General features: G+C 71.5%; 40 protein-coding genes. 16 read left to right on the forward strand and 24 right to left on the reverse strand.

What is annotated here, in order from left to right; translation table 11 throughout:
- The coding region (locus tag G407_RS0119010) for an IS5/IS1182 family transposase (protein WP_029032094.1) at nt 1-287 on the forward strand (287 nt) is incomplete at its 5' end.
- 82 nt (nt 288-369) lie between these two features.
- The gene (locus tag G407_RS28735) at nt 370-1,671 is read left to right on the forward strand and encodes a deaminase (protein ID WP_052341587.1); all 1,302 of its coding nucleotides are present in this window, start codon (nt 370-372) and stop codon (nt 1,669-1,671) included.
- 4 nt (nt 1,672-1,675) lie between these two features.
- Here the strand turns inward: G407_RS28735 and G407_RS0119020 are convergent, their stop codons facing one another.
- The 4 genes from G407_RS0119020 to G407_RS0119035 all read right to left on the reverse strand — a co-directional run bounded on the left by G407_RS0119020 (nt 1,676) and on the right by G407_RS0119035 (nt 7,530).
- Nucleotides 1,676-2,587 carry a GGDEF domain-containing response regulator gene (locus tag G407_RS0119020; RefSeq protein WP_029032095.1) on the reverse strand — a complete coding sequence of 304 codons (912 nt, stop codon included), beginning with the start codon at nt 2,585-2,587 and terminating at the stop codon, nt 1,676-1,678.
- 99 nt (nt 2,588-2,686) lie between these two features.
- On the reverse strand, nt 2,687-3,412 hold the full coding sequence (locus G407_RS0119025; protein WP_029032096.1) for a nucleotidyltransferase family protein: 726 nt from the start codon (nt 3,410-3,412) through the stop codon (nt 2,687-2,689).
- Between the two features lie 10 nt (nt 3,413-3,422).
- Nucleotides 3,423-5,009, reverse strand: a complete 1,587-nt coding sequence (gene tsaE, locus G407_RS0119030) for a tRNA (adenosine(37)-N6)-threonylcarbamoyltransferase complex ATPase subunit type 1 TsaE (RefSeq protein ID WP_210163136.1) — start codon at nt 5,007-5,009, stop codon at nt 3,423-3,425.
- A gap of 76 nt (nt 5,010-5,085) precedes the next feature.
- Nucleotides 5,086-7,530, reverse strand: coding sequence for a sensor histidine kinase (locus tag G407_RS0119035; protein ID WP_029032098.1), 2,445 nt, complete (start codon nt 7,528-7,530; stop codon nt 5,086-5,088).
- Between the two features lie 292 nt (nt 7,531-7,822).
- On the opposite strand from G407_RS0119035, the gene hemW reads away from it, so the two are divergent.
- Nucleotides 7,823-8,986 carry a radical SAM family heme chaperone HemW gene (gene hemW, locus G407_RS0119040; RefSeq protein WP_029032099.1) on the forward strand — a complete coding sequence of 388 codons (1,164 nt, stop codon included), beginning with the start codon at nt 7,823-7,825 and terminating at the stop codon, nt 8,984-8,986.
- Nucleotides 8,987-9,020: 34 nt separating this feature from the next.
- On the opposite strand, the gene G407_RS28740 is transcribed toward hemW, so the two are convergent.
- Complete coding sequence (locus G407_RS28740) at nt 9,021-9,773, reverse strand: class I SAM-dependent methyltransferase (protein WP_043540197.1); 753 nt, start codon at nt 9,771-9,773, stop codon at nt 9,021-9,023.
- A 228-nt stretch (nt 9,774-10,001) separates the two neighbouring features.
- Here G407_RS28740 and G407_RS28745 point away from each other — a divergent pair, with 228 nt between their 5' ends.
- The 3 genes from G407_RS28745 (at nt 10,002) to G407_RS0119060 (ending at nt 12,694) form a co-directional block, all read left to right on the forward strand.
- Nucleotides 10,002-11,897 carry a DEAD/DEAH box helicase gene (locus G407_RS28745; protein WP_043540198.1) on the forward strand — a complete coding sequence of 632 codons (1,896 nt, stop codon included), beginning with the start codon at nt 10,002-10,004 and terminating at the stop codon, nt 11,895-11,897.
- Between the two features lie 88 nt (nt 11,898-11,985).
- The gene (locus G407_RS0119055; protein WP_052341588.1) at nt 11,986-12,384 is read left to right on the forward strand and encodes a DUF2237 family protein; all 399 of its coding nucleotides are present in this window, start codon (nt 11,986-11,988) and stop codon (nt 12,382-12,384) included.
- Between the two features lie 73 nt (nt 12,385-12,457).
- Complete coding sequence (locus G407_RS0119060; RefSeq protein WP_029032101.1) at nt 12,458-12,694, forward strand: DUF6894 family protein; 237 nt, start codon at nt 12,458-12,460, stop codon at nt 12,692-12,694.
- Nucleotides 12,695-12,703: 9 nt separating this feature from the next.
- Here G407_RS0119060 and dnaQ read toward each other — a convergent pair whose 3' ends face one another.
- The 5 genes from dnaQ to G407_RS0119085 are packed head-to-tail and all read right to left on the reverse strand — an operon-like array spanning nt 12,704 to nt 16,417.
- Nucleotides 12,704-13,408: a DNA polymerase III subunit epsilon gene (dnaQ, locus tag G407_RS0119065; protein ID WP_029032102.1), complete on the reverse strand. Its 705-nt coding sequence runs from the start codon at nt 13,406-13,408 to the stop codon at nt 12,704-12,706.
- 28 nt (nt 13,409-13,436) lie between these two features.
- Nucleotides 13,437-14,045, reverse strand: coding sequence for a dephospho-CoA kinase (gene coaE, locus G407_RS0119070; protein WP_029032103.1), 609 nt, complete (start codon nt 14,043-14,045; stop codon nt 13,437-13,439).
- Complete coding sequence (locus G407_RS0119075; RefSeq protein ID WP_029032104.1) at nt 14,042-14,899, reverse strand: shikimate dehydrogenase; 858 nt, start codon at nt 14,897-14,899, stop codon at nt 14,042-14,044. The genes coaE and G407_RS0119075 overlap by 4 nt, the downstream gene beginning before the upstream one ends.
- Before the next feature lie 44 nt (nt 14,900-14,943).
- Nucleotides 14,944-15,567: a Maf family protein gene (locus G407_RS0119080; protein ID WP_029032105.1), complete on the reverse strand. Its 624-nt coding sequence runs from the start codon at nt 15,565-15,567 to the stop codon at nt 14,944-14,946.
- A 19-nt stretch (nt 15,568-15,586) separates the two neighbouring features.
- Nucleotides 15,587-16,417 (reverse strand): pyruvate, water dikinase regulatory protein, encoded by an 831-nt coding sequence (locus tag G407_RS0119085; RefSeq protein ID WP_029032106.1) that lies wholly within the window; start codon nt 16,415-16,417, stop codon nt 15,587-15,589.
- A gap of 453 nt (nt 16,418-16,870) precedes the next feature.
- Between G407_RS0119085 and hemE the strand changes: the two genes are divergently transcribed.
- From hemE to rho, 3 genes are all read left to right on the forward strand, one after another.
- Nucleotides 16,871-17,908, forward strand: coding sequence for a uroporphyrinogen decarboxylase (hemE, locus tag G407_RS0119090; RefSeq protein ID WP_029032107.1), 1,038 nt, complete (start codon nt 16,871-16,873; stop codon nt 17,906-17,908).
- Between the two features lie 61 nt (nt 17,909-17,969).
- Nucleotides 17,970-18,350 (forward strand): CopD family protein, encoded by a 381-nt coding sequence (locus G407_RS0119095; RefSeq protein ID WP_052341592.1) that lies wholly within the window; start codon nt 17,970-17,972, stop codon nt 18,348-18,350.
- A 190-nt stretch (nt 18,351-18,540) separates the two neighbouring features.
- Nucleotides 18,541-19,866, forward strand: coding sequence for a transcription termination factor Rho (rho, locus tag G407_RS0119100; protein WP_029032109.1), 1,326 nt, complete (start codon nt 18,541-18,543; stop codon nt 19,864-19,866).
- Between the two features lie 232 nt (nt 19,867-20,098).
- On the opposite strand, the gene G407_RS0119105 is transcribed toward rho, so the two are convergent.
- From G407_RS0119105 to leuS, 10 genes are all read right to left on the reverse strand, one after another.
- Complete coding sequence (locus tag G407_RS0119105; protein WP_029032110.1) at nt 20,099-20,689, reverse strand: NAD(P)H-dependent oxidoreductase; 591 nt, start codon at nt 20,687-20,689, stop codon at nt 20,099-20,101.
- Nucleotides 20,689-21,270 (reverse strand): NAD(P)H-dependent oxidoreductase, encoded by a 582-nt coding sequence (locus G407_RS0119110; RefSeq protein ID WP_029032111.1) that lies wholly within the window; start codon nt 21,268-21,270, stop codon nt 20,689-20,691. The genes G407_RS0119105 and G407_RS0119110 overlap by 1 nt, the downstream gene beginning before the upstream one ends.
- A 419-nt stretch (nt 21,271-21,689) precedes the next feature.
- Nucleotides 21,690-23,105: an FAD-binding oxidoreductase gene (locus G407_RS0119115; protein ID WP_029032112.1), complete on the reverse strand. Its 1,416-nt coding sequence runs from the start codon at nt 23,103-23,105 to the stop codon at nt 21,690-21,692.
- Nucleotides 23,106-23,145: 40 nt separating this feature from the next.
- The gene (locus tag G407_RS0119120; RefSeq protein ID WP_084327643.1) at nt 23,146-24,519 is read right to left on the reverse strand and encodes a cytosine deaminase; all 1,374 of its coding nucleotides are present in this window, start codon (nt 24,517-24,519) and stop codon (nt 23,146-23,148) included.
- Nucleotides 24,520-25,440: an ABC transporter permease gene (locus G407_RS0119125; RefSeq protein ID WP_084327644.1), complete on the reverse strand. Its 921-nt coding sequence runs from the start codon at nt 25,438-25,440 to the stop codon at nt 24,520-24,522.
- A 15-nt stretch (nt 25,441-25,455) separates the two neighbouring features.
- The gene (locus G407_RS0119130; RefSeq protein ID WP_084327645.1) at nt 25,456-26,310 is read right to left on the reverse strand and encodes an ABC transporter ATP-binding protein; all 855 of its coding nucleotides are present in this window, start codon (nt 26,308-26,310) and stop codon (nt 25,456-25,458) included.
- Nucleotides 26,311-26,410: 100 nt separating this feature from the next.
- Nucleotides 26,411-27,436, reverse strand: coding sequence for an ABC transporter substrate-binding protein (locus G407_RS0119135; protein WP_043540199.1), 1,026 nt, complete (start codon nt 27,434-27,436; stop codon nt 26,411-26,413).
- 129 nt (nt 27,437-27,565) lie between these two features.
- Nucleotides 27,566-28,597 carry a DNA polymerase III subunit delta gene (holA, locus tag G407_RS0119140; protein WP_029032117.1) on the reverse strand — a complete coding sequence of 344 codons (1,032 nt, stop codon included), beginning with the start codon at nt 28,595-28,597 and terminating at the stop codon, nt 27,566-27,568.
- A 7-nt stretch (nt 28,598-28,604) separates the two neighbouring features.
- Entirely contained in the window at nt 28,605-29,228 is a 624-nt protein-coding gene (locus G407_RS28750) for an LPS assembly lipoprotein LptE (RefSeq protein WP_052341590.1), read from the reverse strand.
- The gene (leuS, locus tag G407_RS0119150; RefSeq protein WP_043540200.1) at nt 29,215-31,836 is read right to left on the reverse strand and encodes a leucine--tRNA ligase; all 2,622 of its coding nucleotides are present in this window, start codon (nt 31,834-31,836) and stop codon (nt 29,215-29,217) included. The genes G407_RS28750 and leuS overlap by 14 nt, the downstream gene beginning before the upstream one ends.
- Before the next feature lie 165 nt (nt 31,837-32,001).
- Between leuS and G407_RS0119155 the strand changes: the two genes are divergently transcribed.
- From G407_RS0119155 to G407_RS30715, 5 genes are all read left to right on the forward strand, one after another.
- Nucleotides 32,002-32,718, forward strand: coding sequence for a YggS family pyridoxal phosphate-dependent enzyme (locus G407_RS0119155; RefSeq protein ID WP_029032119.1), 717 nt, complete (start codon nt 32,002-32,004; stop codon nt 32,716-32,718).
- Between the two features lie 89 nt (nt 32,719-32,807).
- A complete protein-coding gene (rsmG, locus tag G407_RS0119160; protein ID WP_029032120.1) occupies nt 32,808-33,479 on the forward strand; it encodes a 16S rRNA (guanine(527)-N(7))-methyltransferase RsmG in 672 nt (223 codons plus the stop codon).
- 16 nt (nt 33,480-33,495) lie between these two features.
- Nucleotides 33,496-34,401: a ParA family protein gene (locus G407_RS0119165; RefSeq protein WP_084327646.1), complete on the forward strand. Its 906-nt coding sequence runs from the start codon at nt 33,496-33,498 to the stop codon at nt 34,399-34,401.
- 20 nt (nt 34,402-34,421) lie between these two features.
- Complete coding sequence (locus G407_RS0119170) at nt 34,422-35,306, forward strand: ParB/RepB/Spo0J family partition protein (RefSeq protein WP_029032122.1); 885 nt, start codon at nt 34,422-34,424, stop codon at nt 35,304-35,306.
- A 121-nt stretch (nt 35,307-35,427) separates the two neighbouring features.
- Nucleotides 35,428-36,099 carry a hypothetical protein gene (locus G407_RS30715; protein WP_029032123.1) on the forward strand — a complete coding sequence of 224 codons (672 nt, stop codon included), beginning with the start codon at nt 35,428-35,430 and terminating at the stop codon, nt 36,097-36,099.
- A 3-nt stretch (nt 36,100-36,102) separates the two neighbouring features.
- On the opposite strand, the gene G407_RS0119180 is transcribed toward G407_RS30715, so the two are convergent.
- The 3 genes from G407_RS0119180 to G407_RS0119190 are packed head-to-tail and all read right to left on the reverse strand — an operon-like array spanning nt 36,103 to nt 42,567.
- Complete coding sequence (locus G407_RS0119180; RefSeq protein ID WP_029032124.1) at nt 36,103-38,934, reverse strand: site-specific DNA-methyltransferase; 2,832 nt, start codon at nt 38,932-38,934, stop codon at nt 36,103-36,105.
- A 7-nt stretch (nt 38,935-38,941) separates the two neighbouring features.
- On the reverse strand, nt 38,942-39,580 hold the full coding sequence (locus G407_RS0119185; protein ID WP_029032125.1) for a hypothetical protein: 639 nt from the start codon (nt 39,578-39,580) through the stop codon (nt 38,942-38,944).
- Nucleotides 39,580-42,567, reverse strand: a complete 2,988-nt coding sequence (locus G407_RS0119190; protein WP_043540201.1) for a BPTD_3080 family restriction endonuclease — start codon at nt 42,565-42,567, stop codon at nt 39,580-39,582. Before G407_RS0119190 ends, G407_RS0119185 begins: the two co-directional genes overlap by 1 nt.
- A 166-nt stretch (nt 42,568-42,733) precedes the next feature.
- Here G407_RS0119190 and G407_RS28760 point away from each other — a divergent pair, with 166 nt between their 5' ends.
- Both G407_RS28760 and G407_RS0119200 read left to right on the forward strand, forming a co-directional pair.
- Complete coding sequence (locus tag G407_RS28760) at nt 42,734-44,218, forward strand: LutB/LldF family L-lactate oxidation iron-sulfur protein (protein WP_043540202.1); 1,485 nt, start codon at nt 42,734-42,736, stop codon at nt 44,216-44,218.
- A gap of 10 nt (nt 44,219-44,228) precedes the next feature.
- Nucleotides 44,229-44,924 (forward strand): LutC/YkgG family protein, encoded by a 696-nt coding sequence (locus G407_RS0119200; protein WP_029032127.1) that lies wholly within the window; start codon nt 44,229-44,231, stop codon nt 44,922-44,924.
- Nucleotides 44,925-45,136: 212 nt separating this feature from the next.
- Here the strand turns inward: G407_RS0119200 and G407_RS0119205 are convergent.
- Nucleotides 45,137-45,460, reverse strand: a 324-nt coding sequence (locus tag G407_RS0119205; protein WP_043540203.1) for a transposase domain-containing protein, incomplete at its 5' end; no start/stop codon positions are given.

Here is a 45,460-nt window from a genome sequence, read left to right on the forward strand (position 1 = left end):
TGGGCGACATGCCGAAAGCCCAGTGGCTTCTGGGGGACCGCGGCTATGACGCCGACTGGTTCCGCGAAGCCCTGCAAGATAAGGGGATCAGGCCCTGCATCCCGGGCCGGAAGGCACGAAAGAAGCCCATCAAATACGACAAGCGCCGCTACAAGCGCCGCAATCGTATCGAAATCATGTTCGGGCGTCTGAAGGATTGGCGGCGGGTCGCCACCAGATATGACCGCTGCCCCGAAGTCTTCCTCTCGGCCATCGCTCTCGCCGCAACAGTCATGTTTTGGTTATGAGTCCTGAGCCTACGGCGATCGCGTAGTGCGGCTCATCGAGGAAGCAAATCAGCTCCGCGAAAGGACAGGAGACAACGCCGCGATGGCATATGCGGCGCTCACGATGATCCGCACCGAACGCATGCGCAGGACGGGCGCGGCCAACAAGGCGGCGCAGAGCGTCGCCTACGTCGTGCGCCAGCTCAAGCGGCCCGAGGAGATCTCTCTCATGCGGGAGGTCTACGGGAAGCGCGTCTTCCAGATCTCCGTCCATTCCGAGACGGGTCGGCGTCGTACGCGCCTCGTCGAGCGAATGAGAGACAAGGACGCCGCAGCGACGCGTGGCAGCCAGTTCGAGGGACGCGCGCTCGAGCTGCTGGAGCGCGACGAGTTCGAGGGATCGGTGGCGCACGGCCAGCGGCTGCGCGACGTCTTCCCGTTGGCCGACGCCTTCATCGACAGCGATCGCACGCGAGACGTCACCGCGACGGTGGAGCGCCTCGTCCGCCTCGTCTTCGGCTACAATTTCGCCTCGCCCTCCCGCGACGAGCACGGGATGTACCTGGCGAAGTCGGCCGCCCTGCGCTCGCTCGACCTCTCGCGGCAAGTCGGCGCGGCGGTCTTCTCCGTCGACGGAGAGGTGAAGGTGCTCGGCACGAACGAGGTCCCGAGCCCCCGCGGCGGCACCTACTGGGACGGGGACGAGCCCGAGTCGCGGGAGTATCTCCGCGGAGCCGACACGAACGAGGAGTTCAAGCACAAGCTCCTGACGGATGCGCTCCACCACCTAGCGAAGGCCGGGGTGGTCACCGATGCCTACAAGGATCTCGATTCGCGAACTCTGCTGAAGCGCATCTCGGAGGAGCGTGGGGTCGACCTCGGCAAGCAGCTCCTCTTGATGGACATGATCGAGTACGGCCGTATCATCCACGCGGAGATGAACGCCATCACCGACGCCGCGCGTCTCGGCATTTCGCTCAAGGACGCCACGCTCTTCTGCACGACCTTCCCGTGCCACCTCTGCGCCAAGCACATCATCGCCGCGGGGATCAGGCGCGTCGTCTATATCGAGCCCTATCCGAAGAGCTATGCAGCCGAGCTCTATCCCGACGAGATCGTGCTCGGACGACCTGCGGCGCCCGTGTCCGCGGATTGCGAGGATGGACGCGTCCGCTTCGATCCCTTCATCGGGATCGCTCCGTTCCGCTATCGCGATTTCTTCGAGAAGCAGAAACGGAAAGGCAGCGACGGCCGTGCCGAAAAATGGGCTAAGGGCGCTCCGGAACCGATCGTGGGCAGCGACGTCGAGTCTTATCTCGCCACAGAAGGGCAGAAATTCTCGTATTTCATGAGCCGTCTCGCCAAGACGTCGCCCCCGGAAGACGAAGCCCCTCCTCCCTCCTGACCGCTCACCCCACCCGCGACACGTACACGTCCGAGAACGCCGTCATCACGCGGTCGCGGCCGTTGGCCTTGGCGTCGAACAGGGCGAGGTCGGCGCGCTTCATCAGGCCCTCGACGGTCTCGCCGTCGGACCATTCGCCGACGCCGAGGCTCGCGGTGAACTTCACCGGACCGGAGCGGCCGCGCACGCGGATCTCGGAGATCTTGCCGCGCAGCGTGTTGGCCACGTCCGAGGCCTCCATGCCGCGCAGGCCCGGCAGGGCGAGCGCGTATTCCTCGCCGCCCACCCGGCCGGCGAAGCCCTTGTGGTCGCGGGCGACGGCGGCGAGCACCTCTCCGGCGGCGCGGATGGCGGCGTCGCCCACCGCGTGGCCGTGGCCGTCGTTGATCGTCTTGAAGTGGTCGAGGTCGATGCCGACGAGCGCGAGCCGGCCCTGGGGCCCGTGCCGGCGCGCGGCCTCGGCGAGCCGGTGGATGAAGGCGCCGCGGTTGAGCAGGCCGGTGAGCGAATCCGTCTCGGCCAGCCGGATCAGCTCGCGCTGCAGCGTGGTCAGGCGCTGGGCGGCGCGCAGGCGCGCGTTCAGCTCCTCCGCCACCGGAGGCTTGGAGAGGAAGTCGTCCGCGCCCGAGTCGAGCGCCTCGGAGAGGTTGCGCGCGTTGTCGGTGGAGGACATCGCGATGATGTAGAGGGGGCGGCGGTCCTCGGCGAGGAGCCGGGCCGACCAGCACAGCTCGAAGCCGCCGATGGGGCGCGTCTCCAGGCTCGTGATCAGCGCGTCGACGCTCGGCGTGTCGGTGACGAAGGCGAGCGCCTCGCGGCTGTCGGTGAAGGTCTCGACCTGGTGTCCCTTCGGGGCGAGCAGGCCCGCCACCATCTTCAGGACGACCCGGCTCGAGTCCACGACCACGATATGCATGTGCGGCCCCATTTCCCCACGGGAAGACCAGCGTAGGCATAGAGGGCACGGCTTAAGAAGCCGCTAAGGCGATCGGCGGCGCGGGCGTCCGGCGGCGGCTCAGCCGGCGGTCGCCAGCCGCTCCTCGGCTTCCGCGAGCGCGCGGGGATCGCCGACGTGCAGCCAGGTGCCGTCGAGCCGCAGGCCGTGCAGACGCCCGGCGCGCTCGGCGCGGTCGAACAGCAGGTTGAGCGAGAACGGCCCCTCGGGCGTGTCTGCGAACAGGGCGGGCGAGAGGATCGCCACGCCCGCGTAGGCGAAGGGCGCCACCGCCCGCTCGCGGCGGCGGGCGAGGCGGCCCTCGCCGTCCATCTCGAAGTCGCCCGGGCCGTCGAAGCCGATCGCGCCGGCGGTGGCGGCGAGGAGGAGGGCGATGTCCATGCGCTGCGGGTCGTAGAGATCGATCAGCCGCGCGATGTTGCTGCGCGGGCCCTCGAGCCAGGCGGAGTCCGTGTTGTGGACGAGGAACGGCCCCGGCCCGAGCCGCGGCAGCGCGGCCTTGATGCCGCCGCCGGTGTCGAGCAGCCGGTCGCGCTCGTCGGCGATCACGAGGGCGGGCGGGGGCGTGCGCCGGGCGCAATGCGCCTCGAGCAGGTCGGCGAGGTAGTGCACGTTGACGACCGCCGTCTCGACGCCCGCCGCCGCGAGGCGTGCGAGCGCGTGGTCGATCAGCGCCTTGCCGCCGAGGCGCACCAGGGGCTTGGGCGTCGTCGTGGTGAGCGGGCGCATGCGCCGGCCGTAGCCGGCGGAGAGCACCATGGCCGTGGTGGGTCGGGGCGTCGTCATGAGGGCATCGTCACGAGGGAGCTGCGCCGTCGCGCTCGGCCGCGAGGCGCGGCGCGTGCGCCTCGTACCACGCCTTGAGACGGGCCAGCGCGGGGTGGGCGAGGTTGCGCGCCAGCACGGCCTCGAGCCGCGGCAGGTGGGCGAGATAGCCGGGCTTGCGGTCGCGCCGGTCGAGGCGCGTGAAGATCCCGAGGATCTTCGTCGCCCGCTGCGCGCCCAGGATGGCGTAGTCGCGCGCGAAGGCGGCGACGTCGAAGCCGGGCTCGCGGGCGCGCCGCTCGCGGGCGTAGAGCGAGAGCAGCTTGAGCTCGAGCTCGGGCGCCACGTCGACCCGCGCGTCCTGCGCCAGCGAGACGAGGTCGTAGGCCGGATGGCCGAGCACCGCGTCCTGGAAGTCGATCAGACCGACGCGGGCGACGCCCTCCCGCTCCGGGAGCCAGATCAGGTTGGGCGAGTGGTAGTCGCGCAGGCACCAGGTCGGCGGCGCCTCCTCCAGGGTGGCGAAGACCTCGCGCCAGGCGGCGAGGAACTCGGCCCGGGCGGCCGCCGTCAGCTCGTGGCCGACGCGGAAGCGCAGGTACCAGTCGACGAACAGCTCCACCTCGATCGCGAGCGCCGCCTCGTCGTAGGGCGGCACCACGTGCTCGATCTCGTCGGCCACGGGGAGCACGTGCGGCAGGGTCGTGGTGTGGATCTCGACCAGAAGCCGCGCGGCCTCGGCGTAGCGCTCGGGGATCGGGCCGTTCGCGTCGACGACGGGGATGTCGCCGAGGTCCTCCAGCAGGAGGAGCCCCTCGTCGAGCGCGTCGCCCAGGATGCGCGGGGCCGACAGCCCGAGCGAGCGCAGGCCGCGGTCGATCGCGACGAAGGCGTGGACGCTCTCGGCCAGGCGGGCGATGGCGCTGTAGGGCCTGCCCTGGCGGATCGGCGGGCCGTCCGGGCGGCGCGGCGCGATCATCAGGACCGCCGTCTCGCCGGTCTCCCGCGTCAGCCGCTCGTAGGCGCGGCTCGAGGCGTCGCCGGTCATGGGCGTGCGGCGCGCGCCCGACCAGCCGGCGCGGGCGAGCATGCCCTTGAGGGCGCGGGCGCGCACCAGCCGCTCGCCGAAGGCGCCGACGCCCACCAGGATCGCGACGCGCGCCTCGCCGCCGTCGCGCGCCACGATCTCGAGCGTGATGTCGAGGCGCGACGCGGAGAGCGCGGCCGCCGCGCGGTCCGGCCATTCGACGAGCGCGATCGCGCTCTCGGTCGCCTCCTCCCAGCCGAGCTCCACCAGCTCGTCGGAGGAGGAGAGGCGATAGAAGTCGGCGTGGACCACGGGCGCCTTGCGCGCCTCGTAGGTCTGCATCAGCGTGAAGGTCGGGCTCGGCACCTCGAGCGCGGGGTCGCCGGCGAGCGCCCGCACGATGGCGCGGGCCAGCGTCGTCTTGCCCGCGCCGAGCCCGCCCGAGAGCGTGACCACGTCGCCGGGCTTGAGCTCGTCGGCGATGAAGCGCGCCATGTCGCGGGTGGCCTGCTCGTCGTCGAGCAGAACCTCCCACACGGGCAGGCGCGGGTCGGGACCCGGGGGCAGGCCCATCAGGCCTCTCTCTGGCATCGAATCCTCGCTGTCGGGGCGTCGGGCTTCTCAGTGACGCCGGGAGACGCTCCGCCGGAGCCCGCCCGCCGCGGCGCTACTCGGCCGCGAGGCGCTGCGGGCCGTCGGCCGGAAAGACGCAGGTCACCGTCGTTCCCGATCCCGGGTTCGACGTCAAGGACACCCGGCCGCCGTGCAGCTCGACGAAGGCGCGCACGATGGACAGGCCGAGCCCGACGCCGCGGTGGCGGGTCCCGAGCGTATGGCTCTCGAATCTGTCGAAAACGCGCTCGACCACCTCGGGCGGGATGCCGCGCCCCTCGTCGGCGACCTCGAACACCACCTCGCCCGCGCTCTTGCGGGCGGACAGGCGCACGGTCTGCCCCGTCTGCGAGAAGCCGACCGCGTTCGACAAGAGGTTGAACAGCACCTGGCGCACGCGCTTGGCGTCCGCGACGAAGCCGCCGATGCCGGCGGGCGCGTCGATGACGAGGGAGAGCTTGTTCTCGGCGATGCGGTCGTCGATCCCGCGCACGGCGGCGTCGATCGTCTCGCGGATGTCGACCTCCTCGGGGGCGAGCTCGAGCGATCCCGTGTCGATCGAGGCGAGGTCGAGGATGTCGTTGATGATGGCGAGCAGCGCTCCCGACGAGCGCATGATCAGCCCGGCATACTCGCGCTGGCGGTCGTTGAGCCCGCCCACCGTCTCGTCGCCCAGGAGCTGGGCGAAGCCGATGATCGTGGTGAGCGGCGAGCGCAGCTCGTAGGAGACGTGGTGGACGAAATCCTCGCGCAGCCGCGCGGCCACCTCCAGCGCCTCGTTCTTCTCGATGAGCGCCCGCTCGACGTTGACACTCGCGGTGACGTCGACGAAGGCGATCAGCGTCGCGCCGTCGGGCAGCGGCTGGACGGCGCAGTCGAGGTGCAGCCCGTCGCGGCGCGCGAGCCTGAGCGCCAGCTCCGTGCGGCCCTCCGCGTCGCCCGCGACGGCGGCGCGGATGGCGGCCCAGGCCTCCTCCTCCGGGGCGAGCGGACGGCAGGCCGCGACCACGCTGTCGAGATGCGGCTCCTCTCCGGCGGCCGGCTCCGGCAGGCGCCAGAGCGCGCGGAAGGCGCGGTTGGCGAGCTTGAGCCGCCCGTCCGAGCCGAACACGGCGACGCCCTCCTCGAGCGCGTCCAGCGTCTCGCCCTGCACGCGCATGAGGGAATTGTAGCGGCTCTCCAGCGAGAGATGCTCGGAGACGTCGTCGAACAGCCAGGTCAGGCCGCCCTGCGGGTTGGGGTTGGCGACGACGTGGAGCGTGCGCCCGTCCGGCAGGTGCCACCAGGTCTCCTGCGGCTCGATGGCGCGGTAGGCGGCGAGCACGTCCGCCTTCCAGCGCCGCCAGTCCGCCTGCTCGGGCAGGCGCCGCTCGGCCCGCAGCCGGTCGAGGATCTCGCCCTCCGACGGCCCGCTCTCCAGGAAGGCGCGGTCGAGGCCCCAGAGGGCGCGATAGGCGGCGTTGTGGAAGACGAGGCGCTGGCTCGAGTCGAAGATCGCCACCGCGTTCGGCAGATGATCGAGCGTGCGCACGTGCGCCTGCATCTGGCGCTGCAGGTCGGCACGGACCTCCTCGAGGTCGGTGACGTCCACCGCGATGCCGACGAAGCCGCCGGGGGAGGGTGTCTCGGCCACGTCGAGGGTGCGCCGGGCGCCCGCGACGATCGCGGTGGTGCGCGCGGCGAAGCGGGCGCGGGCGGCGCGCGCGCCGGCGGCGTCGTCGCGGGCGCCGCGGTCGAGCAGCTCCAGCCCCCGCGTGCGCGCGTCCTCCAGCGACTGCGCCTCCACCGCGGCGAGCCAGGCGGGGTTCGCCCAGGCGATCGCGCCCTCGCCGTCGCGCAGCCAGACCGGCTGGCTCATGCCTTCGAGCAGCGCCCGCAGGTTCTTCAGGTCGTCGCCCTGGCGCACCAGCGTCTCGCGGGCCTGGAGGAGCTCCAGCCGGTCGCCGGTGACGTCGCGCAGCCGCAGGATCGCGCGCCCGCCGAGCGCGCGCCCCTGCGCCTCCACGAAGCGGTCGCGCTGGGCGCGCAGCGTCAGGCGGAAGGCCTCGCCGCGCTCGCGCAGCCGCGTCAGCGCCCCGTCGAGCGCGCCCGCGTCCGCGGGGGCGAGCCAGGCGCCGAAGGCGAGGAGCCGCTTGCCCGCGGCCGCGGGGCCGAGCGCGTTGGGGTCGCCCTCGATGCGCGGCTCGGCGTCGCGGCCGTCCCAGGAGACGACGAGCTGGCTCTCGGCACCGATCACCGTCTCCGCCCGGTCGGCGGCGGCGCGCAGCTCGGCGAGCTCGGCGCGCAGGCCCGCCTCGCGCTCCGAGGAGCGCCGCTGCTCGATCCGGTAGACGAAGGCGGTGGTGAGCGCGAAGACCAGCGAGCCCGCCACGAAGGCGAAGCTGATCGCGTTCTGCGGGTCGAGCCGGGCGAGCAGCGCGTCGGGTCCCAGCGCCCGGGCCGGGCCGGAGAGCAGCGCCCCCGCGGCGAGCGCGCTCGCGCCCGTCAGCGCCGCGCGCATCCGCCCGGGCCCGGGCCCGTCGCCCCGCCTCGCCGTCCCGTCTCCAGACCGCCCGTTCCCGTCGCCCATCACCCGCCCGAGGCTCCCGCTCGTCGCAACGCCGCGCCGGCCGGGGATCCGGCGGCGAGCGGCGACGTCGACACGATTCGCGTGCAGTGTACCCGTCCGGCGACTCCGCCAGGAAGAGGGTTAATGTCCGTTTAAGCGGGGGTGTCACCCGGAGGACTCGGGTCGACGCCGCGCGATTCGCGCTGTTGCCAAACCGGCCGTGCGCGGTCACATCTGCGGGGTCATGACCGCTCACCCCACGACGAGCGCCGGATTCGGCGTGTACGTGCACTGGCCCTTCTGCGCCTCGAAGTGCCCGTACTGCGACTTCAACAGCCACGTGCGGCGCGAGCCGCCGGACGAGGCGCGCTTCCTCGCGGCCTTCGCCGCCGAGATCGCCCACCAGGGCGCGCTCGCGCCCGGACGCACGGTGGGGAGCGTCTTCTTCGGCGGGGGCACGCCCTCGCTGATGCAGCCGCGCACGGTCGGCGCGATCCTCGACGCGATCGGGAAGGCCTGGAGCGTCGCGCCCGACGTCGAGGTGACGCTCGAGGCGAACCCGACGAGCGTCGACGCCACCCGCTTCGCGGGCTACCGCGCGGCCGGCGTCGAGCGCGTGTCACTCGGCGTGCAGGCCCTGAACGACCCGGACCTGCGCGCGCTCGGGCGCCTGCACACGGCGCGCGAGGCGCTCGACGCGGTGGCGGTGGCGCAGGCGCACTTCCCGCGCTCGTCCTTCGACCTGATCTACGCGCGCCCCGCCCAGACCCCGGCCGCCTGGGCGGCGGAGCTGCGCGGGGCGATCGACCGGGCCGCCGAGCACCTGTCGCTCTACCAGCTGACGATCGAGCCCGACACCTGGTTCGAGAAGCTCCACCGTGCCGGCAAGCTCGTCGTGCCCACCGCCGACGAGGCGCGCGCCCTGTGGGACGTCACGCAGGAGGTCTGCGACGCTGCGGGGCTGACCGCCTACGAGATCTCGAACCACGCCCGGCCGGGCGCGCAGTCGCGCCACAACCTCGTCTACTGGCGCTACGGCGAGTATGCCGGCGTCGGCCCGGGCGCCCACGCGCGGCTCGTGACCAACGAGGGGCGGATCGCGCTCGCGACCGAGCGCCATCCCGAGACCTGGCTCGCGCTGGTGGAGCGCGACGGCAACGCGACGGTGTCGCGCGAGGTGCTCTCGGCGGAGTCCCAGGGCGACGAGTTCCTGCTGATGGGCCTGCGCCTGGTGGAGGGCGTCGACCCGCGCACCTACGAGGCGCTCTCCGGGCGCAGCCTCGACCCGCGGCGCATTTCCGCGCTCGTCGGCGACGGGCTGATCGAGCCCCGCCCCGGCGGCCGCCTCGCGGTCACCCAGGCGGGCTTTCCCGTCCTCGACGCGGTCGTCGCCGATCTCGCCGCCTGACGCGGCTCACGAGACCCGGCTCACCGGGCATCGCTCACGAGGCACCCCAGCGCCGCGTCGCGGCCCCGTTCGCCTGCGGCACCAGCACCGGGATGAAGCGCGTCCCGCGCCGGGTCTGGCGGACCATCAGCGGGCGATGGAGCTGCTTCGTGGCCTCGACCACGTGGACGCCGGCGAAGGGGAGGTTGAGCCGCGTGCCGAGCCGCTCCCAGGCGCCGGCGGAGCCGCGCAGCACCGGCGAGGGCAGCGGCGGCACGTAGAGCGTCTCGGTCCAGGTCTCGGGCGTGAAGAGCGTGCGGCGCATCAGCGCCTTGAGCTGCCCGCGGGAATAGGGCTGGCCCTGGCCGAAGGGCGTGACGTCCATGCGCGCCCACAGCCCGCCGCGGTTGGGCACGACGACCGCGAGCCGGCCGCCCGGGGCGAGCACCCGCCAGACCTCGTAGAACAATTCGTCGGGATCCTCCGACGTCTCGAGCGCATGGACGAGGAGCACGCGGTCCATGCAGCCGTCGGGAAGAGGGAGCATCAGGCTGTCGGCGAGGCAGGCGGCGCAGCGCGCGTCCGCCGGCCAGGGCTCGACGCCCTGCGCCGCCGGCATGAAGGCGAGGACGCGCTCGGCACGCCCGCGGGCGGCCTGGAGGAAGGGGCCGGGATAGCCGAGCCCCATCACCCGCGCGCCGCCGACCGGCGCCAGGAAATCCTCGAGCGCACGTCCGACGAAGCGGCGCGCGGTCTCGCCCAGGGGGCTCTCGTAGAATGCGCGCAACGCGACGACGTCGAGGGTCATGCCCGGCGCTCTCCTCCCGCGCACAGCAATGACGCGCCCGCGCGCGATGCGCAACCCGCAGGGCCGCTCGGCGCCGGACGCTCTCGCAATTGGCGCGCAGATCGCTTATGTGAGGAGCCGAACGCCCGGCTCGCGCGCCGCAGCGCCCCCTCCCGCCAGACCAGAACCGACACCGGGGATGCCCTGATCGGCCCGGCGGGGACCTCCTTTCGACGGTACCGACGTAAGATGCCCTTTCCCGCGACCCACCCCCTCCTCGCCGAGGCGCTGACCGCGCGCGGCTATGCCGAGCCGACGCCGGTCCAGGCGGCCGTGCTGGCGCCCGGGCACGAGGGGCGCGACCTCCTCGTCTCCGCCCAGACCGGCTCCGGCAAGACCGTCGCCTTCGGCCTCGCCCTCGCCGAGACGCTGATCGGCGCCGCGCCCATCCTCGTTCCCTCCCTCGCGCCGCGCGCGCTCGTCGTCGCGCCGACCCGCGAGCTGGCGCTGCAGGTGGAGCGCGAACTCGCCTGGCTCTGGGCGCGCACCGGTGCGCGCCTCGTCTCCTGTGTCGGCGGCATGGACCCGCGCCGCGAGCGCCGGGCGCTGGAGGTGGGCGCCGACATCGTCGTGGGCACGCCGGGGCGCCTGCGCGACCACATCGAGCGCGGCGCGCTCGACCTCTCCGCGCTCGAGGTGGCCGTGCTCGACGAGGCGGACGAGATGCTCGATCTCGGCTTCCGCGAGGACCTGACCTTCATCCTCGACGCGGCGCCCGCGACGCGCCGCACCCTGCTGTTCTCGGCGACGATCCCGCCGCAGATCGCGGCGCTCGCGCGCGACCACCAGACCGACGCGATGCGCATCGACACGGTCGGGCGCAACGCGCCCCATGCCGACATCGCCTACCGCGCCGTCCGCGTCGCGCCGCGTGAGATCGAGCACGCCGTCGTCAACGTGCTGCGCCAGGTCGAGGCGCGGGCGGCGATGGTGTTCTGCGCCACCCGCGAGCAGGTGCGCCATCTCCATGCGAGCCTGCTCGAGCGCGGCTTCTCGGCGGTGGCCTTGTCGGGCGAGCTGTCGCAGGCCGAGCGCACCACCGCGCTCCAGTCGCTGCGCGACGGGCGGGCGCGGGTGTGCGTGGCGACCGACGTCGCCGCGCGCGGCATCGACCTGCCGCATCTCGACCTCGTCGTCCACGCCGACCTGCCCAACGACCGCGAGGCCCTGCTCCACCGCTCCGGCCGCACCGGGCGCGCGGGGCGCAAGGGCGTGTGTGCGCTGATCGTGCCGGTGAACCGCCGCCGCAAGGCGGAGGGTCTGATCCAGGCCGCGCGGATCGACGTCGAGTGGTCCGGCCCGCCGACGATCGAGGAGATCCGCGCCGCCGACGAGGCGCGCTTCCTCGCCGACCCGACGATCACCGAGGCGCCCGGGGAGGACGAGCGCGACACCGCCCAGCGCCTGCTCGAGACGCGCACGCCCGAGGAGATCGCCGCCGCGCTGGTGCGCCTGTGGCGCGCGCGCCTGCCGGCGCCCGAGGACGTCAGCGATCCCGGCGAGCGCCCGCAGCGGCGCACCCGCGAGGAGCGCGAGGCGTTCGTGCCCCGCGAGAAGACGCCCTTCGAGGGGCGCGGCGCCCGCGAGCGGGAGCCGCGCGAGGCCCGCGAGCGCCTGCCGATGGCGTGGTTCACGCTCTCCGTCGGGCGGCGCCAGAACGCCGACCCGAAATGGCTGCTGCCGCTGATCTGCCGGCTCGGCGAGGTCGAGCGCGGCGTCGTCGGCCCGATCCGGATCTTCCCCGAGGAGACGCGCTTCGGGATCGTCGTCGACGCCGCCGAGCGCTTCGCCCAGGCGGCCCAGCGCCCCAACGACGAGAACGTCCGGGTGGCGCGCGCCGACGGCGAGCCCGGTCCGCAACCCGGATTCGGCAAGCCGGCTTTCGGCAAGCCGGGCCCCGGCAAGGGCGGGTTCGGGAAGACCGGTCCGGCGAGATCGGGCAAGGGTGGGTTCGGCAAGGGCGAGTTCGGCAAGGACGGCCCGCGCGGCAAGCCCGCGCCGCGGGGCGAGGCGCCCTTCCGCAAGGACGACACGCGCCGCGGCCCCGCCGAGGGCGCACCGCGCCGGCGCCACGGCGAGCGCTGACCGGCTCGACGGGCTGCGCGTTCCGTCCTAGCTCTCTCGACGGGCGCCACGGCACGCCCGTCGAGACGAGGCCCGGGAGGACGCGCCGATGAACGACATATCGCGACGGTTCGAGCGCGGGGGCGGCGCCCGCAACGTGCTCGGCGGCCCGCTCGCCCTGTGCTGCGCATCGCCGCGCACGGGCTTCTTCCGCGACGGCTTCTGCAACACCGCGGCGGAGGACGTCGGCACGCACGTGATCTGCGCCGTCGTCACCGACGCGTTCCTGCGCTTTAGCCAGAGCCGCGGCAACGACCTGCTGACGCCCCGGCCCGAGTTCGACTTCCCCGGCCTGCGGGCGGGCGACGGCTGGTGCCTGTGCGCGCTGCGCTGGCGCGAGGCGCTGGAGGCGGGCGTCGCCCCGAAGGTCCGGCTCTCCGCGACGCATGCGCGCGCCCTCGACTTCGTCCGCCTGGAGGACCTGGAAGCCCACGCCGCGCCGGACTAGGTCCGCCTCGTGCTGCGATGCGGGAACGGGCCGCCGGGCGCCGCCGTTCACCCCGCGCGACACGAGGAGAGCCATGCCGGTCTACTACTTCCACATCCGCTCCGACCGCGGCGTCCATCCCGACACGGACGGCGTGCGCCTGCCCGACGGCGAGGCCGTGCGCCGGGAGGCGATCGACCGCGCGCTCGTCGAGATGGCGGAGGGCGAGAAGCACGCCGAGGACCGCACCGGCTGGGCCTTCGACATCCGCGACGACCACGACCGCCCGGTGCTGGAGCTGCCGTTCATGGAGGCGATCCCGCAGGGGTGAGCGGCCGTCTCACTCGGCGGCCTCACGAGCGGGCAGGTAGTCCCCCCACACCGTCTCGCCCTTGAACCCCGCGAGGAAGGCCGCGTGCGCCTCCCGCTCGGCATCGCTGAGCCGCGAAGGCGCGGGCCGGCGCTCGACCCGCGGCGCGCCGGCGACGAGGGGGCCACGGGCGAGGCTCGGCGCGGAGAGGCCGAGATCGACCTGCTTGCCGCCGATCAGCTCGATGTAGACTTCCGCCAGCAGCTCCGCGTCGAGCAGCGCCCCGTGCTTGGTGCGCCGGGCGTTGTCGATGCCGAAGCGGCTGCACAGGGCGTCGAGGCTCGCCGGCGCGCCGGGGAACTTGCGCCTGGCCATCATCAGCGTGTCGAGCACCTGCGCGGCGGGCCAGCGCGGGCGGCCGAGCCGCTCGAGCTCCATGTCGATGAAGCCCATGTCGAAGGGCGCGTTGTGGATCACGAGCCGCGCGCCGTCCACGAAGGCGAGGAAGTCGTCGCAGATCGCCGAGAACACCGGCTTGTCCGCGAGGAACTCGTCGGACAGCCCGTGAACCCGGAAGGCGCCCTCCGACATCACCCGGTCGGGGTTGATGTAGCAATGATACGTGCGCCCGGTCGGGATGTGGTTGAGGAGCTCGACGCAGCCGATCTCGACGATCCGGTCGCCGAGGTTGGCGTCGCGGCCGGTGGTCTCGGTGTCGAGGACGATCTCGCGCAAGGGTCGGCTCCGGTCGCTGCGGCGGGGTTCAGGGGCGCGCGGCGCGGCCCTCGCGGCCGGCGAGCGCACGCAGGATATCGCGGACCTGCCGCTCGGCGGAAGGGAAGCCGCGGCTCGTATCCACCAGGAAATGCGCGCGCGTCCGCTTCTCGGCGTCCGGCACCTGCCGGGCCAGGATGCCGGCGAGCTTCTCCGCCGTCATGCCCGGGCGCGCCAACACCCGTTCGCGCTGCACGTCCGCCGGCGCCGTGACGACGCAGACCGCGTCGCACAGGCGCTCGCTCCCGGTCTCGAGCAGGAGCGGCACGTCGAGCACCGCGATCGGCGCCCCCGACGCCCGGGCGCGCCGGAGGAAGGCCTCCCGCTCGGCCGAGACGAGCGGGTGGACGATGGCCTCGAGCCGCGCCATCGCGTCCGGCTTCCCGATCACCATCGGCCCGAGCGCGGCGCGGTCGACGACGCCGTCCTTCGTCGCGCCCGGGAACGCCGCCTCGATCGCCGGCGCGGCCGCGCCCGCGTAGAGCCGATGCACCGTCGCGTCGGCATCGTGGACCGGCGCGCCGGCGCGCCGGAATATCGCGGCGGTCGCCGACTTGCCCATGCCGATCGAGCCGGTGAGGCCCAGCACAAAGGTCATCTCCGGCCGCCCTCCGCGGCCGCCCGGGCGAGATCGGCCTCGATCAGCGCCCGCAGCTCCGGCGTCGGCTGCGGCCGCACGCCGAACCAGCGCGCGAAGCCCGGCACGGCCTGGTGCAGCAGCATGCCGAGCCCGTCGACCGTCGCGAGCCCGCGGGCGCGCGCCGCGCGCAGGAGCTCCGTCTCCAGCGGCGCGTAGACGATGTCGGCGACCGCCGCCCCCTCCGGCAGCCCCGCGAGGTCGAGCCCGAGCGGATCCCGGCCGACCATCCCGAGCGAGGTGGCGTTGACGAGGAGGTCGGTGTCCCCGAGCGCGCGCTCCACCTCGCCGAACGGGAGCGCGGCGACGCGGGTCGGGGCGAAGCCCACCAGCGGCGCCGCCTTCTCCACGTCCCGCGCGGCGACGACGACGCGCTCGAGCCCGCGGTCGAGGAGCCCCGCCACGACCGCCCGCGCCGCGCCCCCGGCGCCGAGCACGAGCGCCCGGGTCAGGCGCGCCTCCCAGCCCGCGCCGAGCGCGGCGTCGAGGCTCTCGACGAAGCCGGTGACGTCGGTGTTGTCGCCGGCGAGCACCCCGTCCTCCAGCCACACGGTGTTGACCGCCCGCAGCCGCTGCGCGCGGGCGGTCGGCGCGTCGACGAGGCGGAAGGCGGCCTCCTTGTGGGGGATCGTCACGTTGCCGCCGACGAAGCCGCTGCGCGCGAGCCCGCGCAGGAAGCCGGGGAAGGCGTCGGGCGCGACGTCGACGCGCTCGTAGCTGCCGGCGAGGCCACAGCGCTCCAGCCAGTAGCCGTGGATCAGCGGCGAGCGGGAATGGGCGATGGGATGCCCGGCGACGAAGGCTTTTGGCGGCACGGTCTCTCTCGGGGTCGGAGTGCGGGCGTTCACAGAGCGGGCGTTCACAAGGCGAGCGCTCCCAGGCCGCGCAGGGCGGCGAGCAGGGGCAGGATCGGCAGGCCGAGGATGGTGGCGTGATCCCCCTCGACCGTCGCGAAGAGATGGGCGCCGACGCCCTCGAGCTGGTAGCCGCCGACGCTCGTCGTCACCAGGTCCCCGGCGAGATCGAGATAGAGATCGATCGCGGCCGCGTCGAGCGGGCGCATGGTCAGCCGCGCGCTCTCGACGAAGGCGGCGACGACGACCCCGTCGCGCGCGAGCGCCACGCCGGAATGGAGTGCGTGCGTGCGCCCGGCGAGCGCGGCGACCTGCGCGCGCGCCTCCTCCCGCGAGGCGGGCTTGTGGAAGAGCCGGTCCCCCAGCGCCAGCGTCTGGTCGGCGCCGATCACGAGGGCGCCGGGCCGGGCCGGGGAGACCGACAGCGCCTTCTCCCGCGCCAGCCGCGCCGCGAGCGCGTCGGGACCCGCGCCCTCCGCGCGCGCGGCCGCCTCGATCGCGCGCTCGTCCACGTCCGGCCGCGCGGTCTCGAAGGGCAGACCGGTCGACGCCAGCAGGCCGCCCCGCGTCGCGGAGGTCGAGGCGAGGACGAGGGGTGCCGGGTCGCGCCAGAGGCCGGGGAGGCTCATCGATCGGTCTCCGGGGCTCTCAGGTGGCGATGAACTTCATGCGATGGGCGCGGTAGTGCTCGAGGATGGCCGCCGCCGTCTCCTCGATCGAGCGGCGGGTCACGTCGATCACCGGCCAGTGGTTGCGGGCGAAGAGCTTGCGCGAGTAGGCGATCTCCTCCGTTACCCGGTCCTTGTCGGCATAGTCCGATTCGTCGGACGCGTTGAGCGACAGGAGCCGGTTCTGGCGGATCTGCACGATGCGCTCCGGGCTCGCGACGAGACCGACGAAGAGCGGCTTCTTCGCCTTCTCGATCTGCGGCGGCAGCGGCACGTTCGGGACGAGCGGGATGTTCGCCGTCTTGAGCCCGCGGTTCGCCAGGTAGATGGCGGTGGGCGTCTTCGACGTGCGCGAGACGCCGATCAGCACGATGTCGGCCTCCTCGATGTCGGCCGGCAATTGCCCGTCGTCGTGGAAGAGGGTGAAGTTCATCGCGTCGATGCGCTTGAAGTAGTCGGCGTTGAGCATGTGCTGCGCGCCCGGCCGCGCCGTCGAGGCCGCTCCGAGATAGGATTGCAGCAGCGCGTGCACGGGCGAGAGCACGGAGAGCGCCGGCGAGCCGTTCTCGCGGCAGGATTCCTCGAGCCGCTGGGCGAGGTCCTGCTCGACGAGCGTATAGAGCACGATGCCCGGCGCGGCCTCGATCTCCGCGATGACCCGCTCGAGCTGCGTTGCCGAGCGCACCAGCGGATAGACGTGCTCGATGGCGGAGACGCCCTCGTACTGCGCCGCCACGGCGCGGGCGACCGTGATCAGCGTCTCGCCCGTCGAGTCGGAGACGAGATGCAGGTGGAAGTAGCTTCGCGCCAAAGGCGTGCCTCCTTCGCCGTGACCCCCCTCGCCCGGCACCGGCGCGCCGGGGAGCGGGCACCGCCGTCCCCAGGCCGACCGCCGGGGGAGTCGATCAGTGTGGATAAAGCGGCCGGGCGCGCGGGTCCAGCCGGGGGCCTGTGGAGGACCCCTCCATACCGTCAACACCGGATGGTCTGGGGATGCGGCCGGCGGCTATGGTGGGGACTGCGGGCGCGGGGTGCGCGGCCGGGCCGGACGCCGGCGGGAGCGGATCGTTAACCTCCTGTTAAGGATTGCGATTCCGGATCCGCTGCGCGATCGCGTCAACCCTTTCTCAACCAATCCATGGCGGGCCCCGCATGTGGAGCGGCTGTGGACGGCGTTGCGGCAGCCCTGTACCCCTGCCAAGCAGAAACAGGATTCGATTCTAGAAAGAATTTCTGATTTGAGAGGGAAGGGGGAGGAACGCGGATGACCGACAAGCCGGCGCGCAAGCTGATGCGGGTTCTCGACGGCGAGGCCGTCTGGCCGCAGCCGATCTGGCTGATGCGCCAGGCGGGGCGGTACCTGCCCGAGTACAAGGCGACGCGCGCCACGGCCGGCGGGTTCCTCGCGATGTGCTACGATCCGGACTTCGCGGTGGAGGTCACCCTCCAGCCGATCCGGCGCTTCGGCTTCGACGCCTCGATCCTGTTCTCCGACATCCTCGTCGTCCCCCATGCCCTCGGCCAGGAGGTCTGGTTCGAGGAGGGCGAGGGCCCGCGCCTGACGCCGATCGCCACGCTGGACGACGTGAGGCGGCTCGGCGAGGCGAGGGACCCGCTCGAGCACCTCGCGCCGGTGATCGAGACCGTGCGGCGCCTGCGTGCCGAGCTCCCGGCCGAGACGACGCTGCTCGGCTTCTGCGGCGCGCCCTGGACTCTGGCGAGCTACATGATCGCCGGGCGCTCGAGCCCCGAGCAGGCCCCCCTGCGGCTCGCCGCCTACCGCGATTCCGCCTTCCTCGCAGCCCTCGTCGAGACGCTGGTCGAGACCTCGATCCGCTACCTCGTGGCGCAGATCGACGCCGGCGCCGACGCGGTTCAGATCTTCGAGAGCATGGGCACGAGCCTGCCGCCCTCGATGGTGGAGAGCGTGTCGCTCGGCCCGCTGCGGCGCATTGTCGAGGGGGTGAAGGCGGCGCGGCCGCACGCCAAGGCGATCGTCTTCGTGCGCGGCGGCGGCCATCTCCACCGGCTCGCGGCAGCCGGCTTCGCCGACGCGGTCGGCATCGACTGGCAGACGGACATCGCCGATGCGGTCTCGCGCCTGCCGTCGGGTCTCGCGAGCCAGGGCAACCTCGATCCGCAGGCGCTCGTCGCCGGCGGTCGGGCGCTCGAGGAGGGGATCGACGCGATCCTCGCCGCGACGCAGGGGCGCCCGCACGTGTTCAATCTCGGCCACGGCATCGAGAAGGACACGCCGATACCCCATGTCGAGGCCATGATCGCGCGCGTGCGGGGAGCCTGACGCGGTGTTCGACGGCTATCTCTGGCTGAAGAGCCTGCACGTCATCGCCATCATCGCCTGGATGGCGGGGCTGCTCTACCTGCCGCGGCTGTTCGTCTACCACACGGGCGCGCAGCCGGGCACGCCGCAGTCCGAGACCTTCAAGGTGATGGAGCGGCGGCTGCTCAAGGCTATCACCACGCCGGCGATGATCGTCTCCGTCGCCACCGGGCTGTGGCTCGCCTTCCTCGGCGGCTGGTGGAGCCAGGGCTGGCTGCACGGCAAGCTGCTGCTCGTCCTGGGCCTCCTCGTCTCGCATCACCTGATGGCACGCTACACGAAGGCCTTCGCGGCGGACGCCAACGCCAAGTCTTCGAAGTTCTTCAGGATCTTCAACGAGGCGCCGACGCTGCTGATGATCGGCATCGTCGTCCTCGTCATCGTGAAACCGATTCTCCGGTGACGGCGTTTTGGGGTTGAGCGTCGCGAAGAAACGCGATATGCAGCCTCTACCCTCCCCTCGAGTGACAGGTCGCGCTTCCCCTCGGGCGATCCGGTCCCGGCTCCTTCGCCGGCAACCGTCCCGCGAAGCGGTGTCTCACCACCGACCCGGCCCGAACCGCCCTGTCGCCTCGCCTCAGCGCGAACGCCCCATGATCGAAGACGACATCATCAACGCACCGATCCGCGAGACCTCGGACACGGCTCCCGCCATGCGGGAGATCAAGCTCCAGGACCTCAAGTCGAAGACGGCGACCGAGCTCACCACCTTCGCGGAGGAGCTCGAGGTCGAGAACGCCAGCACCATGCGCAAGCAGGAGCTGATGTTCGCGATCCTCAAGCAGCTCGCCGCCCGCGAGGTCGAGATCATCGGCGAGGGCGTGGTCGAGACCCTGCAGGACGGCTTCGGCTTCCTGCGCTCGTCGGACTCGAACTACCTGCCGGGTCCGGACGACATCTACATCTCGCCCTCGCAGATCCGCCGCTTCGGCCTGCGCACCGGCGACACCGTGGAGGGCCCGATCCGCGGCCCGAAGGAGGGCGAGCGTTACTTCGCGCTCCTCAAGGTCAACACGGTCAATTTCGAGGATCCCGAGAAGATCCGCCACAAGGTCCACTTCGACAACCTGACGCCGCTCTACCCGACGGAGCGGCTCAAGCTCGAGCAGCAGGACCCGACGCGCAAGGACTACTCGGCGCGAATCATCGACATCGTCTCGCCGATCGGCAAGGGCCAGCGCGGCCTCATCGTCGCGCCGCCGCGCACCGGCAAGACCGTGCTGATGCAGAACATCGCGCAGTCGATCACCACGAATCACCCCGAGTGCTACCTCATCGTGCTGCTCATCGACGAGCGGCCGGAGGAGGTCACCGACATGCAGCGCTCGGTGAAGGGCGAGGTCATCGCCTCGACCTTCGACGAGCCGGCGGTGCGCCACGTCCAGGTGGCGGAGATGGTGATCGAGAAGGCCAAACGCCTGGTCGAGCACGGCCGCGACGTGGTCATCCTGCTCGATTCGATCACCCGGCTGGGCCGCGCCTACAACACCGTCGTCCCGTCCTCGGGCAAGGTGCTGACCGGCGGTGTCGACGCCAACGCGCTGCAGCGCCCCAAGCGCTTCTTCGGCGCGGCGCGCAACATCGAGGAAGGCGGCTCGCTGACGATCATCGCCACCGCGCTGATCGACACCGGCTCGCGCATGGACGAGGTGATCTTCGAGGAGTTCAAGGGCACCGGCAACTCCGAGATCATCCTCGACCGCAAGGTGGCCGACAAGCGCACCTTCCCGGCGCTCGACATCACCCGCTCCGGCACCCGCAAGGAGGAGCTGCTCGTCCCGCCCGACCAGCTCAAGAAGACCTACGTCCTGCGCCGTATCCTCAACCCGATGGGCACGGTCGACGCGATCGAGTTCCTGCTCGACAAGCTGCGCGCGACGAAGTCGAACGGCGAGTTCTTCGATTCGATGAACACGTGACGCTCCTCCCCCATCGGGGGAGGTGGCGCCGGCGAAGCCGGTGACAGAGGGGGTGCGCCGCAGGCGCGCTTCGGCGACAGCCGAAACGGGACGCGTGGAGCCAGGGGACCCCGCCCCTGATCCGCTGCGCGGATCGTCCCCGCCCCAATGGGGCGGGAGCGAGGTCGCGGATGCCGCGAGCGTCGATGAAGCGCGCCACCCGCCTCCTCCCCGCAGGGGAGAAACAGGAGCGTCAGCCGAGCCGCTTCAGCCGCGCGGCCACCCGGTCGAGGTAGCGCTCGCGGTCCTCGCGGGCGGCCGAATCCATCTCGTGCAGCCCCATCCAGAACGTGCGGCAGCCCTCGGCGCAGAGCACGCCGAGCCCGGTGAGCAGCATGCGCCGGCCGGGCATGCCCATGAACCACCACCACCAGCGCGGCGCGCCGAGCGTCGAGATCGCGCCGAGCACCCGGATGTTGGTGAGGACCCGCGTGATCGGCCGGCCCGGCTGCGGCATGCCGAACGTGGCGTGGGGCACGAAGACGCGCTCGACCCAGCCCTTGAGCATCGCCGGCGGGCCGTACCACCAGGTGGGGAACACGAAGATCAGCGCCTCGCAGGCCTTCAGCCGGGCGAGATGGCCCGCGACCGGCGCCTCGTTGACGCCGGCCTCGTGATAGGCCCGGCGCTCGTCGGCCGAGAGGACCGGGTCGAAGCCCTCCGCGTAGAGATCGAGGAGATCCACCTCGTGCCCGGCGGCCGCCAGCGCCGCGACGGCGCGGTCCCGGACGGCCGCGTTGAAGCTCTCCGGGACCGGGTGGCAATAGACCAGGAGAACGCGCATCACACCCCCGAGAGCGTCGCCTCTACCCGCTTCAGGAAGGCCTTCCGGCTCTCGGGCGTGGCGTTGTTCATGTCGTAATGCGCGAGATAGGCGGTCCGGGCGCTCGGCGCCGCCAGCACGCGCAGCATGCGCATGACGCAGCGCCGGGGCGGGTCGCCCATCAGGACGGCGCGCCAGCGCGTCGCGCCGTAGGTCGTCACCGACATCAGGAGGCGGATGTTGCGCAAGGCGGGCGCGACCTTGCCGTCGGCGATGACGAAGCTCACGCCCGGCAGGAAGACGCGGTCGAGGAAGCCCTTGAGGATCGCGGGGAAGCCGAAGTTCCAGACCGGGTTGACCAGCACGAGCCCGTCGGCCGCCTCGAGCCGCCGCACGTAGTCCTCCACCGGCGCGCGGTTCGAGGGCGTCGCGTGGTAGCCCCGCCGCTCGGCGCAGGAGAGGACCGGGTCGAACCCCTCGGCGTAGAGATCGCAATCGTCGACCTCGTGGCCACGCGCGGTCAGCGTCTCGACCACGGTGCGATGGAGCGCTGCGACGTAGCTCTCCGGGTCGGGATGGGCGTAGAGGACGAGGATGCGCATGTCAGGGCGTCCTCCCCTCTCCCGGACGGGAGAGGGGCCGGGGGTGAGGGAGAACCGCCGCAGGATGGTCGCGCCCTCGATGAAGCGCGTGGCGGGCGGGGCGCACGCCGAGGGGCGACGCGGGTATTCTCCTTCCCTGTAGGGGAAGGTGGATCGGCGCGCAGCGCCGAGACGGATGGGGCGCGCGGAACGCGCGTTCGGCGAAGCCGAATTGCACGCGTGAGGTCCGACGCCGTAGCTTCCGCTTCGCGGAACGCGTCGCTGCGCGCCGCGCCCCATCCGTCACGCCGCCTTCGGCGGCGCGCCACCTTCCCCTACAGGGAAGGACAGGGACCCGCGCCGCTCCCGAACACGCTCCACGACACTCCGCGAATCGCCTGTTCCCATCCGGGAGAGGGGAGACCGTCGCGCCCTTCATCTCACCCCTCCGCCAGCGCGCGGAACAGGAAGGTCTTGCCCGAGCGGTAGTCGTAGCTCGGGTCCTCCCAGGCGATCATCTTGCCGGGGTTGAGCAGGCCCTGCGGGTCGGCCTCGCGCTTGAAGGCGAGCTGCACGGCGTCGGTCTGCTTCATGCCGCCCTCCTCCAGCGTGTAGCGGTGCGGGTTGAAGATCGGCGCGCCCATCTCCTCGTGGATCGCCATGATCTCCTCGAGCCGCTCCTCGCTGGTGAAGCGCACCAGCGGCAGGCCGAAGCAGGTGACCTTGCCGTCGAACTTCACGAACTCGAGGTGGGCGGGCAGCTCCTCGCCGAAGCGCTCGTGGATCTTCGTCACGAGCTCCACCTGGTTCGGGAACGGGTAGAGGACCTGGAGATAGGTGATCGACGGGTCGTCGCGCAGCGCCCGGAGCGTCGTGTGGTTCCAGGACAGCTCGAAGACCGGAGGCAGGCCCTTGAGGTCCTCCGCGGCGAGCGTGTCGTTGCGGAACAGCAGCTCCGCGCCGCGATGGCGCCCCGCCACCGCCAGGTAGGAGGAGAGGGCGAAGTCCGCCACCATGGCCATGACGAGATGCTTCTCGCGGGGCAGGTACTTGCGGTGGCGCTTGAAATGGTCGTGCGGGAGGGGCGCCGCGACGACGGCGAGCTCCTTCAGCAGCAGCCCGTCCTGCTCGCCGGCGGCGTTGGCGAAGGCGGTCGCCTCCCGCAGCGTGTCGAAGCCGTGGATGACGTCGACCCAGGCGTAGGCCGGGGCGAGCGGCATCTCGACCTTCGTGATGATGCCGTTGGTGCCGTAGGCGTGGGAGACCTTGTGCAGGTCGTCGCCGGAGAGCGTCAGCACCCGCGGGCTCGCCTCCATGGTCACCACCTCGAGCGAGATGATGTTGCCCGCGTCCCGCAGGCCGCCCCAGCGGATCGAGCCGACGCCGCCCGAGCCGCCGGCGACGAAGCCGCCGATCGAGGCGGTGTGGTAGGTCGACGGGTGCAGCCGCATCTCCTGGCGCGACCCGGCGCGGGTCTCCTTGTCGATCGCCGCGATCACCGCCCCGGGCTCGGCCACGACGCGGCCGTGCCCGATCTCCCGGACCGTGCAGAACTGGGAGAGGTCGAGCACGATGCCCCCCGACAGCGGCATCGCCTGGCCGTAATTGCCGGTGCCCGTCCCGCGCGGCGTCACCGGGATGCCGAGCGCGTGGGCGGCGGCCAGCGTGCGCACCACCTCGTCACGGGACCTCGGGAAGACGACGACGTCTCCCGTCACCTGGTCGAGCTGGCGCTTGAGCGTCGGGGAGTACCAGTAGAAGTCCCGGCTCTTCTGCTTGACGAGGGCGGGGTTGCGCTCGGTCCTGATGCCGTCGAGGCGCGCCTCCAGGGCGTCGATGTCGTAGCGGGCGCTCATGGTCACTCCTGTGGGGGCACGCGGGGCGTCGTCTTTCCGGTCAGCGGTGCATCAGGTCGTCGAGCTCGGAATAGTCGGGCGGGCCCGACGCGAGCGGGCGGCCGGCGGCGATGACGATGCGATCGGATTGCGGGCGCGACAGGAGCTCGTCGAGCGAGCGGGCGCGCAGGAGGACGAAGTCTGCGGGGCCCCCCGCCTCGAGCCGCCCGGCGCCGTCGAGCCCCATGACGTCGGCGGGCGTGGCCGCGATCGTGCGCAGCCAGTCGCGGCCGGAATGGTCGAGCTGGAGGATGCGCGTCGCCTCCCGGAAGACCTCGATGAGGTCGAGGTCGCCGTATGCGTAGAACGGGTCGCGGGTGTTGTCGGAGGCGACCATCACCGGCACGCCCGCGGCCGCGAGCTCGTGGAGCGGCGCCACCCCGCGCCGGCGCGGCGTGCGGCCGGCGGCGCGGTCCTGGAGGTACATGTTGCACATCGGCAGCGAGACGACGGCGATGCGCGCCTGCGCCACCTTGTCGATCACCCGCGCCGCCTCCCCTTCCTCCATCGCGGCGAGCGCGCAGCAATGGCCGGCGAGGATGCGGCCGGGAAAGCGGTTGCGGATCGCGGCATCGGCGATCCGCTCCAGCGTGCGCGCCTCCGGCGCCAGGCTCTCGTCGACGTGCAGGTCGAGATCGAGCCCCTCCGCGGCGGCGGTCCTCGTCAGGATGTCGAGCGCCGCGTCGACGCGCGCGTCCGGCGCCGCGCCGAGGAAGGTGACGGCGCCGAGCACGCCCTCGTAGCGCGCGGTCGTCGAGACGATCTCGTGGAACTGGTGGGGATCGTCGTGGATCATGTCGAGCGGGAACAGCGACACGCCCTGAAGCGCCACGATGCCGCGCCAGGTCTCGCGCATCTCGGCGAAGACGGGCCAGGAGGTCGCCGTCTGCCGACCGCTCGAATCGATGTGCGTGCGCAGCGCGCCGGTGCCGTGGGCGAGCGCGCAGCGCAGCGAGAAGTCCATGCGGCGCGCCACGTCGTCGGCGCTCCAATGCGCCTCCCGGTCCGCGGCGACGGCGGCGAGCGCGCCGGCGAAGCTGCCGTCCGGGTTGGGGCGGCGGGGCCAGATGTGGCCCTTGTCGATGTGGGTGTGCACGTCGACGAGCCGCGGCAGCAGGATGCGGCCGGCGAGATCCAGCCGGGGCAGGTCGTCCCCGTCGGGACGGAAGCCGCCGGCCGGCCCGATGCCGGTGATGCGCCCGTCCTCCACGACGAGGTCGACCCGCGCCAACCCCTCCGCATCGCCCGCCACCCCGGAGGCCCGCAGGAGGCACAGCGGCGCCCGCGCATTCGCGATGCGCCAGGCGGGGGCCTCGGCGACCTCCCGCGGGAGGGCGGCCGGGGGGCTCGGGCGCGTGGCGAAGGGGTCGGTCATTCAGCGCTCCTCGGCGATCGCGCTCTCGTGCCAGCGACGCAGGAGGAGATGCGAGACGGCGGACAGCGCGAGGAAGATGACGACGCCGGTGAGCGACAGCAGCACCAGCGCCGCGAACAGGCGGGGGATGTTGAGCCGGAACTGGCTCTCCAGGATGCGGTAGGCGAGCCCCGACCCGGCGCCGGCGGAGCCGGCCGCGATCTCGGCGACGACCGCCCCGATCAGCGCCAGCCCGCCGGCGATCTTCAGGCCGGCGAGGAAGTAGGGCAGGGCGGCGGGCCGGCGCAGGTACCACAGCGCCTTCACCCGCGACAGGAAGCGCCCGAGCCAGGGCGGCGCCCAGCGCGGCTTCGTCGCGCCGTAGAGGTCGAACAGCTCCAGCAGGTTGCGGTCGACCGATTGCAGGCCGAGCGTGGTGTTCGACAGGATCGGGAAGAAGGCGACGATCCAGGCGCAGGTGAGGACCGCGGCCTCCTGCGGCATGTAGATCAGGAGCAGCGGCGAGATGGCGACGACGGGCGTCACCTGCAGCACCACCGCGTAGGGGTAGAGCGAGTACTCGACGAGGCGCGACAGCGACAGCAGCACCGCGAGCCCGACGCCGCCGAGCACCGCCAGCGCGAGGCCGAGGAAGGTTGTCTTCAGCGTCTGGAGCAGCGAGGCCCACAGCACCGGCCAGTCCGCGATCATGGTCTCCATGATCCGGCTCGGCGCCGGCAGGATGTAGTGCGGCACCTCGTAGGCGACGACCCAGCGCTCCCAGCCCAGCACGACGAGGGCGAAGAGCCCGAGCGGGAGGGCGACCCGCAGGAGCCGCGCCGGGTCCGGCCGGCTCCCCGATCCGCCCGGCGCGGCGGCCTCGATCGGCGCCCGCACGGTCGCGACGCGCCCGGCCTCGGCTGCGGGGTTCGCCTCGCTCATGCGGGTCTCCTCCTTTCAGAGATGCGCGCTGCCGCCGGCCGGATCGGCGTCCATCGCCCCGTGGAGCGCGGCGCTCGCCTCGCGGCAGAGCGCGCCGTAGAGCGGCGTCGTCCGGAAGGTCTCGGTGCGCGGCGTCGGCGCCCCGATCGGGATCTCGGCGACGATCCGCCCCGGCCGTGCCGCCATCACCACGATGCGCGTCGACAGGTAGACGCTCTCGTAGACCGAGTGCGTCACGAAGACCACGGTGCAGGCGAACTCGTGCTGCAATCTCAGCAGATCGTCGTTCAGCTTGAAGCGGGTGATCTCGTCCAGCGCCGCGAAGGGCTCGTCCATCAAGAGGATGCGCGGGCGCAGCGACAGCGCCCGGGCGATCGAGACGCGCATCTTCATGCCCCCCGACAGCTCCCGCGGATAGGCCTCGGCGAACTTCGAGAGGCCGACGAGGGCGAGGCTCGCCGCGATCGCGTCGCCCGCGTCGCGACGCGAGACCCCGCGCAGGCGCAGCGGCAGGTAGACGTTGTCCGCGACGCTCGCCCACGGCATCAGCGTCGGCTCCTGGAAGACGAAGCCGATCTCGCCGCGATGATCCTCCGCCCGGCCGCCGCCGGCCCACGCGACCTCGCCACGCGACGGCGGGATCAGGCCCGCGAGGATGCGCAGCGCCGTCGACTTGCCGCAGCCGGACGGGCCGAGCAGCGAGACGAACTCGTTCTCGCGGATGTCGAGGGCGAGGCCCGACAGCGCGGTCGTGCCGTTGGCGAAGGTCTTGTCGACGCCGCGCAGCGCGACGAGGGTGGCGCCGAGCGGAGTCTCGTCCAAGGAACGATGGCTGGGCGGCGGTGGCGTCCTGGCCTGTGTCGCGCTCATGATCTCATGTCGTCTCGCCGGCATCCGGCGCTCTCGTCGGGCGCCGGGCGCTGCCGAAGCGCCCGGCGGATCGGCCGTGCGGCCGTCTGGATCCGCGCGCCTACTGCGCCGGGCGCAGCTCCAGGCCGACCCCCTTGTTGACGAAGGCGAGGGTGTAGGCCTGCGCGTAGTCGAGGTCCGCCGGGAACAGGCCGGCCTCGACCATCTTGCCGAAGAAGCTCTCCATGCGCGCGTCGGTCATGGCGCCGATGCCGAGCTCCAGCGCGTCGCCGGAATCGACGATGCCGTATTCCTTCAGCTTCTCGATCGAGTAGGCGATCTGGTCGTCCGTCATCTCGGGGTTGTCGGCCTTGATCATCTCGTTGGCGGCCGCGTTGTCGCCGTAGAGGTAGTTGTACCAGCCGATCGCCGAGCCGTCGACGAAGCACTGGACCACGTCCGGCTCCTGCTCCACCAGCTCGCGGCGGGTCTCGATCGTGGTCGAGTAGGTGTCGAATCCGTAGTCCGCCAGCAGGAAGACGTTGGGCGCGAAACCGGCCTCGCGCTCCACGGCGAGCGGCTCGGAGGTGAGGTAGCCCTGCTGCACGGCATCCGTGTCGGCGATGAAGGGCGCCGGGTTGAACGTGTAGGGCTTCACCTGCTCCTCGGTGAAGCCGTACTCGGTGACCAGCCACTGGTAGAACGTCGCCTGGCCCTCGCGCCCGACATAGATCGACTGCGAGTCCTTCAGGCTCTCGAACGTGTCATGCACGCCCGGGTGCGACATCAGGATCTGCGGCTCCTTCTGGAAGCTCGCCGCGACGACGAGGGTCGGGATCTCCTCCTGGATGGCGGAGAAGGCCTGGATCATGTTGCCGCCCATGTAGAAGTCGATGCGGCCGACCGGCAGGAGCATGCGGTTGTTGGCCTGGGGCCCGCCGGGCACGATCTCGACGGACAGCCCGCACGCCTCGTAGGTGCCGTCCGCGACGGCCTGGTAGTAGCCGCCGTGCTCCGCCTGGGCGACCCAGTTGGTGCCGTAGCGCACCTCGCGCAGCGGCGCGTCCTGGGCGAGCGCCGGAGCGGCGGCGACGAGAGCGAATGTCGAGGCTGCGATCGCGCGCCTCGCGGGCGAAGAAAGCGTCATCGTTGCCTATCCCTGCCAGTTGAATTGCTCGAGGCGTGGGCATGCCCGCCGCGCAGACCCGCATCCTCGCGAGCCCGGCTCCGCTTGGCAAGGGGCGTGCCGGCGGTGCGCGGACGCGTGCCCGCGGCCTCAGCGGCCCGCGCGCTGCGCGGCGGTACGGGCGATGTCGACGACGAGGCGCTCGGTGAGGGCGTCGGCGAGGTCGGCGGAGCGGCGCGTGGCGAGCACCGTGTCCTGGATGCGCGCGACGAGCCGGCGCAGAAGGTCGGGCGTCCACAGCGCGAGGTGCCTGGTGACGAGCGGCTTGCGCTTGAAGTGCAGCCCGCGCCAGCCATCCACCGCGCTCGCGGGCGGGCTGCCGGCCGCGACGTCGAGCGCGAGCGGCAGCAGCGTCGTGGCATGGCCGAGCAGCGGGGAGAGGATGCCGCTCGCGCTCGTCCCCTCGAGACGCAGCCGCCGGAGCGCCTCGTCCGCCTGCCGCACCGCCCCCGCGAAGGCGGCGTCCGTGACGACGCTCGCCTGCAGCCCCGAGACGTCGCTCAGCACCGCCTCGAGATCGGCGGCGCCGACGCTGCCGCGGCCGTGGCAGTAGAGGACGAGCTTGTCGAGCTCGGAACGGGTGGCGAGCCGGTCGCCGCCGAGGCTCTCGACGAGGAGCGTGCGGGTGTCCCTATCGATCGCGAGCCCCGCCTCCCGCAGCGCGTCGTCGACGACCTGGGAGAGGTTGCGGCCCTCGTCGGCGTAGCAGGGGATCGCCAGCGCCCGCGGCGCCTTCTCGCACACCGCGCGCAGCGGGGAGGTCTTGGCGAGGTCGCCCGCCTCGACGACGACGAGGGCGTCGCTGCCGGGGATGGCGAGCACGGCCTCGACCGCGGGCGCGAGGTTCTTCGACGTGGGCCGCACCCAGACGGAGCGCCGCCCGCCGAACATGGCGACCGTGCCCGCCTCGTCGGCGAGCCGGCCGGGATCGCCGGCGATGCCGTCGCCGTCGAGCTTCACCAGCTGGAACGGGTCCTCGGGATCGGTGACGGCCGCCCGCGCGACGCGCCTCGCCCGCTCGGCCACGAGGCCGGTGTCGGGTCCGTAGAGCAGGACGACGGCGACCCGCGGATCGAGCCGCGCCAGCGCACCGTCGGCATCTGCGGCCTTGACCGCGACCATGCCGCCCTCAGCCGGTCGGCGCGGGGGCGTCGGCGGGCGCCTGCACCGCCGGAACGGGGGCGGCTTCCGGGGCCGCCCGCAACGCGATGGCGACGCGGGTGCGGATCTCCTCGGCGAGGCGCTTGGCGAGGCGGATGCGCGCCTCGCGGCCGGCGCGCACCGCGGCGAAGCGCTGGGCGGTCCGCTCGTAGGTGACGACGGCGTTGACCGTGGCGCTGTCGACGACGGTCCCGCCATCGGCGCTGGTCAGTGTGTAGCTCGCCCGGCCGACGAGGCTCGCGACGCTCGCTCGCAGCGTCACCGCGTCGACGATCGGCAGCCGCACCGAAGCGCCCGCCTCCACGGCGAGCGCGTAGGCGCGCGGACCCTCCACCGTCGGCCGCCCGGTCCCGTCCAGTGCGAAGACGAGCTCCTGGCGCAGGTAGTGCGCGAGCACCTCCTCGCCGGGATCGACCTTCACCGGGTCGACGGACACCCGGCGCAGCAGCTCGGACACCTCCACGTTGGAGGCGGCGGTGCCGTAGAGCGGCCTCAGGCAGCCGGCGAGCGGCAGGGCCGCGAGGCAGGCGAGCCCGCCGAGCACCGCTCGGCGGGTGGGCGCGACGATGGCGCGTTCCTCAGGCGACGACATTCACGATCCTCTGCGGGACGACGATGATCTTGCGCACGGGACGCCCTTCCATCGCACGCTGCACGTTCTCGTGCGCCAGCGCGGCGGCCTCGATGGCCTCCGTGCCGGCGTCGCGCGCGACCGCGATGTCCGCGCGCTTCTTGCCGTTGACCTGGACGGGGAGGACGATCGTGTCCTCCACGAGCAGGTCCCGCTCCACCGCGGGCCAGGCGGCGTCGGCGACGAAGCCGTCGCGGCCGAGCACGCGCCAGCATTCCTCGGCGAGGTGCGGCATCATCGGCGCCACGAGCTGGACGAGCGTGCCCAGGGCCTCTCGCAGCGCGAAGCCCAGATCCGCCGCCGGCGCGGCGCCGTCCCTGGGCGCGGCGGCCGAGATCGCGTTGGCGAGCTCGTAGATCTTGGCGACGCCCACGTTGAAGCGCAGCCCCTCGATCGCCTCCTCGACGGCGGCGAGCGTGCGGTGCGTCGCCTTGCGCACGGCGAGCGCCTCCTCCCCGACCGTCTGCGGGCGCGGCGCGACGGCCCCGCCCAGCGGCGTCTCGTTGACCAGGCGCCAGACGCGCTGGACGAATCGGTAGGCGCCCTGCGCCCCCTCCTCCGTCCAGATCACGTCGCGCTCGGGCGGCGAGTCGGAGAGCACGAACCAGCGGGCGGCGTCGGCGCCGAAGCTGTCGAGGATGTGCTCGGGGTCGATGACGTTCTTCTTCGACTTCGACATCTTCTCGATGGAGCCGATCGTGACGGCCTCGCCCGTTTTCACGTGGAACGCGCGGCGCTCGCCCTCGACCGTGTCGATGCGCACGTCGATGGGCATCACCCAGCGCCCGGCCGCGTCCTTGTAGGTCTCGTGCACCACCATGCCCTGGGTGAACAGGCCGCCGAACGGCTCGTCCAGGTTCAGGTGGCCGCAGCGGCGCATCGCCCGGGTGAAGAAGCGCGAGTAGAGCAGGTGCAGGATCGCGTGCTCGATGCCGCCGATGTACTGGTCCACGGGAAGCCAGGCGTCGGCCTCCTTCGGGTCCGTCGGACGGTCCTCGAGATGCGGGTCGGTGAAGCGGGCGAAGTACCAGGACGAATCGACGAACGTGTCCATCGTGTCCGTCTCGCGCCGGGCCGCGGCCCCGCAGGCGGGGCAGGGCACGTCGCGCCAGGTCGGGTGCCGGTCGAGCGGATTGCCCGGCTTGTCGAAGGCGACGTCCTCCGGCAGCGTCACCGGCAGGCTCTCGCGCGGCGCCGGGACGACGCCGCAGGCGTCGCAATGGATCACCGGGATCGGGCAGCCCCAGTAGCGCTGGCGCGAGATGCCCCAGTCGCGCAGGCGGAAGTTCACCTTGCGCGTCGCCACCGGCGCGCCGCCGCGGGTCTCCTGCTCGAGCCGCGCGGCCACCGCTTCCTTCGCCTCGGCGATGGAGAGCCCGTCGAGGAAGCGCGAGTTGATCAGCCGCCCCTCGCCGACATAGGCTTCGTCGCGGATGGTGAACGTCTCGGGGTCCGCGTCCGGCGGGCAGACCACCGGGGTCGCGCCGAGCCCGTACTTGTCGGCGAAGTCGAGGTCGCGCTGGTCGTGGCCCGGGCAGCCGAAGATCGCGCCGGTGCCGTAGTCCATCAGGATGAAGTTCGCGACGTAGACGGGGAGCGTCCAGGACGGGTCGAACGGGTGCACCGCGCGGATGCCGGTGTCGTAGCCGAGCTTCTCGGCGGTCTCGATCGCCTCCGCCGACGTGCCCATGCGCCGGCACTCCTCCGCGAAGGCGGCGAGGGCCGGATCGCGCGCGGCGGCGGCCTTGGCGAGCGGATGATCGGGCGCGAGCGCCATGAACTTCGCGCCGAACAGCGTGTCCGGCCGCGTCGTGAAGATCTCGAGCTCGGACGCACCCTCCGGGGCGGTCGCCGCCTCCAGGGCGAAGCGCACCGTCAGGCCCTCGGAGCGGCCGATCCAGTTGCGCTGCATCAGCCGGACCTTGTCCGGCCAGCGCTCGAGCCCGTCGAGCGCCTGCAGCAGGTCCTCGGAATAGTCCGTTATCCTGAGGAACCACTGGGTGAGCTCACGCTGCTCGACGAGCGCACCGGAGCGCCAGCCGCGGCCGTCGATCACCTGCTCGTTGGCGAGCACGGTCTGGTCGACCGGGTCCCAGTTCACCTTCGCCGTCTTGCGGTCGACGAGGCCCGCCTCGAGGAAGTCGAGGAACATGGCTTGCTGGTGCTTGTAGTAGGACGGATCGCAGGTCGCGATCTCGCGCGACCAGTCGAGCGACAGGCCCATGGACTGGAGCTGGCCGCGCATCGTGGCGATGTTCCGGTAGGTCCACTCCTTGGGGTGGACCTTGTTCTCCATCGCCGCGTTCTCGGCGGGCATGCCGAAGGCGTCCCAGCCCATCGGGTGGAGCACGTTGAAGCCGCGGGCGCGCTTGTAGCGGGCCACGACGTCGCCCATGGCGTAGTTGCGCACGTGCCCCATGTGGATGCGCCCGGACGGGTACGGGAACATCTCGAGCACGTAATAGCGCGGCCGAGGATCGTCGTTTCGGGTGCGGAACGTCTCGGCTTTCGCCCATTCCGCCTGCCACCTGGGCTCGGAGTCCTTGGGATTGTAGCGCTCGGCCTTCATCGCGGGGTCGATCTGGCGTGTCCTGTGGGAGATGTGGCAGGATGGCGCTTCGAGAGGGCGCGCGCCATCATGCGCCGCCGACGCGAGCCCGCGACGCCGGGGCAATTGGGCACGAATGTGCGCGCCGGTCAACGGGCTCGGGCGTGCCGGAGGGATCGAATGGACATGGACGCGCAGACGTTCACGGACGCGCGGGCGCAGGCCGGTGCGGCGAGCGTGGAGCGGTTGCGGCAGGTCGAGGCGGCGATCGCCCGCGCGGCCCGCGACGCGGGCCGGGAGCCGGACGGGATCGAGCTGGTCGCCGTGTCGAAGACCTACGACGCCGACAGCATCGTGCCGGTGCTGGCCGCCGGCCACCGGGTGTTCGGCGAGAACTACGTGCAGGAGACGAAGGGCAAGTGGCCGGGGCTGCGGGAAGCGTACCCCGATGCCGAGGTGCACCTCATCGGCCCGCTCCAGTCCAAGAAGGCCCGCGACGCCGTCGCCCTGTTCGACGCGATCCAGACGCTCGACCGCCCGTCCCTCGCCCGGGCGCTCGCCAAGGAGATCGCCCGCGCGCGCGACGCCGGCGAACGGGTGCCGCGGCTCTATGTGCAGGTGAACACCGGCGAGGAGCCTCAGAAGGGCGGCGTCGCCCCCGGCGAGGCCGACGCCTTCATCGCCGCCTGCCGGGAGGAGCACGGGCTCGCCATCGCGGGCCTGATGTGCATTCCCCCTGCCGACGACCCGCCCTCCCCGCATTTCGCGCTCCTCGCCGAGATCGCGCGACGCAACGCCCTCGCCGAGCTCTCCATGGGCATGAGCGCGGATTTCGGCGCGGCGATCCAGATGGGCGCCACGATGGTGCGCGTCGGCAGCGCCATCTTCGGCGCCCGCGGCTGAGACGCCGGAACGGCGTGACGGGGCGCGGCTCGACCGTTCCCCGCAGCCGGGACCTTTACCGCGCCGGCGTCACGCGGCACATAGCATCCATGCCCACCGCCGATTCGCCCACCGCCGATTCGCCCGACGCCGCCCTCGCCCCCTACGCCGTTTCACGTGAAACCCGCGCGCGGCTCGAGATCCTCGTCGCCGAGCTGCGCCGCTGGCAGCCCGTGAAGAACCTCGTCGGGCCCCGCACCCTCGACGAGGTCTGGACCCGGCACGTGGCCGACTCCCTCCAGCTCGTCGACCTCGCCCCGCCGGACGCGACCCGCTGGGTCGACCTCGGCTCCGGCGCCGGCTTCCCCGGCCTCGTCGTGGCGATCGCGCTGGCGGACCGGCCCGGCTTCCGCATGGATCTCGTCGAGGCGAACGCCCGCAAGTGCGCCTTCCTGCGCCACGTCGCGCGGCTGACGAACGCGCCGGCGCGGGTCCACGACGCGCGCATCGAGACCGCGATCCCCGGCTTCGCCGGCGAGGCGCAGGTCGTCTCCGCCCGCGCTCTGGCGCCGCTCGAGACGCTGCTCGGCTGGAGCGAGGAGCTGTTGAAAACCGGTGCCGTCGGCCTGTTTCCCAAGGGCGCCGGCGTCGAGAGCGAATTGACCGCCCTCGCGAAATCCCGGACAGTCGCCGTCGAAGAGATCCCGAGCCGGACCGATTCGCGCGCGCGCGTCCTGCGGATCCGCTGGCTCTCCCGGGACGACGCGTCCAGGATCGACTGACCAGGACAGACCGATCATGACCAGCGACACCTTCGTGGACGAGGACGACGCCGCCGCGGTGGCCGATCCGGCGGACGACGCCGAGTCCGCCCCGCGGCGCGAGGCCCGCCGCCCGCACGCCCGCCCCCGCGTCCTGGCGCTCGCCAACCAGAAGGGCGGCGTCGGCAAGACGACGACGGCGATCAACCTCGGCACGGCGCTCGCGGCCATCGGTGAGAAGGTGCTGGTCATCGATCTCGACCCGCAGGGCAACGCCTCCACCGGCCTCGGCATCGAGCGCAAGCAGCGCCGGGTCTCGACCTACCACGTGCTCACCGGCGAGGCGGAGCTGCGCTCGGCCATCCGCGAGACCGCGGTGCCGCGCCTGCATCTCGCCCCCTCAACCCTCGACCTGCTCGGCGTCGAGCTGGAGATCGCCTCGGCCCGCAACCGCGCCCACCGGCTCAAGCTCGCCGTCGACGGGCTGGCGCTCGGCGATGCTTTGCGCGCCGAGCCATTCACCTACGTGCTGATCGACTGCCCGCCCTCGCTCAACCTGCTCACCATCAACGCGCTCGCGGCCTCCGATTCGGTGCTCGTGCCGCTGCAATGCGAGTTCTTCGCGCTGGAGGGCCTGAGCCAGCTCCTCAAGACCGTCGAGCAGGTGCGCGACAACCTCAACCCGCGCCTCACCATCCAGGGCGTGGTGCTCACCATGTTCGACCCGCGCAACAACCTGTCGAACCAGGTCGTGGCGGACGTCCGCTCCTTCATGGGCGGCAAGGTCTACGAGACCATGATCCCGCGCAACGTGCGGGTCTCGGAGGCGCCGTCCTACGGCAAGCCGGTCCTCCTCTACGACCTGAAGTGCTCGGGCAGCCAGGCCTACCTGCGGCTCGCCTCCGAGATCATCCAGCGCGAACGCACGCTCGTGGCGGCCTGAAGAACGGACTGGGGAAAGACATGGCGGAAGAGGGACAGCGCCTGCGGCTCGGTCGAGGCCTCGCCGCGCTCATCGGGGACATGGGGGACGACGACGAGGGCGTGGTCGATCGCGGCCGCGGCCAGCGCCGCGTGCCGATCGAGTTCCTGCGCCCCAACCCGCGCAACCCGCGCAAGGCCTTCTCCGAGAGCGACCTCGAGGATCTCGCCCAGTCGATTCGCGAGCGCGGCATCATCCAGCCCATCGTGGTGCGCTCGCTGCGCGGCCTCGCCGACGCCTACGAGATCATCGCCGGCGAGCGGCGCTGGCGCGCCGGCCAGCGCGCCGGCCTGCACGAGGTGCCGATCGTCGTGGTCGAGGCGGACGACCGGCTCTCGCTCGAGTACGCCATCGTCGAGAACGTCCAGCGCACGGACCTCAACGCGCTGGAGGAGGCGGCGGGATACGACAAGCTCATCGCCGAGTTCGGCTATTCCCAGGCCGATCTCGGCCAGGTCATCGGCAAGAGCCGCTCGCACGTGGCGAACACGCTGCGGCTCCTCAAGCTGCCGAAGAGCGTGCAGGACAAGCTCACGTCCGGGGCCATCAGCGCCGGTCACGCCCGCGCCCTGCTCGCGGTGAAGGACCCGGAGGGCGCCGCGGAGCGGATCGTCGAGCAGGGCCTCAACGTGCGCGACGTCGAGCGCCTCGCCCGCGACGAGGAGACCGTCCCCGGCGCCCGCGGCGGTCGCCCCCGCACGGAGAAGGACGCCGACACCCGCGCGCTCGAGCAGGCGCTGACGGAGACGCTCGGCCTCGACGTCGCCATCGCCGCCAAGCCCGGCGCCTCCGACGGCGAGGTGCGCATCCGCTACGCCAGCCTCGAGCAGCTCGACATGCTCTGCCGGAAGCTGCGCGGCGGCTGACGGTCGGCGCGGGCGCAGGTTTCGGTTGACGCGCGGCCGTAGGTCTGTTCTGTTTACGTTCTAGGGACGCGACAGGGGCGGGACTGGGGCGGGACTGGGGCGGATCGGCGGAGCGCGCGCCATGAGGGTTCCTCTCTTCATCCGGCAGCCGGCGATCGTCCGCCTCGGCGCAGCGCAGGTGCAGGTGCAGGCAAGGGCTTCTGCGCGGCCGGCGCCGGTGCAGAAGGGCCGGGCGCATCCGCCGGAGACGGTCGCGCTGGTGCGCTCGCTCATCGAGGGCACGATCGACTCCCATCGCGAGCTCGCCGCGCGCACCGGGGTCGATTCCGGCACGATCTCGCGCTGGGCCGCCCGCCACGGCTGGACGCGCCCGCCCGGCGCCTGCCGGCCGGCGCCGCGGCCGCCGGAGGCGCGCTACACGCGAAACCGCATCGGCCGGACGCTGGCCCGCGAGATCCTCGCCGCCTGCACCCGCCTCGTCGACGCCATCGAGGCCGACCCGCGGCCCGATCCCGCGGCGCTCGCCGAGGCGCTCGACCTCCTCGCCCGCGCCCGCGCCGAGAGCAGGGTCCGCCGCCGCCGGCGCCTGAACCCGCCGACGAGCCCGCCCCCGCCCGAGCGCAAGCCCAAGCGCCGGCCGGGGGACCCGCCCATCACCCGCCGGTCCCGCCGCGCCCTGCGCGAGGCGCTGCGCACCATGCAGGGCCTGCGCCCCGGCGACACGCTCGAGCGCGAGCTCGCCGACCAGCTCCGCCCGCCACCCCCGCCGCGGAGGGGGCGGGTGGGACGGTAGGGATCACCCGACGCGAAAGACCTTCTGCACCTCGTCCCCGAAGTGGTTGATCACCTTCACGCAGATCAACCCGTTCTCCGGCGGGCGGAACGGCCGCGAGGCGGTGGCGTGCAGCTCGGCCCAGGCGGCCTCGTCGATCTCCGCCTTCAGCGCGCGCTTGAGGCTCTCGTAGGGGTCGCGGCCCAGGAAATACGCCTGGCGCACGAAGAAGCTCTCCTCGTCGTAGGCGTCGTCGATGAACCAGCAGGCGATGTCCTCGGCGGGATCCTCCGAGGAACGCACCTCGCCCGTCGTCGGATCGAAGATGTCGACGCCGCGGATCTCGACGCGCACCATTCCGTCGGGGAGAGACTCCACCGCGATGTCGGGCTCGCCGAACACCACGAACAGGTTGCCCGTCCCGGCCTTGAGCTTGTCGGCCATGCGCAGGTCCTGGTTCATGCGCGCCTTGAGCACCGTCAGCTCGCCGAAATGAAGCCGCGAATCGTCCACTTCCGGCGCGAAGGCGAAGCCGCAGACGATCAGCGAATCGAAGGCGTGCATCGCCTCGCGCGCGGCGTTCCTCACGAGGTCGAAGCCCACCGTGTCGTATTCCGGCCCGATGGCGATGGCGGCGCGCTTCTCCGCCCCGCCCTCCCGGTAGAGCGCCTCGAAGGCGATGTAGCCGCGCTTGGAGGCGAAGGGCTTGATCCACTCGAACTCGAGCGTCTCTCCCTTCTTGGTGTTCTGCACCCCCGCCGCTTTGAGGTTCTCGTAGACGACAGTGGCGAAATCCGTCTGCGGCTGCGTCGCCCCGTCGGCGACCGCGTCGCCGCCGCCCTCGCCCAGCGCGTCGAGGAGCGCCGGGTCCTCGGCGAGCGGCAGCACGCGGTGCGGCGACAGGCTCTCGACGGTGAAGGGGCCGGAGACGCGCACCACGCCCTTGGCCTTGTACGGCCGGTCGTAGAGCAGCTCCACCTCGGCGTTGCGCGCGATCGAGGCGTCGATCTCGGCCTGCCGCTCCCGGCGCAGCGACCAGAATTCCGCGTGCGCCTCGATGGCGGAGGCCGGCCAGCTCGGCTGCGTCTCGCGCGGGACCTGCCACTCTTCCCAGGCCTCGCCCAGCGCCGTGTTCAACGTTCCGCGCATCTCCTCCAGCCGAGGCTCGTAGGCGGCGTGGATCTCGTCGATCTCGGTGTTGTTGGCGATGGCTTTCAGCGTCACCCGCGGCACGCGCTCGTAGACGAAGCCCTGGCGCAGATCGGGCCTGCCGCCGTGGTCCGGCCCCGGCACGGGCCGGCCGAGGATCGCGCTCTCCTTTGCCGCGCCCTCCTCCGAGTCGCGCGGGATGTAATAGTCGAATTTCGCCGCCATCAGCCGGGTGCGCGCCAGCGCCAGCGCGACACGGCTCGTGTCGATGGTGATCCAGCGCCGGCCCCATTGCTCGGCGACGTAGGCCGTCGTGCCGGACCCGCAGGTGGGGTCGAGCACGAGGTCACCGGGGTCGGTGGTCATGAGGAGGCAGCGTTGGACGACTTTCGAAGAAGTCTCGACGACGTACTGCTTATCAGAAGTAAATCCCGCGATGACAGTATCAGTCCAGAAATTGTCAACGGGGTAGGCCTTAAAATCGTCCAGAAAGCGGACATAGTAAAGACCCTTCTGAGTTGCCGATAGGCGATCAGCCTTGAGGAGGCGCTCCATCCCGCGCTCATTTGTTTTCCAGCGGACTTTTTCGCTGGGGCGGATTACCCTACCATCTATACTTACCGGGAACCAGGATGCGGCTCCTTCTCCCTTATCTCGTCCCACACTTTGGCTGGTGAGATTATCTATCCGGAAGATTCGCGCGCCGGAAGGTAGAGAGCTTGGATCCAAGCGTTCTTGCTCGGACAGCGCGCGTGTATCCCCATCTGAAAGGAGCGCCCTTGTGTATGCACTTCCTCCCCCGCCACCGATAGATTTCAGCTTGAGCGGTTGTCGGTATTTTACGCGCTCGCGGTCTTTAGCAAACCAAACGATAGCGTCATAAACGCCAGGGAGGTACTCTGAAGTTGCGCCACTTGTTTTCAAGAAGATGATGTTTGCCATAGCATTGGCAGGACCAAAAACTTCATCTAGTAAGCTTCTGACTAGATGCAAGTTCTCTTCGCCGATCTGTACAAAGATGCTACCGCTCTCTGCGAGAAGGTCTCGCGCAGCAACAAGCCGGTCGCGCAAATATTGTAGGTACGAATGGAGCCCGTCCTTCCATGTATCCCGAAACGCCCGAACCACCTCCGGCTCACGCGACATACTCTCGAGCTTTCCGTCCTTGACGTCGCGCGTGCGGGTCGAGGGCTGCCAATTCGAGTTGAACTTGATCCCGTAGGGCGGGTCGAAATAGATCGCCTGCACCCGCCCACGCAGGTTCTCCCGCTCGGCGAGGCTCGCCATCACGAGAAGCGAGTCGCCCAGGATCATCCGGTTCGCCCAATTGGCGTCGTGCGCGTAGAACTCGGTCTTCGCCTCGGGGTCGTCGATGCCGTCGAAATCGGCGAACAGGTCCACCTGCTCGGCCTTGTCCTCCTTGCGCGCCCTGGTGCGCCGCTGCAGGTCGGCGACGATCGCCTCGGGCCGGATCTTCTCCTGGATGTAGATCGGCGCCGCCTCCACCGCGAGCGGCCCCGCATCCTCCGCATCCTTACCCCGCCAGACGAGTTGCGGGTCGAGGTCCGGGTTGCGCGGATACAGCAACGTCTTCGCCCCGTCGTCCGGCGCGAAGGCCTGGAGCTCGGCGGTGGGGATGTTGGTGCGCTTGGCCTCGCCGTGTTGGTAGGCGTCGACGTCGGCGGTGGTGGGGCGGGTGGGGGGCATTGGCGACTTACCTGGAAATCAAGAAGGTGGCGGACCCGACATTGAAGCCGTCGATCGGCATGGGGCGTAGATCCGCTTTGACCGCCATGCCATATTCGCCCGCCAGCTCCTTCATGGCGCGGCCGATCGCGTCGCATGAGCTTTTCGAGCGGTCCGGACGGTTCACATCGAACCGAAAGGTCGTCGCGACCACGCCGTAGCGGATGGAGCCACAGAAGTTCCGGCCGAAGAAGTATATCCAGTCGAGAATGCGCTTGGCGTCGGTCAGCAGCTTCGCATCCAATCCCGTCTTCACCTCGATCAGCGATCGAGGAAGCGAGTTGGAATTCCAAAGCACGATGTCGACCCGTCCGGTCGACTTCTTTTTCAGTTCACTCAGCTCCTTGGCGGGGCGCCCCCTCCCGGGTGCCGCGTCGGCCCACTCGACGAGTTCTCCGAACACCTGTTCAAGAGTGATCCAGTTCCTCGCGCCAAGCGCATCCGCACGCGCTTTGATTTCTCTAGCCGCATAGACCGTCGTCACGCTCTCCACCAGATGCCGCCTTTTGGTACCGCCACCAGTCCAGCCGATGTACTCCTTGACGGCATTGGAGAAGCCGACGTGAATTGCATCGACGACTTCGTTTCGCCCCATTGCGCCCGCCATCACGCAGCCTCCCTCTTCCCCGCCGCGATCCCCCGCAGCACCCGCTCCGCCTCGTAAATATCCTGCCCGATCTCCACGAACGCCCAGCGCCCGAAGCGTGCGGCGTGGTTCACCGCGGGCAGCCAGATCCCCGTCGCGACGTCCGCCTTGGCGGCGTCCCTGTTGTCCTTCAGCCCCTTGATCTCGACGACGAGGTTGAGCGGCTCCGCGCCGCCGTCGCGCAGGCGCACGACGTAGTCCGGGCGGTAGCGGCGCTCGGCGCCGGCATAGTGGTAGGGGATCTCGAAGTGGAGGGCGTGGTTCTTCACGTAGGAGACCACCACGTCCTCCATCCGCTCCAGCGTCTCGGCGAAGGCGAGCTCCCATTCGGAATCGGCCACCACATGGTCCACCGGCGAGAGCCGCGTCTCGAAGAGCAGCGTCTTCGTCGTGGTGAAGTCGACGTGGTTGGTCGAGCCCTCCGGCGTGAACGGGTCGAGGATCGGCAGCGTGCGTTCGCTCTCGCCCGCCCCGGATTGCCCCCGGGCGCAGGCGGTGTGGATGCGGTTCGCGGCCTCGTCGGCGAACTGGCGGAACTTCATGAATTGCTTCGGCACCTCGCCGCGTGTCACGAGGCAGGTCTCGAACCAGCGTTCCGTGATGCGCACGAGCTCCGGGAAGCGCCAGACCTCCACGGCGCCCTCGTCGTCGCGGAAATACTTGCGCAGCGTGTGGCCGGCGACGTCGAAGATCACCGATTTCAGCCGCAGCCGCTCGGCGTCCTCGCGCAGATCGAAGGTGATGCCCTGGCCGATGAACGGCTCGTTCTCGACCTGGGTCGGGATCATGTCCGGTGTCAGCTCGTAGCGGCTGTTCGCGGTGAAGGTCGCGGTCAGCGGCGTGCGCGGGAACACGAGGCGGTAGCCCTGCACGCGCGGAAAGCGGATCGCCAGATCCGGCCGATCACGGCGCGTGCGCACGTGGGTGAGCGGCGGCGGGGGCTTCGGCACGGTCTTCGTCTTGGAGGCGTTGGCGAAGGTGAAGGGGATGCCGAGCACGTCGGCGTATTCCACCGGAAAGCGGCCGTCGCTCCCGACCTCGTAGGACATCCGCCGCAGGCCGCGGCCCACCACCTGCTCGCAGAGCAGCTGCGTGCCGAAGGCGCGCACGCCCAGGATGTGCGTCACCGTGTTGGCGTCCCACCCCTCGGTGAGCATCGACACCGAGACGACGCAGCGGATGTCGCCGCCGAGCTTGCCGGGGCGACCGACGGTGTTCATCACCTCGCGCAGGATGTCCTGCGGCGACGTCTTCTCGGGGTCCCCCTCGCCGCGCCGGCGCTTCTCCTCCTTGAAGCGCGCGATCTCGGGCTGCGCGACGCGCAGGAACTCGTCGGAGAGCGCCTCGCCCGAATCGAGCTGCTCGGAATCGATCAGCAGCGTGCGCATCGGCCGCGCCTCGCGGCCGTGATCGTCGATGTTCTGGAACAGCGTGAGGCGACCCGGCACATGGCGCGATGGCCCGCCGTTCGGGTCCTCGATCTCGTAGCCGGCGATGTAGTCGTAGATCAGCTTCGACGTGGTCGTGTTGTTGCACACCACGATGAAGACCGGCGGGCGCCCGAGACGCGGCTGCTTCTCCCATTCCGCGTGCACCTCGGCGTAGTGGCCGTAGAGTGCGCCGAGCGCGCTCTCCAGCAGGCCGGGCAGGTCCTGCGGGTCCATCGCGATCTTCGACTGCTTGGCCCGCCCCTTGCGCGGCAGCGGCCGGTCGCCCGCCTGGATGTTGCGGTAGAGATTGCGGAAGAGCGGCATCTCGCCGGCCACCCGGTCGTCGAGCACGGGAATGCGCGGCACCTTCACGATGCCGCTCTCGATCGCGTCCAGCAGTGAGAAGTCGGAGACGACCCAGGGGAACAGCGCCCCCTCCTCGTGGCCGGAACCGCGCAGGAAGAAGGGCGTCGCCGAGAGATCGTGCACGGCCTTGACGCCGAGCACGCGGTCGAACGCACGGATGCCGGAGATCCAGACGAGCGCCTTCTTTTCGTTCTCCTTGGCCTCGTCCTTCTCCTCGGCGTCGAGCGCGCCGGTCGGCGCCGTGTCGGCCTTCTCGTAGCAATGGTGCGCCTCGTCGTTGAGGACGAGGATGCCCTTGCGGCCCATCAGGTCCTTGGCGACGCGCCGAACGATCTGCCCGTCGGTCTCGGTGAAGCGCTTCTCCCCGTCGAGTCCGCCGAGCACCTGGCGATTGAGCTTGGAGACCTGCTCCGTCTCCTTCGGCATGAAGGCGTGGTAGTTGGTGATGACGATGCGCGCCTTGCCGAGCCCGTCGCGCAGGTCGGAGGGGACGAGGTCGAGCGCCGCGTAAACGTTCTCCGGGTCGCTCGGCATGAGCACCCGCAGCCGGTCCTTGATGGTAATGCCCGGGCAGACCACGAGGAACGCGTCGGTGAACATTTTCGAGTTCGGCCGACGCGCCTTGTTCACCGCGTGCCAGGCGATGATCATCGCCATCACCGTCGTCTTGCCGGAGCCGGTGGCCATCTTCGAGGCGAGGCGATGGAGGCCCGGGTTCTTGTCGGCGTTCGCCTCCTCGATCTGGCCGCGGAAGCGGGTCGGGTCGACCTCGGTGAGGTAGATCAGCGTCTCCAGCGCCTCGACCTGGCAGAAGAAGAGCCTTCGCGTGCGCGCCGGGTCGGTCCAGTGCTCCAGCAGGCGGCGCGTCTCGGGAGTGACGCGGCCGAGCCGGTCCGGGGACTTGCGCCAGGCGTCGACGCGCTCGCGGATGCGGTTGACCAGCCGGTTCTCCTCCACCCGCTGGGCGAGGTCGCCGAGATCGAGTTCGGGGTCCTTGCGCTTGCGGCGCGCCTGCGGCACCGGGACGATCTGCACGCTGGGTCGGCGCCCATCGAGCAGCATGCCCGTGGGCTGGCCCTCGTCGCTCAGCTGATAATGCTGGCGCGGCGCCTCGAATGGTTTGTTGACGACCGGATTCGTGCCGAAGCTCATGCCCACCCCCGGTGGAAGAGCAAGCGCAGGAGGCGCGCAACTGTCAAGATGCCGAACATTCCTACTTCCCCGCACCGCGTGCCCCGCGACTCCCCACCCCCTCGCCATCCCCCCGTTCCCCCGCTACAACTTCCTCCACGACCCGCCCGCCCCGGGAGCCCGCCGCATGTCCGTCCACTCCACCTCCCCGCAGTTCAAGGACAACGCCCACGCGGCGCTGCACGACGTCCAGCTGCAGCGGGCGCTCTCGAACGTGCGGGTGGGGTTCATCGAGAAGCGGGCGAAGGCGGCGGGGAAGCTGCCGGAGTTCGAGGCGCTGCGCGACTCCGCGCGCGACATCAAGGATCACGTGCTCGCCCATCTCGACCTCTACCTCGAGGCCTACATCGCCAAGGTGGAGGCGTCGGGCGGGATCGTGCATTTCGCGCGGGACGCGGCGGAGGCGCGGGCGATCGTCACCGACATCTGCCGAGAGAAGGGCGCGCGCACCGTCACCAAGGGCAAGTCGATGATCTCCGAGGAGATCGGGCTGAACGACCACCTCGCCGCGGCGGGCATCGAGCCGGTGGAGACGGACCTCGGCGAGTACATCATCCAGCTGCGCCACGAGACGCCCTCGCACATCATCGCGCCGGCGGTCCACGTCAACGCCTCACAGGTGGAGGAGGATTTTCGCCGCGCCCACACCCATCTCGACGCGGCGCGCGACCTGTCCGAGCCGGTGAACCTGCTCACCGAGGCGCGCGGCGTGCTGCGCGAGCGCTTCCTCGCCGCCGACGTCGGCATCACCGGGGCGAACTTCCTCGTGGCCGAGACCGGCACCTCGATCATCGTCACCAACGAGGGCAACGGCGACCTCACCCAGATCCTGCCGAAGACCCACGTCGTGCTGGCCTCGATCGAGAAGCTCGTGCCGACGCTCGAGGACGCCTCCCAGCTCCTGCGCGTGCTCGCCCGCTCGGCCACGGGCCAGGAGCTGTCGGTCTACACCACCTTCACCACCGGCCCGCGCCGGCCCGAGGACCCGGACGGGCCGGAGAGCTACCACGTCGTGCTGATCGACAACGGGCGGTCCTCCATGCTGGGGACCGAGTTCGAGGAGATGCTGCGCTGCATCCGGTGCGGCGCCTGCATGAACCATTGCCCAGTCTACCACGCGGTCGGCGGCCACGCCTACGGCTGGGTCTATCCCGGCCCGATGGGCGCCGTGCTGACGCCCTCGCTGATCGGCGTCGACAAGGGCGGGCATCTTCCGAACGCGTCGACCTTCTGCGGACGCTGCGAGAGCGTCTGCCCCGTGCGCATCCCGCTGCCGAAGCTGATGCGGCACTGGCGCGAGCGCGAGTTCGAGCGCCACCTCTCGCCGGCGACCGTGCGCTCCGGCATCGCGGCCTGGGCCTTCTTCGCGAGGCGCCCCGCGCTCTACAGGCTGGCGACGCGGGTGAGCATGAACCTCCTCGCCTTCGCCGGACGCCGGAAGGGCGGGACGAAGGGGCGCTTCGCCTGGCTGCCCTTCGCCGGCGGCTGGACCGAGCACCGCGACTTCCCCGCGCCCCAGGGCGGCACCTTCCAGGAGCGCTTCGCCCGCGAGCGCGCCGGCAGGAGCGGCGAGACGGGCGCCACTGCGCCGGCGAGCAGCCGGGCGGCGTGAGGAGACGGCCATGAGCACCGCCCGCGACGAGATCCTCGCCTCCATCCGCCGCTCCCTCGGCGTCACCGGCCGCGAGCGCCCGCGCCGGACCGTGGTCGAGGAGCGCATCGCCCGCGCGCCCGCGGGCGTCGTCCCAGCCCGCGGGGCCGTGAGCGGCCGCGCGCGCATCGAGCTGTTCGTCGCGCAGGCCGAGGCGGCGCTCGCGACCGTGAGCGAGGTCGATACGCCGGACGCCGTTCCCGCGGCGATCGCCGGCTGGCTGCGCGCCCACAATCTCGCCGCCACGCTGCGCATGGGCGCCGACCCGCGGCTCGCGGCGATGCCCTGGAGCGAGACGCCGCTCGCGGTCGACGAGGGCCCGAGCGACGGCTCGGACCTCAACGCGGTGAGCCACGCCGAGGCCGGCGTCGCCGAGACCGGCACCTGCGTGCTCGTGTCGGGGCCCGGGAACCCGTCGACGCTCAACTTCCTGCCGGACAACCACATCATCGTCGTCGACGCGTCGACCGTCACGGGCGACTACGAGAGCGCCTGGGCCCGCCTGCGGGAGCGCTTCGGCAAGGGCGTGATGCCGCGCACCGTGAACTGGGTCACCGGCCCCTCCCGCTCCGCCGACATCGAGCAGACCATGTTCCTCGGCGCCCACGGCCCGCGGCGGCTGCACATCGTCGTCGTCGGCGGCCGGGAGAGCGCCTCGGCATCCTGAGCCGGCCCCGAGCCTCGCAACCCGACCGGAGCGCAAGCCGCGCGCAAGCGCCGGCGCGCAGCCTCGCTCGGCAGGGTGCGGACCGGCCGCGCCCGCGACGAGGGCGCGACCATGCGGCTCGATGAGGCCTATTCCCCCTTCCATGTCGATCGCCGCCGCGGCGAGCGGCTCACGCTCGTGCTGCCGTGCCGGATCGTGCGTAAGCGGTGTTCTCAGGCCGCGTCTGCAAGGGTGCGGCGGGCGTAGGCCCACGGCAGCAGCTCATCCAGCGCGGAGTTGGGATGGCCGTTGACGATGCGGGTGATGACGTCGGCGAGGTAGGCGTAGGGGTCGACATCGTTCAGCTTGCAGGTTTCGACGAGCGAGGCGACGACGGCCCAGTGCTCGCCGCCGCCGTCGGAGCCGGCGAAGAGCGCGTTCTTCCTGGTGAGGGCGAGGGGCCTGATCGCGCGCTCAACGACGTTGGAGTCGAGCTCGACGCGCCCGTCATCGAGGAAGCGGGAGAGGCCGTCCCAGCGTGCGAGGGCATAGCGGAT

This window comes from Salinarimonas rosea DSM 21201 (assembly GCF_000429045.1).
GTDB classification, from domain to species: Bacteria; Pseudomonadota; Alphaproteobacteria; order Rhizobiales; family Beijerinckiaceae; genus Salinarimonas; species Salinarimonas rosea.

Bases quoted from the DNA above. Each gene is read 5' to 3' on its own strand.
- G407_RS0119020 (WP_029032095.1), bottom strand. From the start codon at position 2,587: ATGCATATCGTGGTCGTGGACTCGAGCCGGGTCGTCCTGAAGATGGTG.
- G407_RS0119180 (WP_029032124.1), bottom strand. From the start codon at position 38,934: ATGCCCCCCACCCGCCCCACCACCGCCGACGTCGACGCCTACCAACAC.
- G407_RS0119035 (WP_029032098.1), bottom strand. From the start codon at position 7,530: ATGCGCGCGGCGCTGACGGGCGCGAGCGCGCTCGCCGCGGGGGCGCTG.
- G407_RS0119190 (WP_043540201.1), bottom strand. From the start codon at position 42,567: ATGAGCTTCGGCACGAATCCGGTCGTCAACAAACCATTCGAGGCGCCG.
- G407_RS0119135 (WP_043540199.1), bottom strand. From the start codon at position 27,436: ATGACGCTTTCTTCGCCCGCGAGGCGCGCGATCGCAGCCTCGACATTC.
- rho (WP_029032109.1), top strand. From the start codon at position 18,541: ATGATCGAAGACGACATCATCAACGCACCGATCCGCGAGACCTCGGAC.
- G407_RS0119095 (WP_052341592.1), top strand. From the start codon at position 17,970: ATGGCGGGGCTGCTCTACCTGCCGCGGCTGTTCGTCTACCACACGGGC.
- G407_RS0119055 (WP_052341588.1), top strand. From the start codon at position 11,986: ATGAACGACATATCGCGACGGTTCGAGCGCGGGGGCGGCGCCCGCAAC.
- G407_RS0119110 (WP_029032111.1), bottom strand. From the start codon at position 21,270: ATGCGCATCCTCGTCCTCTACGCCCATCCCGACCCGGAGAGCTACGTC.
- G407_RS0119155 (WP_029032119.1), top strand. From the start codon at position 32,002: ATGGACGCGCAGACGTTCACGGACGCGCGGGCGCAGGCCGGTGCGGCG.
- hemW (WP_029032099.1), top strand. From the start codon at position 7,823: ATGACCGCTCACCCCACGACGAGCGCCGGATTCGGCGTGTACGTGCAC.
- G407_RS0119115 (WP_029032112.1), bottom strand. From the start codon at position 23,105: ATGAGCGCCCGCTACGACATCGACGCCCTGGAGGCGCGCCTCGACGGC.
- G407_RS0119025 (WP_029032096.1), bottom strand. From the start codon at position 3,412: ATGACGACGCCCCGACCCACCACGGCCATGGTGCTCTCCGCCGGCTAC.
- G407_RS0119105 (WP_029032110.1), bottom strand. From the start codon at position 20,689: ATGCGCGTTCTCCTGGTCTATTGCCACCCGGTCCCGGAGAGCTTCAAC.
- G407_RS0119130 (WP_084327645.1), bottom strand. From the start codon at position 26,310: ATGAGCGCGACACAGGCCAGGACGCCACCGCCGCCCAGCCATCGTTCC.
- G407_RS0119125 (WP_084327644.1), bottom strand. From the start codon at position 25,440: ATGAGCGAGGCGAACCCCGCAGCCGAGGCCGGGCGCGTCGCGACCGTG.
- rsmG (WP_029032120.1), top strand. From the start codon at position 32,808: ATGCCCACCGCCGATTCGCCCACCGCCGATTCGCCCGACGCCGCCCTC.
- G407_RS0119120 (WP_084327643.1), bottom strand. From the start codon at position 24,519: ATGACCGACCCCTTCGCCACGCGCCCGAGCCCCCCGGCCGCCCTCCCG.
- G407_RS0119200 (WP_029032127.1), top strand. From the start codon at position 44,229: ATGAGCACCGCCCGCGACGAGATCCTCGCCTCCATCCGCCGCTCCCTC.
- tsaE (WP_210163136.1), bottom strand. From the start codon at position 5,009: ATGCCAGAGAGAGGCCTGATGGGCCTGCCCCCGGGTCCCGACCCGCGC.
- G407_RS0119165 (WP_084327646.1), top strand. From the start codon at position 33,496: ATGACCAGCGACACCTTCGTGGACGAGGACGACGCCGCCGCGGTGGCC.
- G407_RS0119060 (WP_029032101.1), top strand. From the start codon at position 12,458: ATGCCGGTCTACTACTTCCACATCCGCTCCGACCGCGGCGTCCATCCC.
- G407_RS0119080 (WP_029032105.1), bottom strand. From the start codon at position 15,567: ATGAGCCTCCCCGGCCTCTGGCGCGACCCGGCACCCCTCGTCCTCGCC.
- G407_RS28740 (WP_043540197.1), bottom strand. From the start codon at position 9,773: ATGACCCTCGACGTCGTCGCGTTGCGCGCATTCTACGAGAGCCCCCTG.
- G407_RS28760 (WP_043540202.1), top strand. From the start codon at position 42,734: ATGTCCGTCCACTCCACCTCCCCGCAGTTCAAGGACAACGCCCACGCG.
- G407_RS28745 (WP_043540198.1), top strand. From the start codon at position 10,002: ATGCCCTTTCCCGCGACCCACCCCCTCCTCGCCGAGGCGCTGACCGCG.
- G407_RS0119185 (WP_029032125.1), bottom strand. From the start codon at position 39,580: ATGGCGGGCGCAATGGGGCGAAACGAAGTCGTCGATGCAATTCACGTC.
- leuS (WP_043540200.1), bottom strand. From the start codon at position 31,836: ATGAAGGCCGAGCGCTACAATCCCAAGGACTCCGAGCCCAGGTGGCAG.
- coaE (WP_029032103.1), bottom strand. From the start codon at position 14,045: ATGACCTTTGTGCTGGGCCTCACCGGCTCGATCGGCATGGGCAAGTCG.
- hemE (WP_029032107.1), top strand. From the start codon at position 16,871: ATGACCGACAAGCCGGCGCGCAAGCTGATGCGGGTTCTCGACGGCGAG.
- G407_RS28735 (WP_052341587.1), top strand. From the start codon at position 370: ATGGCATATGCGGCGCTCACGATGATCCGCACCGAACGCATGCGCAGG.
- holA (WP_029032117.1), bottom strand. From the start codon at position 28,597: ATGGTCGCGGTCAAGGCCGCAGATGCCGACGGTGCGCTGGCGCGGCTC.
- G407_RS0119170 (WP_029032122.1), top strand. From the start codon at position 34,422: ATGGCGGAAGAGGGACAGCGCCTGCGGCTCGGTCGAGGCCTCGCCGCG.
- G407_RS28750 (WP_052341590.1), bottom strand. From the start codon at position 29,228: ATGTCGTCGCCTGAGGAACGCGCCATCGTCGCGCCCACCCGCCGAGCG.
- G407_RS30715 (WP_029032123.1), top strand. From the start codon at position 35,428: ATGAGGGTTCCTCTCTTCATCCGGCAGCCGGCGATCGTCCGCCTCGGC.